Source organism: Oxalicibacterium sp. (assembly GCF_057353965.1).
In genome coordinates this window covers 1-57,377 of record NZ_JBMQZD010000002.1, presented here as the reverse complement: position 1 = coordinate 57,377, position 57,377 = coordinate 1, and the positions used below count along the sequence as shown (strand labels likewise).

General features: G+C 58.2%; 54 protein-coding genes and 1 riboswitch (1 of these 55 running past the window's edge). Of the genes, 30 read left to right on the top strand and 24 right to left on the bottom strand.

Annotated elements, in window-relative coordinates:
* From ACO1VH_RS04745 to recG, 5 genes are all read right to left on the bottom strand, one after another.
* Positions 1–877, bottom strand: partial view of a DHA2 family efflux MFS transporter permease subunit gene (locus ACO1VH_RS04745; protein WP_486242968.1) — the 5' portion only. 566 nt of this gene lie to the left of the window's left edge; the window shows 877 of its 1,443 coding nt (coding positions 1–877); its start codon is at positions 875–877; its stop codon lies off the left edge, out of view.
* On the bottom strand, positions 874–1,275 hold the full coding sequence (locus ACO1VH_RS04740; protein ID WP_486242966.1) for a VOC family protein: 402 nt from the start codon (positions 1,273–1,275) through the stop codon (positions 874–876). The genes ACO1VH_RS04745 and ACO1VH_RS04740 overlap by 4 nt, the downstream gene beginning before the upstream one ends.
* 82 nt (positions 1,276–1,357) lie before the next feature.
* The gene (gene ubiA, locus ACO1VH_RS04735) at positions 1,358–2,218 is read right to left on the bottom strand and encodes a 4-hydroxybenzoate octaprenyltransferase (RefSeq protein ID WP_486242964.1); all 861 of its coding nucleotides are present in this window, start codon (positions 2,216–2,218) and stop codon (positions 1,358–1,360) included.
* 6 nt (positions 2,219–2,224) lie between these two features.
* Positions 2,225–3,172: a LysR substrate-binding domain-containing protein gene (locus ACO1VH_RS04730; protein ID WP_486242962.1), complete on the bottom strand. Its 948-nt coding sequence runs from the start codon at positions 3,170–3,172 to the stop codon at positions 2,225–2,227.
* Positions 3,173–3,220: 48 nt separating this feature from the next.
* Complete coding sequence (gene recG / locus ACO1VH_RS04725; protein WP_486243100.1) at positions 3,221–5,329, bottom strand: ATP-dependent DNA helicase RecG; 2,109 nt, start codon at positions 5,327–5,329, stop codon at positions 3,221–3,223.
* Between the two features lie 199 nt (positions 5,330–5,528).
* On the opposite strand from recG, the gene queA reads away from it, so the two are divergent.
* The 5 genes from queA (at position 5,529) to secF (ending at position 11,098) form a co-directional block, all read left to right on the top strand.
* A complete protein-coding gene (gene queA / locus ACO1VH_RS04720; protein ID WP_486242960.1) occupies positions 5,529–6,557 on the top strand; it encodes a tRNA preQ1(34) S-adenosylmethionine ribosyltransferase-isomerase QueA in 1,029 nt (342 codons plus the stop codon).
* Positions 6,558–6,573: 16 nt separating this feature from the next.
* Complete coding sequence (gene tgt, locus ACO1VH_RS04715) at positions 6,574–7,701, top strand: tRNA guanosine(34) transglycosylase Tgt (protein WP_486242958.1); 1,128 nt, start codon at positions 6,574–6,576, stop codon at positions 7,699–7,701.
* A 95-nt stretch (positions 7,702–7,796) separates the two neighbouring features.
* Complete coding sequence (yajC, locus tag ACO1VH_RS04710; protein WP_486242955.1) at positions 7,797–8,126, top strand: preprotein translocase subunit YajC; 330 nt, start codon at positions 7,797–7,799, stop codon at positions 8,124–8,126.
* A gap of 78 nt (positions 8,127–8,204) precedes the next feature.
* On the top strand, positions 8,205–10,064 hold the full coding sequence (secD, locus tag ACO1VH_RS04705) for a protein translocase subunit SecD (protein WP_486242953.1): 1,860 nt from the start codon (positions 8,205–8,207) through the stop codon (positions 10,062–10,064).
* 89 nt (positions 10,065–10,153) lie between these two features.
* Positions 10,154–11,098 (top strand): protein translocase subunit SecF, encoded by a 945-nt coding sequence (gene secF, locus ACO1VH_RS04700; RefSeq protein ID WP_486242951.1) that lies wholly within the window; start codon positions 10,154–10,156, stop codon positions 11,096–11,098.
* A 206-nt stretch (positions 11,099–11,304) separates the two neighbouring features.
* Here secF and ACO1VH_RS04695 read toward each other — a convergent pair whose 3' ends face one another.
* From ACO1VH_RS04695 to purB, 5 genes are all read right to left on the bottom strand, one after another.
* Positions 11,305–11,754: a MarR family winged helix-turn-helix transcriptional regulator gene (locus ACO1VH_RS04695; protein WP_486242949.1), complete on the bottom strand. Its 450-nt coding sequence runs from the start codon at positions 11,752–11,754 to the stop codon at positions 11,305–11,307.
* A 71-nt stretch (positions 11,755–11,825) separates the two neighbouring features.
* Positions 11,826–12,392 carry a YceI family protein gene (locus ACO1VH_RS04690; RefSeq protein WP_486242948.1) on the bottom strand — a complete coding sequence of 189 codons (567 nt, stop codon included), beginning with the start codon at positions 12,390–12,392 and terminating at the stop codon, positions 11,826–11,828.
* A 73-nt stretch (positions 12,393–12,465) separates the two neighbouring features.
* A complete protein-coding gene (locus tag ACO1VH_RS04685) occupies positions 12,466–13,047 on the bottom strand; it encodes a YceI family protein (protein ID WP_486242946.1) in 582 nt (193 codons plus the stop codon).
* A gap of 21 nt (positions 13,048–13,068) precedes the next feature.
* Entirely contained in the window at positions 13,069–13,605 is a 537-nt protein-coding gene (locus tag ACO1VH_RS04680) for a cytochrome b (RefSeq protein ID WP_486242944.1), read from the bottom strand.
* Between the two features lie 116 nt (positions 13,606–13,721).
* On the bottom strand, positions 13,722–15,089 hold the full coding sequence (gene purB, locus ACO1VH_RS04675) for an adenylosuccinate lyase (RefSeq protein ID WP_486242942.1): 1,368 nt from the start codon (positions 15,087–15,089) through the stop codon (positions 13,722–13,724).
* 186 nt (positions 15,090–15,275) lie between these two features.
* On the opposite strand from purB, the gene ACO1VH_RS04670 reads away from it, so the two are divergent.
* Positions 15,276–15,884, top strand: coding sequence for a glutathione S-transferase N-terminal domain-containing protein (locus ACO1VH_RS04670; RefSeq protein WP_486242940.1), 609 nt, complete (start codon positions 15,276–15,278; stop codon positions 15,882–15,884).
* Positions 15,885–15,978: 94 nt separating this feature from the next.
* On the opposite strand, the gene bfr is transcribed toward ACO1VH_RS04670, so the two are convergent.
* The 11 genes from bfr to ACO1VH_RS04615 form a co-directional block, all read right to left on the bottom strand.
* Positions 15,979–16,452, bottom strand: a complete 474-nt coding sequence (gene bfr, locus ACO1VH_RS04665) for a bacterioferritin (RefSeq protein WP_486242938.1) — start codon at positions 16,450–16,452, stop codon at positions 15,979–15,981.
* Between the two features lie 122 nt (positions 16,453–16,574).
* A complete protein-coding gene (locus ACO1VH_RS04660; RefSeq protein WP_486242936.1) occupies positions 16,575–16,745 on the bottom strand; it encodes a hypothetical protein in 171 nt (56 codons plus the stop codon).
* A gap of 14 nt (positions 16,746–16,759) precedes the next feature.
* Entirely contained in the window at positions 16,760–17,170 is a 411-nt protein-coding gene (locus ACO1VH_RS04655; protein ID WP_486242934.1) for an ExbD/TolR family protein, read from the bottom strand.
* Entirely contained in the window at positions 17,170–17,895 is a 726-nt protein-coding gene (locus tag ACO1VH_RS04650) for a MotA/TolQ/ExbB proton channel family protein (protein ID WP_486242932.1), read from the bottom strand. The genes ACO1VH_RS04655 and ACO1VH_RS04650 overlap by 1 nt, the downstream gene beginning before the upstream one ends.
* 13 nt (positions 17,896–17,908) lie before the next feature.
* Entirely contained in the window at positions 17,909–18,601 is a 693-nt protein-coding gene (locus ACO1VH_RS04645) for an energy transducer TonB (protein WP_486242930.1), read from the bottom strand.
* Positions 18,602–18,622: 21 nt separating this feature from the next.
* The gene (locus tag ACO1VH_RS04640; protein ID WP_486242928.1) at positions 18,623–18,853 is read right to left on the bottom strand and encodes a (2Fe-2S)-binding protein; all 231 of its coding nucleotides are present in this window, start codon (positions 18,851–18,853) and stop codon (positions 18,623–18,625) included.
* 90 nt (positions 18,854–18,943) lie between these two features.
* The gene (locus ACO1VH_RS04635) at positions 18,944–19,267 is read right to left on the bottom strand and encodes a hypothetical protein (RefSeq protein WP_486242926.1); all 324 of its coding nucleotides are present in this window, start codon (positions 19,265–19,267) and stop codon (positions 18,944–18,946) included.
* 90 nt (positions 19,268–19,357) lie between these two features.
* Positions 19,358–19,555, bottom strand: coding sequence for a hemin uptake protein HemP (gene hemP, locus ACO1VH_RS04630; protein WP_188422584.1), 198 nt, complete (start codon positions 19,553–19,555; stop codon positions 19,358–19,360).
* Positions 19,556–19,745: 190 nt separating this feature from the next.
* Positions 19,746–21,383 (bottom strand): FMN-binding glutamate synthase family protein, encoded by a 1,638-nt coding sequence (locus ACO1VH_RS04625; RefSeq protein ID WP_486242924.1) that lies wholly within the window; start codon positions 21,381–21,383, stop codon positions 19,746–19,748.
* Positions 21,384–21,552: 169 nt separating this feature from the next.
* Positions 21,553–22,665 carry a tRNA 2-thiouridine(34) synthase MnmA gene (gene mnmA, locus ACO1VH_RS04620; protein WP_486242922.1) on the bottom strand — a complete coding sequence of 371 codons (1,113 nt, stop codon included), beginning with the start codon at positions 22,663–22,665 and terminating at the stop codon, positions 21,553–21,555.
* Entirely contained in the window at positions 22,658–23,143 is a 486-nt protein-coding gene (locus ACO1VH_RS04615) for an NUDIX hydrolase (RefSeq protein WP_486242920.1), read from the bottom strand. Before ACO1VH_RS04615 ends, mnmA begins: the two co-directional genes overlap by 8 nt.
* Positions 23,144–23,595: 452 nt before the next feature.
* Between ACO1VH_RS04615 and panD the strand changes: the two genes are divergently transcribed.
* The 3 genes from panD to pntB all read left to right on the top strand — a co-directional run bounded on the left by panD (position 23,596) and on the right by pntB (position 27,103).
* Positions 23,596–23,967 (top strand): aspartate 1-decarboxylase, encoded by a 372-nt coding sequence (gene panD, locus ACO1VH_RS04610; protein ID WP_486242918.1) that lies wholly within the window; start codon positions 23,596–23,598, stop codon positions 23,965–23,967.
* 113 nt (positions 23,968–24,080) lie between these two features.
* Positions 24,081–25,685 (top strand): Re/Si-specific NAD(P)(+) transhydrogenase subunit alpha, encoded by a 1,605-nt coding sequence (locus tag ACO1VH_RS04605; RefSeq protein WP_486242916.1) that lies wholly within the window; start codon positions 24,081–24,083, stop codon positions 25,683–25,685.
* 11 nt (positions 25,686–25,696) lie between these two features.
* The gene (pntB, locus tag ACO1VH_RS04600) at positions 25,697–27,103 is read left to right on the top strand and encodes a Re/Si-specific NAD(P)(+) transhydrogenase subunit beta (protein ID WP_486242913.1); all 1,407 of its coding nucleotides are present in this window, start codon (positions 25,697–25,699) and stop codon (positions 27,101–27,103) included.
* Positions 27,104–27,211: 108 nt separating this feature from the next.
* Here the strand turns inward: pntB and ACO1VH_RS04595 are convergent, their stop codons facing one another.
* Complete coding sequence (locus tag ACO1VH_RS04595; protein ID WP_486242911.1) at positions 27,212–28,162, bottom strand: LysR family transcriptional regulator; 951 nt, start codon at positions 28,160–28,162, stop codon at positions 27,212–27,214.
* A gap of 105 nt (positions 28,163–28,267) precedes the next feature.
* Here ACO1VH_RS04595 and gcl point away from each other — a divergent pair, with 105 nt between their 5' ends.
* The 10 genes from gcl (at position 28,268) to ACO1VH_RS04545 (ending at position 39,776) form a co-directional block, all read left to right on the top strand.
* Positions 28,268–30,016 (top strand): glyoxylate carboligase, encoded by a 1,749-nt coding sequence (gcl, locus tag ACO1VH_RS04590; protein ID WP_486243098.1) that lies wholly within the window; start codon positions 28,268–28,270, stop codon positions 30,014–30,016.
* Positions 30,016–30,795 carry a hydroxypyruvate isomerase gene (gene hyi, locus ACO1VH_RS04585; RefSeq protein ID WP_486242909.1) on the top strand — a complete coding sequence of 260 codons (780 nt, stop codon included), beginning with the start codon at positions 30,016–30,018 and terminating at the stop codon, positions 30,793–30,795. The genes gcl and hyi overlap by 1 nt, the downstream gene beginning before the upstream one ends.
* 106 nt (positions 30,796–30,901) lie before the next feature.
* Positions 30,902–31,789 (top strand): 2-hydroxy-3-oxopropionate reductase, encoded by an 888-nt coding sequence (gene glxR / locus ACO1VH_RS04580; protein ID WP_486242907.1) that lies wholly within the window; start codon positions 30,902–30,904, stop codon positions 31,787–31,789.
* A 95-nt stretch (positions 31,790–31,884) separates the two neighbouring features.
* Positions 31,885–33,150: a glycerate kinase type-2 family protein gene (locus tag ACO1VH_RS04575; protein WP_486242905.1), complete on the top strand. Its 1,266-nt coding sequence runs from the start codon at positions 31,885–31,887 to the stop codon at positions 33,148–33,150.
* Positions 33,151–33,230: 80 nt separating this feature from the next.
* On the top strand, positions 33,231–34,646 hold the full coding sequence (gene pyk, locus ACO1VH_RS04570; RefSeq protein ID WP_486242903.1) for a pyruvate kinase: 1,416 nt from the start codon (positions 33,231–33,233) through the stop codon (positions 34,644–34,646).
* Positions 34,647–34,820: 174 nt separating this feature from the next.
* Positions 34,821–34,923: riboswitch (TPP riboswitch) on the top strand.
* Between the two features lie 92 nt (positions 34,924–35,015).
* Positions 35,016–36,929 (top strand): phosphomethylpyrimidine synthase ThiC, encoded by a 1,914-nt coding sequence (thiC, locus tag ACO1VH_RS04565; protein WP_486242902.1) that lies wholly within the window; start codon positions 35,016–35,018, stop codon positions 36,927–36,929.
* A complete protein-coding gene (gene thiS, locus ACO1VH_RS04560) occupies positions 36,929–37,132 on the top strand; it encodes a sulfur carrier protein ThiS (RefSeq protein ID WP_188422749.1) in 204 nt (67 codons plus the stop codon). Before thiC ends, thiS begins: the two co-directional genes overlap by 1 nt.
* A gap of 117 nt (positions 37,133–37,249) precedes the next feature.
* Positions 37,250–38,062 (top strand): thiazole synthase, encoded by an 813-nt coding sequence (locus tag ACO1VH_RS04555; protein ID WP_486242900.1) that lies wholly within the window; start codon positions 37,250–37,252, stop codon positions 38,060–38,062.
* A 19-nt stretch (positions 38,063–38,081) separates the two neighbouring features.
* Positions 38,082–38,711: a thiamine phosphate synthase gene (thiE, locus tag ACO1VH_RS04550; protein ID WP_486242898.1), complete on the top strand. Its 630-nt coding sequence runs from the start codon at positions 38,082–38,084 to the stop codon at positions 38,709–38,711.
* A gap of 84 nt (positions 38,712–38,795) precedes the next feature.
* A complete protein-coding gene (locus ACO1VH_RS04545) occupies positions 38,796–39,776 on the top strand; it encodes an NAD(P)H-quinone oxidoreductase (protein ID WP_486242896.1) in 981 nt (326 codons plus the stop codon).
* A gap of 149 nt (positions 39,777–39,925) precedes the next feature.
* Here the strand turns inward: ACO1VH_RS04545 and ACO1VH_RS04540 are convergent, their stop codons facing one another.
* Positions 39,926–40,891, bottom strand: coding sequence for a LysR family transcriptional regulator (locus tag ACO1VH_RS04540; RefSeq protein ID WP_486242894.1), 966 nt, complete (start codon positions 40,889–40,891; stop codon positions 39,926–39,928).
* Positions 40,892–41,547: 656 nt separating this feature from the next.
* Between ACO1VH_RS04540 and sucC the strand changes: the two genes are divergently transcribed.
* The 7 genes from sucC (at position 41,548) to ACO1VH_RS04505 (ending at position 49,506) form a co-directional block, all read left to right on the top strand.
* Positions 41,548–42,714, top strand: coding sequence for an ADP-forming succinate--CoA ligase subunit beta (gene sucC, locus ACO1VH_RS04535; RefSeq protein WP_486242892.1), 1,167 nt, complete (start codon positions 41,548–41,550; stop codon positions 42,712–42,714).
* Positions 42,715–42,717: 3 nt separating this feature from the next.
* Positions 42,718–43,593 carry a succinate--CoA ligase subunit alpha gene (gene sucD, locus ACO1VH_RS04530; protein ID WP_486242890.1) on the top strand — a complete coding sequence of 292 codons (876 nt, stop codon included), beginning with the start codon at positions 42,718–42,720 and terminating at the stop codon, positions 43,591–43,593.
* A 169-nt stretch (positions 43,594–43,762) separates the two neighbouring features.
* Complete coding sequence (locus tag ACO1VH_RS04525; protein ID WP_486242888.1) at positions 43,763–44,530, top strand: fumarylacetoacetate hydrolase family protein; 768 nt, start codon at positions 43,763–43,765, stop codon at positions 44,528–44,530.
* A 15-nt stretch (positions 44,531–44,545) separates the two neighbouring features.
* Positions 44,546–45,556 carry a 2-dehydropantoate 2-reductase gene (locus ACO1VH_RS04520; RefSeq protein ID WP_486242886.1) on the top strand — a complete coding sequence of 337 codons (1,011 nt, stop codon included), beginning with the start codon at positions 44,546–44,548 and terminating at the stop codon, positions 45,554–45,556.
* Positions 45,557–46,280: 724 nt separating this feature from the next.
* A complete protein-coding gene (locus ACO1VH_RS04515) occupies positions 46,281–47,303 on the top strand; it encodes a Bug family tripartite tricarboxylate transporter substrate binding protein (protein ID WP_486242884.1) in 1,023 nt (340 codons plus the stop codon).
* A 94-nt stretch (positions 47,304–47,397) separates the two neighbouring features.
* Positions 47,398–47,919: a tripartite tricarboxylate transporter TctB family protein gene (locus ACO1VH_RS04510; protein ID WP_486242882.1), complete on the top strand. Its 522-nt coding sequence runs from the start codon at positions 47,398–47,400 to the stop codon at positions 47,917–47,919.
* A gap of 57 nt (positions 47,920–47,976) precedes the next feature.
* Entirely contained in the window at positions 47,977–49,506 is a 1,530-nt protein-coding gene (locus tag ACO1VH_RS04505) for a tripartite tricarboxylate transporter permease (protein WP_486242880.1), read from the top strand.
* Between the two features lie 225 nt (positions 49,507–49,731).
* Here ACO1VH_RS04505 and ACO1VH_RS04500 read toward each other — a convergent pair whose 3' ends face one another.
* On the bottom strand, positions 49,732–50,340 hold the full coding sequence (locus ACO1VH_RS04500) for a Crp/Fnr family transcriptional regulator (protein WP_188422609.1): 609 nt from the start codon (positions 50,338–50,340) through the stop codon (positions 49,732–49,734).
* A 275-nt stretch (positions 50,341–50,615) separates the two neighbouring features.
* Between ACO1VH_RS04500 and oxc the strand changes: the two genes are divergently transcribed.
* The 4 genes from oxc (at position 50,616) to ACO1VH_RS04480 (ending at position 57,147) form a co-directional block, all read left to right on the top strand.
* Complete coding sequence (oxc, locus tag ACO1VH_RS04495; RefSeq protein WP_486242877.1) at positions 50,616–52,325, top strand: oxalyl-CoA decarboxylase; 1,710 nt, start codon at positions 50,616–50,618, stop codon at positions 52,323–52,325.
* A gap of 264 nt (positions 52,326–52,589) precedes the next feature.
* Positions 52,590–53,840 carry a formyl-CoA transferase gene (gene frc / locus ACO1VH_RS04490; RefSeq protein ID WP_486242875.1) on the top strand — a complete coding sequence of 417 codons (1,251 nt, stop codon included), beginning with the start codon at positions 52,590–52,592 and terminating at the stop codon, positions 53,838–53,840.
* Positions 53,841–54,332: 492 nt separating this feature from the next.
* The gene (gene frc, locus ACO1VH_RS04485; protein WP_486242873.1) at positions 54,333–55,583 is read left to right on the top strand and encodes a formyl-CoA transferase; all 1,251 of its coding nucleotides are present in this window, start codon (positions 54,333–54,335) and stop codon (positions 55,581–55,583) included.
* 421 nt (positions 55,584–56,004) lie between these two features.
* Positions 56,005–57,147, top strand: a complete 1,143-nt coding sequence (locus ACO1VH_RS04480) for an ABC transporter substrate-binding protein (RefSeq protein ID WP_486242871.1) — start codon at positions 56,005–56,007, stop codon at positions 57,145–57,147.
* Positions 57,148–57,377 lie beyond the last annotated feature (230 nt).

Sequence of the window (57,377 nt, the reverse complement as noted above, 5' to 3'; positions counted from 1 at the left end):
GCAGGAAGGGCATGCCTCCTAAGCCCAATCGCGTGATGAAGCCGCCGACGACCGAAACGCGGAAGGTCCGCACGCGGAACAGCGCCAGCTGCAGCAGCGGATGCAGCGCTGTGCGCGCGTGCAGCACATAAGCGGCCAGCAGCGCCAGCGACAGCGCGAAGAGAATGGTGGTCGACGTCGCATCCAGATAGTGTTCGCCGAAAATTTCCAGCAGCCACGACAGCAGCGCGACGCCGGCGCCGAACAGCACGAGGCCGATCACGTCCAGCGGCCGTGTCGCTTCGGCGCGGTAATCCGGCATGTGGCGGCGGATCATCCACAGCGCAGCCAGTCCGACCGGCACGTTGACGAAGAAGATCGCCTGCCACGGCAGCCAGTGCACGATCAGCCCGCCTATCGTCGGCCCCAGCAGCGGACCGATCAGCGCCGGGATGATGACGAAGTTCATCGCCGTCAGCAGTTCGGATTTCGGAAAGGTGCGGATGATCGCAAGGCGCCCGACCGGCAGCATCATCGCCGCGCTGATGCCCTGCAGGATGCGCGCCGCCACCAGCATCGGTACGTTGACCGACAGGCCGCACAGGATGGACGACAGCGTGAACAGGGCGACGGCGATGCTGAATACTTTTCGGGTGCCGAAGCGGTCTGCCATCCAGCCGCTGACCGGAATGCAGACGGCCAGACTCAGAATGTAGCTGCTGACGACGGCTTTCAGGCTCAGCGGCGTCACCTGCAAGCTGGCCGCCATGGCCGGTACCGCCGTATTGATGATGGTCGAATCCAGCTGTTCCATGAACAGCGCGATGGCGACCACCCATGGCAGGTAGCGCTTGACGTTGGCGTCGCCGCCTTGCGGTTCAGTCGTTGTCGGCGTCATGGAATGGCGTCATATCCCTGTTCTGAGAGTTGGACGAAACAGAAACCGTGGCCGAACGGATCGGCCATCAATGCCAGCTTGCCCCATGCGTGAACCGAAATCGTTTCTTCGACGATGGCGCCCGCCGCCACCGCGCGTTGTACTGCTGCCTCGATATCGTCGACGATGAAATCCAGATGTAGCGGCGACCAGTGGCGCGTGTAATGTCTGTGAGCGTCCGTTGCTGCCGAGGCATGCGTGCCGGCCGGCTTGTGCAGCAGATGGATGGGTGCGGCGCCGCCCAGCATTTCGATGCCGGCTTCGCCCAGCTTGCGGCCGGGTTGCAAGCCGAATGCCGCACCGTAGAACTGCACGGCCTTGTCGAGATCGTCGACGTCGATATTGACGAGGAATTGCATGGCGCGCTTCCGCTCCGTTTGCAGGCTGGTTCCATTGGATGGCAATGCGGCAGGAAAATTCCGTTCTGCCGATGGTGGCGTTTCAGCGCAGCAGAAAGTCCAGCGCCACGCCGCCGAATACTGCCGCGCCCAGCCAGTTGTTGTGCCGGAAGGCATACAGGCATGGCATGCGTTCGCGCGTGCGGATCAGCGTGTAGTGGTACAGCGCGCAGCCGACGGCGATCAGCATGCCGGCTGCGAACCACAGGCGCAGTCCGTACTGCCAGCCGACGGCGAAGACGATGCCGAGCGATGCCGCGTAGCACAGCATGATGGCGGCAACGTCATAGCGGCCGAAGGTGATGGCGGAGGTCTTCATGCCGAGCTTCAGATCGTCGTCGCGATCGACCATCGCGTAGGCGGTGTCGTAGGCGATCGACCAGAAGACGTTCGCCAGCAGCAGCCACCAGGCGGCGGCGGGAACCGTATTCTGCACGGCAGCGAACGCCATCGGAATGCCGAAGCCGAACGCAATGCCGAGATAGGCTTGCGGGATTGCGAAGAAGCGCTTGAAGTACGGATAGGTGCCGGCAATGATGACGGCTGCCACAGACAATTGCTTGGTCAGCGTGTTCAGCGGCAGGATCAGGCAAAAGGCGAGCACGGCGAGCACGGCGGCGATGACCAGCGCTTCCTTCGGTTTGATCAGGCCGGCGGTGATCGGCCGGTCTTTCGTGCGTTTGACGTGGCGGTCGAAATCGCGGTCGGCATAATCGTTGATCGCACAGCCGGCCGAACGCATCAGGAAGGTACCGATGACGAAGATGACGAGCAGCCGCCAGTCGGGATAGCCGTCGGATGCCAGCCATAGCGCAACCAGCGTCGGCCACAGCAGCAGCAGCGTGCCGATGGGTTTGTCGAGGCGGACCAGGCGCAGATAAAGATGCAGGCGATTCTCTTGCACGGCGAATCAGGTCTCCAGCGGCGGTTCGTCAGCCAGCATCGTCACGCCGTTCAGTTCACACGACAGCAGCGCCTGACGCACCGCTTCGATCGCCGCGCCGCGGGTGAAGCTCTTGCGCCATGCCAGCACGACGCGGCGCGATGGCGTCGGTTCCTCGAACGGCACATAGCGCAGCATGCCTTCGGTCGGATGCATGTCCGGTACCGAACCGCGTGGCAGCACCGTGATGCCGATGCCGGACGACACCATGTGGCGGATCGTTTCCAGCGACGAGCCTTCGAAGGTGCGCGCGATGCCGTCGCCGGAAGTCGAGAAGCGCGACATCTCCGGGCAGACTTCCAGCACCTGATCGCGGAAGCAGTGGCCGTTGCCGAGCAGCAGCATGGTTTCGGATTTCAATGCATCGCTGGGAATGTGATCGCGCTTGGCCCACTCGTGGTCCTTCGGCACCGCGACGACGAAGGGTTCGTCGTAGACCGGTTGCACCATCAGGCCTTGGTCAGGGAAGGGTAGCGCGACGATGATCGCGTCCAGCTCGCCCTGCCGCAGCAGCTCCAGCAGCTTGACGGTGAAATTCTCCTGCAGCACCAGCGGCATCTGCGGCACGTTTTCGATCAGCGTCTTGACCAGCGGCGGCAGCAGATACGGCGCAATCGTGTAGATGATGCCGAGGCGGAACGGGCCGACCAGCGGGTCCTTGTTCTGCTTGGCGATTTCCTTGATGGCGGCGGTCTGTTCCAGTACGCGCTCGGCCTGCGACACGATCTGTGTGCCCAGCGGCGTCATTGAAACTTCGCTGCCGCCGCGTTCGAATAGCGTCACGCCCAGTTCGTCTTCCAGTTTCTTGATCGCGACGGACAGCGTCGGCTGGGCGACGAAACAGGCTTCGGCCGCGCGGCCGAAATGCTTTTCGCGGGCGACGGCGACGATGTATTTGAGTTCGGTGAGAGTCATGTCGTTGGCTGGGCGATGGTGGAGCGGCAGGGCTGCAAGGCGTTTATTCTATACCTTCAGGTAATCTTCCCGTGACCCCAGCCAGCGCGCCAGATGCGCTTCGACGGTCGCCGGATCGTCGCGCAGCAATTGTTGCGCTGTATCGCGTGCGTGTTCGACCAGCCATTGATCGGTTTCCAGATCGGCAAAACGCAGCATGGCCTGGCCGGATTGACGTGCGCCGAGAAATTCACCGGGGCCGCGCAGCTCCAGATCGCGTCGGGCGATCTCGAAGCCGTCGGTCGATTCGCGCATGATGCGCAGACGCTCTTTCGCCACCGGACCCAGCGGCGACTGGTACAGCAGCAGGCAGACGCTGGCTGCCGAGCCGCGCCCGACGCGGCCGCGCAACTGGTGCAATTGCGACAGGCCGAAGCGTTCCGCGTGTTCGATCACCATCAGCGATGCATTGGGCACATCGACGCCGACTTCGATCACGGTGGTGGCAACCAGTACGTGCACGTCGCCGCGCGTGAAGGCATCCATCGTTTCCTGTTTTTCCGCCGGTTTCATGCGACCGTGCACGAGGCCCACGCGCAGGTCGGGCAGCGCCGCCGACAGCGCGGCGTGCGTGTCGGTCGCGGTCTGCAGTTGCAGCGCTTCCGATTCCTCGATCAGCGGACAGACCCAATAGACCTGTCGTCCTTCCAGCGCCGCTGCATGCACGCGTTCTATCACTTCGTCGCGCCGGTTCTGGTCGATCACGCGCGTGACGATGGGCGTGCGGCCCGGCGGCAGTTCGTCGATGACGGAGACTTCCAGATCGGCGTAATAAGTCATCGCCAGCGTGCGCGGGATTGGCGTGGCGGACATCATCAACTGATGCGGAACAGCCGCACTGCCGTCGCCTATGCCCTTGTTGCGCAAGGTGAGGCGCTGGCTGACGCCAAAGCGATGTTGCTCATCGACGATTGCCAAACCTAATTTGGGAATCTGCACATCGTCCTGAATCACGGCATGCGTGCCGATGATCAGCTGTGCAATACCGGCTTCGATGCGTTCCTTCGCTTCGCGTTTTTCCTTGGCCTTCAGGCTGCCGGTCAACCAGGCGACGTTGACGCCCAGCGGTTCCATCCAGCCGGCGATCTTGCGGAAGTGCTGGTCGGCCAGGATCTCGGTCGGCGCCATCAGCACGGCTTGATAGCCGCTGTCGATTGCCTGCGCGGCGGCGAGTGCGGCGACCACGGTCTTGCCGCTGCCGACGTCGCCCTGCAGCAGGCGCTGCATCGGATACGGTTGTTGCAGGTCGTGACGGATTTCGGCCAGCACGCGCTGCTGCGCGCCGGTGAGCTTGAACGGCAGTTGCTGCAGGAATGCCTTCGACAGCGCACCGACCTTGTTCAGCACGGCCGCGCCTTTCGCGCGCCGCGCTTCCTGCGCACGCTTCATCGACAATTGCTGCGCCAGCAGTTCGTCGAACTTCATTCGTATCCATGCCGGATGCGAGCGGTCGGCCAGCGCGTGCTCCGAAATATCCGGCGACGGATTGTGCAGCAGCTTCACTGCCAGCTCGAAGGGCATCAGATCGTGTGTGGCGCGCAATGCTTCGGACAGTGTGTCGCGCCAGTCGAGGCGCGTCATTGCATCAGAGATCGTCTTGCGCAGGATCGCCTGCGATACGCCTTCGCCGGCTGGATAGATGGGCGTCAGGCCCGTCGGCAGTGGCGCGCCTGCGTTCACCATCTTGTATGACGGATGCACCATCTCCGCGCCGAAGAAGCCGTGTCGCACTTCGCCACGTGCACGCACACGGTTGCCCTCGGCTAGCTGCTTGACTTGGCTGCCGTAGAAATTCAGGAAGCGCATCGTCAGCGGGCCGGTGTCGTCGGCGATCGTGACCACCAGTTGCCGGCGCGGGCGGAACGCGACTTCGCAGGACGTGACGACGCCCTCGACCTGCACCGGACGGCCGAACGCGCGGCCGGCTTCGTCGATGTGCAGAATTTGCGTTTCGTCTTCGTAGCGCAGCGGCAGGTGCAATACCTTGTCGATGTCGCTGCGCAGGCCAAGGCGCGCCAGCTTGTCGGCAATGCGATTTGCCGGCGTCTGTGCGGGCGCCTTCTTTGCAGCCTTTTTGGCAGCAGCAGCGGTAGCGGGCTTTTTCCTCGGTGCGGGCATAGTGGACGGCAAGGCGCGCTGCTGTCGATCAACCTGCCTATTCGATATCAAAGCGATATTGAATCGACATCTCGGTCTGAATCGGCGCCAGCGCGTAAAATAGCGGGTTTTTGCAAAGTCGGGCGACCGTCTGCCGGCCGACTCTGAACAATCTTGCAACCATAGCAGTTCCGCTGCCCGTTTTCCATCCGTTCGACGCATGTACACGCTTTCCGATTTCGATTTCGACCTGCCGCAGGAACTGATCGCGCAGACGCCGCTGCCCGAGCGCAGCGCCTCGCGCCTGTTGCAGGTGAAGGCCGACGGTCTCGTCGATCGCGCCTTTGCCGACATTGTCGATCTGTTGCAGGCCGGCGATCTGCTGGTGTTCAACGATACGCGCGTGCTGAAGGCGCGCTTCTTCGGCGTCAAGGAAACCGGTGGCCGTGTCGAGGTAATGGTCGAGCGCGTGATCGATGCGCGCAACGTGCATGCGCAGATCCGTGCGTCGAAATCGCCGGTGCCGGGCATGAAGATCCGGCTGGCCGAGGCGTTCGACGTGATCGTCGGCCAGCGTGCCGGCGAGTTCTACGAACTGCAATTCCCTGACGACGTGTTTGAACTGATCGATGCGCATGGTCGTCTGCCGCTGCCGCCCTATATCGAGCACGATGCCGACGCCTTCGACGAGACGCGCTATCAGACCGTCTATGCGAAACATCCGGGTGCAGTCGCCGCGCCGACCGCGGGCCTGCATTTCGACGATGCACTGCTGGCGAAGCTGAAGGAAAAGGGCGTGAACTTCGCCTATGTGACGCTGCACGTCGGTGCCGGTACTTTTCAGCCGGTACGCAACGAGAATCTGTCCGAACACAAGATGCACAGCGAGTGGTACACGATTTCGCAGCAGACCGTCGATGCGGTACGCGCGGCAAGAGCGGTAAGGCGCGACGTGATCGCGGTCGGCACGACGAGCCTGCGCGCACTCGAATCGGCATCGCAAAGCGGTACGCTGCAGGCCGGCAGTGCCGACACGCAGCTGTTCATCACGCCGGGCTACACGTTCAAGACCGTCACGCGCCTGATCACCAACTTCCACCTGCCGAAATCGACATTGCTGATGCTGGTTTCCGCACTGGCCGGCTACGACACGATACGTGCCGCCTACACACATGCGATCGCGCAACGCTACCGCTTCTTCAGCTATGGTGATGCGATGTTTTTGACGACGACTAAATTGGCTGGCTGACCCGAGGCTGAATGCAATGCTGAAATACGAACTCCTGAAAACCGACGGCCACGCGCGCCGCGGCCGCCTGACGCTGAATCACGGCACGATCGAAACGCCGATTTTCATGCCGGTCGGCACCTATGGTTCGGTCAAGGCAATGTCGCCGCTGGAACTGGATGAGATCGACGCGCAGATCATCCTCGGCAACACCTTCCATCTGTGGCTGCGCCCAGGCAACGAGATCATCGCGCAGTTCGGCGGCCTGCACGGCTTCATGGGCTGGGACAAGCCGATCCTGACTGATTCCGGCGGCTTCCAGGTGTTCTCGCTGGGCGACATGCGCAAGATCACCGAGGAAGGCGTGCATTTCGCCTCGCCGATCAACGGTGACAAGCTGTTCCTGTCGCCGGAAGTGTCGATGCAGATCCAGCGCGTGTTGAATTCCGACATCGTGATGCAGTTCGACGAATGCACGCCTTACCAGATCGACGGCCGCCCGGCGACGACGGACGAAGCGGCGAAGTCGATGCGCATGTCGCTGCGCTGGGCCAAACGCTCGCTGGATGAATTCAATCGCGAGGAAAATCCGAACGCACTGTTCGGCATCGTGCAGGGCGGCATGTTCGAGCATCTGCGCGACGAGTCGCTGGCGGGTCTCGGGGAAATCGGTTTCCACGGTATTGCCATCGGCGGCCTGTCGGTTGGCGAACCGAAGGAAGACATGATGCGCGTGCTGCAGCACGTCGGCCCGAAACTGCCGGCGGACAAGCCGCATTACCTGATGGGCGTCGGCACGCCGGAAGATCTGGTGGCGGGCGTGGCGAACGGCATCGACATGTTCGACTGCGTGATGCCGACGCGCAATGCGCGCAACGGCTGGCTGTTCACGCGCTTCGGCGACATCAAGATCAAGAATGCGCGTTACAAGGATGACAAGAAACCGCTGGACGAAACCTGCGGCTGCTATGCCTGCCGCAATTTCTCGCGCGCCTATCTGCACCATCTGCACCGCGCCGGCGAAATCCTCGGCGCGCGGCTCAATACCATCCACAACCTGCACTATTACCTGGACCTGATGAAGCAGATGCGCTCTGCCATCGAGGAAGGCTGCTTCGCCGCTTTCGTCCGCCAGTTCCACGAAGATCGCGCACGCGGCGCCTGACTTGCGATTTTCCTCGGCGCGAGGAACGGCGGACCGCATATTTTCCAGTGCTAAAATAGCCGGCCACTTTTCATTACTACAACCTGGAGCAACCCGTGTTCATTTCCAACGCATACGCAGCAACGGCTGCAGCCCCTGGCGGTTTCCTGGGCAGCCTGACCCAGTTCATTCCTATCATTCTGATGTTCGTGGCGCTGTACTTCCTGATGATTCGTCCGCAGATGAAACGCCAGAAGGAACACCGCACCATGATGGAAGCGGTGACGCGCGGCGACGAAATCGTGACGTCCGGTGGCATCCTGGGCAAGGTCACCAAGGTTTCCGACGTCTACCTGGCGATCGAAGTACAGGAAGGCACCGAAATCGTCATCCAGAAGAGCGCCGTCTCGACGCTGCTGCCGAAGGGCACGATCAAGTCGCTGTAATGAATACGAACCCCGCTTCCGTCGACCGGACGCGGGGTTTGATTTTCGCCTGACGCTTCACCCGAACACCGAACAAACATGAATCGCTATCCCCTCTGGAAGTACATAACGATCGCTGTTGCGCTCTTGCTGGGCGTGCTGTACACGATACCGAATTTCTTCGGTGAATCGCCGGCAGTCCAGATCAGCAGCGGCAAGGCAACCGTCAAGATCGACAGCTCGCTGATGACGCAAGTCGAAGACATCCTGAAACGGAACAACCTGCAGGCGGATGGTGTTTACTACGAAACGATCGGCACGCAAGGCACCGTACGCGTGCGCTTCGCCGACACCGACACCCAGTTCAAGGCCAAAGGCGTGCTGGAGAAGTCGCTCAATACCGATCCGGCCGATCCAACTTATCTGGTCGCCTTCAACCTGCTGCCGAACACGCCGTCCTGGCTGCAAAGCCTGAACGCGCATCCGATGTTCCTCGGTCTCGACTTGCGCGGCGGTGTGCACTTCCTGATGCAGGTCGATACCAAGGCCATCATGAACAAGCGCGTCACCGGCCTGCAGAGCAGCATCCGCGCCGTGCTGCGCGACAAGGACGTTCGCCACAGTGGCATTGCACGTGACGGCGACAACATCGCGGTTTCCTTCCGCGACGCCGCCACGCGCGACCGAGCACGCACCGTACTGACCGACGAGCTGCGTGAGTTGACGCTGGTCGATGCCGGCAGCGGCGACGATCTGAAACTGGTTGCCACGCTGCAGCCGGCTGCGCTGAAGCAGACGATCGACGATGCTGTTCAGCAAAACATCACGACGCTGTCGAATCGCGTCAACGAACTTGGCGTGACCGAACCGATCATCCAGCGTGAAGGCGCGAACCGCATTGTCGTGCAGATGCCGGGCGTGCAGGACGTTTCGCGCGCGAAGGACATCATCGGCAAGACCGCGACGCTGGAAGTGCGCCTGGTCGATGAATCGGTGATGCGCGGCACCGAGGAAACGGCGACGATCCCGTTCGGCTCCGAACTGTTCAAGGTTGGCCGTGGCGCGCCGGTCGTGCTGTACAAGGATCCGATCATTACCGGCGAATACATCTCAAGTGCATCCGCTGCGTTCGACCAGAACCACCAGCCGGCAGTCGCGATCGACCTGAACGGCGACGGCGGCCGCCGCATGCGCGAAGCGACGCGTTCGCGTGTTGGCAAAGCCATGGCGATCGTGCTGTTTGAAAAGGGCAAGGGCGAAGTGCTGACGGTGGCGACGATTCGCGACGAACTCGGTGCGCGTTTCCAGATCACCGGCATGGGTACGCCGGAAGCCGCCAGCGATCTGGCGCTGCTGTTGCGTGCCGGTTCGCTGGCTGCGCCGATGGAAATCATCGAAGAACGCACGATCGGCCCGCAGCTCGGTGCCGAGAACATCAAGAAGGGTTTCGACGCGGTGCTGTACGGCTTTCTCGCGATTGCCTTCTTCATGATCATCTACTACCGCATGTTCGGCTTCTTCAGCGTGTTCGCGCTGGCGGTCAACCTGATGCTGCTGGTGGCACTGTTGTCGCTGCTGCAGGCGACGCTGACATTGCCCGGCATCGCGGCTATCGCGCTGACGCTCGGCATGGCGATCGACGCCAACGTGCTGATCAATGAACGGATACGCGAGGAATTGCGTGCCGGCCATGCGCCGCATACGGCGATCTCGATGGGCTTCGAACGCGCGTGGGCGACGATTCTGGACTCCAACGTGACGACGCTGATCGCCGGCCTGGCGCTGCTGATCTTCGGTTCCGGCGCGGTGCGCGGCTTTGCGGTCGTCCACTGCCTGGGCATCTTGACGTCGATCTTCTCGTCGGTCGTCGTGTCGCGTGGTGCAGTCAACCTGTGGTACGGCCGCAAGAAGAAGCTGCAGTCGATTTCGATCGGCCAGGTCTGGAAGGCCAAGGAATAACGAAACGGTAGTAAACGTCCGCGTCATCGACGACGCGGGCCTGCGAATGACATCACGCGGCGCGGAAGGCGCCGCATCGAGAGGAAGCAATGGAATTTTTCCGCATCAAGAAAGACATTCCGTTCATGCGCCACGCGTTGATCTTCAACGTGGTTTCCGCATTGACGTTCGTCGCCGCCGTGTTCTTCCTGTTTCATCGCGGTCTGCATCTGTCGATCGAATTCACCGGCGGCACGGTGATGGAGGTTCAGTACACGCAGGCGGCCGACGTGGACGGCGTGCGCCAGGCGATCGAGGGACTGGGCTATACCGACATGCAGGTGCAGAGCTTCGGCACTGCGCATGATGTGCTGATCCGCCTGCCGGCCAAGGAGGGCATGGATTCCGGCGCGCTGAGCCAGAAGGTGATCGGCGCATTGAAGGCACAGCATCCGGACGTGTTGTTGAAGCGCGTCGAATTCGTCGGTCCGCAGGTCGGCGACGAGCTGACGCATGATGGCCTGATGGCGCTCGGCATGCTGGTACTCGGAATCGTCATCTATCTTGCGTTCCGTTTCGAATGGAAATACGCGGTGTCGGCAATCCTGGCGAACCTGCACGACGTCGTCATCATTCTGGGTTTCTTCGCCTTCTTCCAGTGGGAATTTTCTCTGACGGTGCTGGCAGCGGTGCTGGCCGTGCTCGGCTATTCGGTCAACGAATCGGTTGTCGTGTTCGACCGCGTGCGCGAAACTTTCCGCGATCGCCGCCACGGCAAGATGCCGGTACCCGAAGTGCTGAACCATGCGATTACCAGCACGATCTCGCGCACGATTATCACGCACGGTTCGACGCAGCTGGTGGTGCTGTCGATGCTGTTCTTCGGCGGTCCGACGCTGCATTACTTCGCGATGGCGCTGACCATCGGTATCTGCTTCGGTATCTATTCTTCCGTGTTCGTTGCGGCGGCGCTGGCGATGTGGCTGGGCGTCAAGCGCGAAGATCTGTTGAAGCCGGCGAAGGAGAAGGTGGAAAACGACGGCGCTGTCGTTTGACAAGCCGGCAAGTAATTCTAAAAGCCGCGTTTCGAAGGAACGCGGCTTTTTTTGTTCTATGGCAAGGGGGAAATCCACCATCATTGCCATTGTCAGCTGCGGTCACGCAGTAGGAGATCGTGATCTCTACGTAGGGACGTGAGCCGAGCTCGGGTTCTGGTGGATAGCGTTCTTCGAGAGAGCTCGTATGGTGGCGAAGACGGAGATCAGTAACGCGGCTTGGGATCGCTGCCGGTCAGGTTGCGATACAGCCGCGTCAATTCCTTTTCGAGCGCATCGAAATCGTTGTCTGCATAGTGGGCGAAGGCTTGCTTGCCGAACGCGATCTGTGGCGCAAAGACGCGCTTGAATTCGGCTTCGCCTTTCTTTGTCAGTTTCACGATCGTGCTGCGCCGGTCTTCCTGCTGCGTGACGCGCACGACGAGTTCCTTCTCCTGCAACCGGTCGACGACGCCGGTCAGCGTTCCCTTGGTGATCAAGGTCTTCTCGCCCAGCTCCTTGAACGTCATGCCGGGCGTGTTGCCCAGTGTGGCGATGATGTCGAATTGCGAAGGTGTCAGTCCGGTACGGCTGCGGATGTTGGCACCGGATTGGCGCCCGAATGCGTGATAGCACTCTGCCAGCAGGCGGATGCTGCGGAGGTAGCGTTCTGTCATGGCGTGTATCGATGCGGAATGGAAAATGCCGACTCGGGCCGACGCATATGGCGCCGGCCCGAAGGTCAAGATCAGTCAGCCTTGACTGCTTCTACCTGGATAGCCAGTTTTACTTCCGGCGAGAATGCCGGCAGGCCGTAGTTCATGCCGAAGTCGCTGCGCTTGAATTCGGCCGAGGCATCGGCGCCGCAGACTTCACGCTTCAGCATCGGGTGCTGGATGCACTTGAACTTGTTGATGGTCAGCGTCAGCGGCTTGGTCACGCCGAGCAGCGTGAATTCGCCATCGACGGCTACCGGCGTATCGCCGTTGAAGCGCACCTTGGTGCTCTTGAACGTGGCGGTCGGATATTGCGCAACGTTGAACAGATCCTTGCCGCGCGCATGTTCGTTCATCTTGGCATGGCCGAAGTCGACGGAACTGGCATCGACGGTGATGTCGACCGAGCCGGTCTTGGCTGCACGGTCCAGCACGACGGTGCCGCTGGTTTTCGTGAACTTGCCGCGCCAGGTCGAAATGCCGAAGTGGTCGGCTTCGAAACTTGGGTACGTGTGGTTGGGCTCGATGTTGTAGGTTGTTGGTGCGGCGTGGGCGGCGCCTGCGACGAGCAGGCCGGCCAGGATGAGACTGGATTTCATGCGTGGACTCCTTGGTTGAGAAAACTGCGTTGATCGTTGTTGCATTGATGCGTTACTGCGTTTTGCTGCATGCTTATTGCGCGACGACGCGGAACTTGATCGTGACCTCGTCCGCGACCATGCTGGTGTCTTTCCATTCGCCTTCGCCGATGTTGTAAGTCAGGCGCTTGATCGGCAGCGCGCCTTCGAACACCTGGCCGTTGCCCTCTTTCTTCACGCTCATCGGGAAGCTGACGTCGGACGTCTTGCCCTTGATCGTCAGCTTGCCGGTCACGTCGAGCTTGCCGCCGGCACCGGGCTTGATCTGGCTGGAGATGAAGGTGGCTTTCGGGAATTGCGCAGCGTTGAACCATTCCTTCTTCAGCACTTCCTTGTTGTATTCGGGGTCGCCCAGATCGAAGCTGGTGACATCGATATTCACATTTGCTTTCGATGTATCAGGCTTGGCGGCGTCATAGACGATCTGCGCATCGAATTTCCTGAACTTGGCATCGACCGGCACGTTCAGTTGCTTGAAAGTGGCGGTGATACTGCTTTTCGCCGGATCGGCCTTCAGCGTGGCGGCGAGTACAGGCAGTGCGATGAAAACCGCCGCGATGGCAGTGGTACGGAAAGTACGGGAAAGCTTGGTGCGGGAAAACGTCTGAGCGAACATGGAAATCCTTTCGGGTAAGAATTACGGAAGCATGCGCTGCAGCGCGCGATCGCGATCGATGAACTGATGCTTGAGCGCCGCCAGTACGTGCAGGCAGAACAGGAACAGCAAAGTCATGTTGAGACCATAGTGCAACTGGCGCAGTACGGCTTTCAGTTCCGGATCTGGTGCGATCCATACCGGCAGCGGCACGACGCCTAGATAGACGACCGGCACGCCGGATGCGAGGCTGAAGAAATAGCCGGATAGCGGAATCGCGAAGATCAGCAGATACAGCAGGCCGTGCACGATATGCGCCGCATTGCGCTGCCATTGCGGCATGCCGTCGGGATAGGGAGGCGCCTTGTGCGTCAGCCGCCACAGCACACGCAAACAGGCGAGGCCGAACACGGTCACGCCCATCCATTTGTGCCATGAGAAATACTTGAGCTTGGTCGGCGTCAGTCCGGGAATGTCGACCATGGTCAGCCCCAACAGGAAGGTGGCGATGATCAGCAGCGCAATCAGCCAGTGCAGGGCGATCGCGGGCAGCGTATAGCGGATGGCTGGTGGACGCATGTCAGTTTTGCCAATAAGTTCTAATTCGAACAAATATAGCAAAATAAAAGGAAGCGTGCCGATGCCGGCAAACGCTTTCTTTGATGACGATGGCTAATGCCGTCGTCGGTGTTGCGTCAAATTGCCTTGGCGAGCTGGGCGGCGTAGCCGATGTAGCTGGACGGCGTCATCGCCAGCAATTGATCCTTGGCTTCCTGTGGAATGGCCAGCGTCTTGATGAAGGTATGCAGCGCTTCCTTCGAGATGCCCTTGCCGCGCGTCAGGTCCTTCAACTGCTCGTACGGATTTTCGATGCCGTAGCGGCGCATCACGGTCTGCACCGGCTCGGCCAGCACTTCCCAGGTTTCGTCCAGATCTTCAGCCAGGCGTGCCGGATTGACTTCCAGCTTGTTCAAGCCGCGCAGGCAGCTGTCGTAGGCCAGTACGGCATAACCGAAGCCGACGCCGATGTTGCGCAGCACGGTGGAATCGGTCAAATCGCGCTGCCAGCGCGACACCGGCAGTTTTTCCGCCATGTGCTTCAGCACGGCATTGCCCATGCCGAGGTTGCCTTCGGAGTTTTCGAAATCGATCGGGTTGACCTTATGCGGCATCGTCGACGAACCGATCTCGCCGGCCTTCGTGATCTGCTTGAAGTAGCCGAGCGCGATGTAACCCCAGATGTCGCGGTTGAGATCGATCAGGATCGTGTTGGCGCGCGCAACGGCGTCGAACAGTTCGGCCATGTAGTCATGCGGTTCGATCTGGATCGTGTACGGATTGAAGGTCAGGCCGAGACGGTTCTCGATGACGTCCTTCGAGAAGGCTTGCCAATCCTTTTCAGGATAAGCGGACAGGTGTGCGTTGAAGTTGCCGACGGCGCCGTTCATTTTGCCGAGAATCTGCACGGCGGCAATGCGTTCGGCCGCGCGTTTCAGACGGGCGACGACGTTCGCCATTTCCTTGCCGAGCGTGGTCGGGCTGGCAGGTTGGCCGTGCGTGCGCGACATCATCGGCAGCGCGGCGTTGTCGTGCGCCAGTTGCGTCAACTTGTCGATAATGGCTTGCAATGCAGGCAGCAGCACGGTGTCGCGCGCAGCCTTGATCATCATGCCGTGCGACGTGTTGTTGATGTCTTCGGAGGTGCAGGCGAAGTGAATGAATTCGGTGGCTGCCACCAGTTCCGGCACGTCCTTCACTTTTTCCTTCAGCCAATACTCGACCGCCTTCACGTCATGATTGGTGACGGCTTCGATGTCCTTGATGCGTTGTGCATCGGCTTCGGTGAAGTCTGCGGCCAGTTTGGTCAGGCGATCGTTGGCGGCGGCGGAAAACGGCTTGATCTCGGCAAGATTGGCGGACGCCAGCGCCTGCAGCCAGGCGATTTCCACTTTCACGCGATGATGCATGAAACCGGCTTCGGAAAGGATGGGGCGCAACTTGTCGGTCTTGGCAGCGTAGCGGCCGTCCAGCGGCGAAAGGGCGGAGAGCGTGGAAAGGGACATGATGAAAAGGAAACGCGATGACGTGAATGAAAAACGGAGCCGTCGCGCGAAGAAACATTGCACAAACGGAAGGCGACATTTTACCACTGTCGCGCGTCGCAAAACTGCCACGTTGCCAGAGGGGGAATCGCCGTCTTCCAAGGGGCTGCGATGTATAATCGCCTTCCAATTTCGAAGCAGGCATTTATGAAACTGATTGGTTCTCTCGCCAGCCCGTACGTGCGCAAGGTACGTATTGTCATGCTGGAAAAAAAGATCGATTACGATTTTGTTCTCGAAAATGTATGGTCGCCGGAAACGGTGATTCAGGAATCAAATCCGCTTGGCAAGGTGCCTTGCCTGGTGATGGAAGACGGGGGCGCGATGTTCGATTCGCGCGTGATCGTCGAATATCTGGATACGCTGACGCCGGTCGGCAAACTGATCCCGCCGAATGGCCGCGAACGCGCGGAAGTCAAATGCTGGGAAGCTTTGGCCGATGGCGTGGCGGACGCCGCGATGCTGGTGCGTCTGGAATCGACGATGCGCCCGGAAGCGCAACGCAGCAAGGAATGGGTGTCGCGCCAGATGAAGAAGGTGCATGCCGGTCTGCAGGCAATGTCGACCGGATTGAAGGAAACCGCCTTCTGCGCCGGCAATCAGTACACGCTGGCGGATGTTGCCGTTGGTTGCGTGCTGGGCTGGCTGTCGTTCCGTTTCCCGGAAATCGACTGGCGTACCGATTATCCGAATCTGGAGCGCTTGTACGACAAGCTGTGCGAACGACCATCGTTCAAGGAAACCGCGCCGCAATGATGTGCGCTTGATGCAAAAAGGGACGCTTCGGCGTCCCTTTTTATTGATGCTGCTGATGCGATACAGCTGTTGTCATCTGCATCGTGTCGCGTTCTTACTCTTCGATCATCTGCGCCTGCAGATAATTCTGGATGCCGACCTTTTCGATCAGGTCGAGCTGGGTTTCCAGCCAATCGATGTGCTCCTCGGTATCGTCGAGGATCAGCTGGAACAGTTCGCGCGATACATAATCGCCCGCTGCTTCGCAGGCTGCGATGCCTTCCTTCACGGTTTTCTGCGCGCCTTGTTCCAGCTTCAGATCGCAGCCGAGCATTTCCTGCGTGTTCTCGCCGATCATCAGCTTGTGCAGCGCCTGCAGGTTCGGCAGGCCATCCAGCATCAGGATGCGATCGATCAGCTTGTCGGCATGTTTCATTTCGCCGATCGATTCCTCGTATTCCTTCTTGGCGATCTTTTCGAAGCCCCAGTGCTTGTACATGCGCGCATGCAGGAAATACTGATTGATGGCGGTCAGTTCGTTGGTGAGCTGCGCATTGAGCAGCTTGATGATGTTGCTGTCGCCTTTCATGGGAACCTCGATGTCGAATGGGATGAATGGCCGGCGCAATCGAATGCATCGATCACGCCGCCGTGAAGTGCGCTCATGATAGCCGATGCATAGTGGTTTTCGTAGGGTGCGGCTGCATTTCGTTAGCCGGAATCATTCGTATTTTCATTGAATGAAAATGGATCAACGTGCAGATACAGGCATGGATAAGCACGGATGAAAATACGAATAAGCGGCGGCGGTGCAGAAATATAAAAACGCGCCAGCGGCAAGCCGTGGCGCGTTGATGTGATGCTGTGCGGAATGTTGCGCATTCCGCATGCACGGATTACTTCGGTATCTCGGTGACGAAGCCCATCTTGGTCAAGCCGCCTGTCTGCGCAGCGGACATGACCTGTGCCACTTTTTCGTACGGTGTGGTGCGATCTGCGCGCAGATGCAATTCCGGTTGCGGCGTGACTTTCGCTGCGTCGGCGATGCGGGTCGCGAGCTGGGTTTCATCCATCAACTCGTTGTTCCAGAAGACCTGGCCTTGTGCATTGATCGACAGATTGATCGTTTCCGGCTTGGTTTCATTCGGCTGGCTGGTTGCGCGCGGCAGGTCCAGCTTGACCGCATGATTGATCACCGGAATCGTCATGATGAAGATGATCAGCAAGACCAACATCACGTCGACCAGCGGCGTGGTGTTGATCTCCGGGTTGAAGTCGTCGTCGTCCGACAGAGAACCCATTGCCATTATTTGCCTCCGACGGCGACCAGCTTGGAACCGCTTGCATTGTTACCGCCGTCCTTGGCGCGGGCGCCGGTGACGAACAGGGCGTGCAGATCGAAGCCGAACTTGTTCATCTTTGCGATGACGGCCTTGTTGCCGCGGACCAGTGCGTTGTAACCAAAGGTGGCGGGAATCGCGACGGCGAGGCCGAGTGCGGTCATGATCAGCGCTTCGCCGACCGGGCCGGCGACCTTGTCGATGCTGGCTTGACCGGATGTGCCGATTGCGACCAGCGCGTGATAGATGCCCCACACGGTGCCGAACAGGCCGACGAATGGCGCGGTCGAGCCGACCGATGCCAGCACGGCCATGCCGGTCTGCAGACGCGCCTGGGTTTCGTCGATGGCCTGGCGCAGCGACAGCGTGATCCAGTCACTGACCGACAGTTCGTCATGCAGATGGCCCTTGTGCGCAACGTGGTGATCCATTGCGGTGACGCCGGCCTTGGCGATGTCGGCAAACGGATTGCCGGTGCCCAGCGTGGCCATGCCGGCCTGCAGGCTGGTGGCATCCCAGAATTCGTGCCCGGCGGCACGTGCGGATTTGCGGTACTGGAACAATTGCAGCGCCTTGGTCACGATGACGTACCACGATGCGATCGACATTGCGATCAGCAGGACGGCCACGCCTTTGGTGACGAGGTCGCCTTGCGCCCACAGACTTTCCAAACCGTACGGACTGACTTCCATGATGTTTCCTTCTTTATCTATTCAACGTGAAATTGATCGGCACGATGGCGTAGGCCGGAGCCGGTCTGCCATCTTCCAGGTAAGGCTTGAACAGTGCGCGCATCACAGCCTGGCGGGCGGCATCGTCCATCCGCAGCGAGCCTGACGATTTCTGCACTTCCACGCGCTCTGCGCGGCCTTGTTCATTGATCAGTACGCGCAGCGTCACGGTGCCCTCGTTGCCCATGCGTGCGTCCAGCGGCGGATAGACTGGGCGCGGCGGGTTGATGTACGACACGCCTGAAATCAGTTTCGGCATGGCCGGTGCCGGCGGTGCGGACGGCGCGGCGGTCGGCGGCGCATCGGAAGGCGGTTCCTTCGACGGCGGCTCAGGCGGCGGCGCTTCCTCGGTAATTGCTTGCGGCGCGGGCTTATCCGTAATGATAGGACGCGGTTTTGGTTTCGCTACCGGTTTTTTGACGACCGGCACGGTCTTCGGTTTCGGTTGTGGCTTCGGTTCCGGCGCGGGCGGTTGCAACGTGATGAGGGACGCAGTGATTTCGCGCGGCATCATTTGCGCGACCTGATGTACGAGGCCGCTGCGCAGTGCGTAAAACACGGCGATATGCAACCCGATGATGATGATCAACGGGAGGAAGCGTCTCAACTGCTGGCTCAGGAAGGGGGAAGAAAGCGGTGCCGTCGACGGCATGGGTATTGCACTCATAAAAACTTGCCAACTGCTTGATTATGCAGCGAGGGCACCTAGCTGGAACAGGACGGGTTGTTGGACCGCAACAGACGCGGGTTTTGCATCGGCCAGGCATTCGCGCAGCACACGCTTGGCGCAGGAATGGCATTTGCCGCAGCAGGTGCCGACTTCAAGCTCGTCGCGCAGTTCGGACATGCGCGTGATACCGCTATCGACCGCCTGGCGGATTTTTCGTTCCGACACGTTATTGCAAACGCAAACAATCATCGATGTCCCTGCGACTTTCCTGAAGGTTGACTATCAAAAATGCCTAAACATTTCCTGCATGTATCCCGATGGCTTGCACCGGGATTTATATCAATTGACTGCGCGTCCGCCTGCTACGAGTCGTGTCAAACGCCGCAGCTTTTCCGATTGCGACATGGCGCGCTCGACGACGGTCGCCCATTGTTCCGACAACTGCTGGCAAGTGGCTCGCAATACAGGTGCCAGATCCGGCAGATCGGCCAGTGCCTTCAAGTGCCGTTCGATGACCGAAGCCAGCTTGAGACAGGCACTGGATTCCTGATTGTTCGTCGTGTAGTGCGACATCAAATGCAACACGGCGGAAACCAGCAATTCCGGTTGTGCCGGCATCCGGTTCGGTTCCTGCAAGGCCTGATCCGCTTTATCGATTGCCATCAAACTCTCCTTTGAGGTGGTTCGGCTGGCTGGCGCAACGTCGGTTGCTGTCGTCGTGCGGGCTGGCGTCGTTCGGAATCGCTGATTCGGTTATGCCGTCAAAATCAATTTGTTCAACTGCGTCAATCGCAGGCGGTAAATCCGCCCTTCATGCGCGATTTCCACTTCGCGCATCTGCCGGAACAAGTCCCGGCTGTTGATCCTCGGTACCGCCTGTCCCGCCACAACATCCGGACGTGCGGCAGAGGGCGTATTTTCCTGTGCATTGCGTGGTGTCGAGATCGTCATGACGAACCTTTGCTGTTAATGAGAACAATTCTTGTTTAGATTATCAGTGATCTATTCGAGGATTGCAAGCTTTTTCTGCGGGGTGTCGCAGTGAGGTGAAATTGTCCGGAAGGCAATGAAAACAGGGGCTTCCGGCGCTTCCTCTTCTTATATGGAAGCGCCGGAGTTGGAGGAGGCTGTGGGAGCGGTGTTACGACGCCAATGCGGCGGGCTGGAAGGAATCGGCCTGGGCGATTGGCCAGTAGCGGGCGAAGACTTCCGGCAGCGGGCGTTCTGCATCGGCTTCGCCCAGCAGCCGGCCGGTTTCGAGATAGGGCAGCAGCGCAGAGGCGAGTTTGACCTGATTGGTGGATACGCGTCGCACCAGATGATGCGGTTTCAGCTGCGATGGATGCGTCAGGCCGGCGGCGGCGATCAGTTCCGCCAGTGCCTTCAGCGTATTGCGATGGAAGGCGGCGACGCGTTCGGCCTTGTCGGGCACGATCAGCGCACGCTGGCGCAAAGGATCTTGCGTGGCGATGCCGGTCGGGCAGCGATCGGTATGGCAGCTCTGCGACTGGATGCAGCCGAGCGCGAACATGAAGCCGCGCGCGGAATTGCACCAGTCCGCACCGAGCGCCAGCGTGCGCACGATATCGAAGGCGGAAACGATCTTGCCGGATGCGCCGATCTTGATCTTGTCGCGCAGATTCGCGCCGACCAGCGTGTTGTGCACCAGCAGTAGCGCTTCCTGCAGCGGCACACCGACGTGGTCGGTGAATTCGACAGGCGCGGCACCGGTGCCGCCTTCGCCGCCGTCGACGACGATGAAGTCCGGCGTGATGCCGGTCTGCAGCATGGCTTTTGCGATGCCGAAGAACTCCCACGGGTGGCCGATCGCCAGCTTGAAGCCGGTCGGCTTGCCGTCGGACAGCGTGCGCAACTGCTCGACGAAATGCAGCAGACCGATCGGCGAATCGAAGGCGGAATGCGACGATGGCGAGACGCAGTCGATGCCCTGCACGATGCCGCGCGCATGGGCGATTTCTGCCGATACTTTCGCGCCCGGCAGCACGCCGCCATGGCCGGGCTTGGCGCCTTGCGACAGCTTGATCTCGATCATCTTCACCTGCGGCAGCGTGGCCTGCGCGGCGAACTTCTCTGGCGAGAAGGTGCCGTCGTCGTTGCGACAGCCGAAATAGCCGGAGGCGATCTGCCACACCAGATCGCCTCCCGGCTCGTTATCGTTATGCGGACGATGATGGCGGCTGATGCTGCCCTCGCCGGTGTCGTGCATGAAGCCGCCGAGCTGTGCGCCGCGATTCAGCGCGCGGATCGCATTGCCCGACAACGCGCCGAAGCTCATGCCGGAGATATTGAAGATGCTGGCCGAATAGGGTTGTGCGCGATCTGCACCGATCGTGATGCGGAAATCGTGCGTGCCGACCTTGGCCGGCGCGATCGAATGGTTGATCCATTCGTAATCGCCTTGATAGACATCCATCTGCGTGCCGAACGGACGCTTGTCGATGACTTGCTTGGAGCGTTGATAGACGAGCGAACGCTGGTTGCGCGAGAACGGTGTGGCTGCCGCATCTTCTTCCAGAAAGTATTGACGGATCTCGGGGCGAATCGACTCCAGCAGATAGCGGAAGTGCGCGAGGATCGGATAGTTGCGCAGCAGCGCATGTTCCTTCTGGCACATGTCGGCGATGCCGATCGCAATCAAGGCGCCCGACAGAATCAACAGCCACCAGCCGGCATTCAGCCACAACACGGTCAGCAACGAAATGGCGAAAGCGAAAACCGATACAGCCAGGCCGGAATAACGAAGGGGGAAGTTGCGCATGTTCTCTCCGATGCATGCTCGTGCCGACTGCATCGAGCAGCGGCACAGTGTACAACGATGAGAGGAAGTTTTCTGAAGAGCGGAGCGAGACGATCACGCATCTGCTTGCGATACGGTCGCTTGCGTTGCTTGAGCTGAGTCGTCTAAGTTTTGAGCCGCCTGCGTTAAGTCAAGCCGCAGCGGTATTGATGATGCCGCCGCCGAGACAAACGTCGCCCTGATACAGTACAGCCGATTGCCCCGGCGTCACTGCCCATTGCGGTGCCGTGAAGGCCAGCGAAAAATCGTCGGCATGCGTTTGCTGCGTGCAGTCGACGTCGGTCTGGCGATAGCGCGTCTTCGCCGACACGTGTTCCTCGCGCGGCGCTTCGCCCGCAATCCAGCTCATCTGGCCTGCGGTCAGTTCCGACGACAGCAGCCACGGATGATCGTGGCCTTGCACGACATACAGCGTGTTGTTCGCTACGTCCTTGCGCGCGACGTACCACGGCTCGCTGTTGCCGTCGGCATTCTTGTGCGACTTCATGCCGCCGATGCCGATGCCTTTGCGCTGGCCCAGCGTGTAGAAGCTCAGGCCGACGTGTTCGCCGACGACCTGGCCTTCCGGCGTCATCATCGGACCGGGGCGATACGACAGGTAGCGATTCAGGAATTCGCGGAACGGCCGTTCGCCGATGAAGCAGATGCCGGTCGAATCCTTCTTCTTTGCGTTCGGCAGTTGTAGCTGTTCGGCGATGCGGCGCACTTCGGTCTTCTTGATCTCGCCGAGCGGGAACAGCGTCTTCGACAGTTGTGCCTGATTCAGCCGATGCAGGAAATAGCTCTGGTCCTTGCTGGCGTCGACGGCCTTCAGCAATTCGAATTTGCCGGCGTCGGAGCCGGACGTCACTTCGCGCACGCGTGCGTAATGGCCGGTCGCGATCAGATCGGCGCCCAGTTCCATCGCATGATCGAGGAAGGCCTTGAACTTGATTTCAGCATTGCATAGCACGTCCGGATTCGGCGTGCGGCCGGCTTCGTATTCGCGCAGGAATTCGGCGAATACGCGGTCCTTGTATTCCGAAGCGAAGTTGACGGCTTCGATGTCGACACCGACGACGTCAGCTACGCTGGCCGCATCGATCCAGTCCTGGCGTGTCGAGCAGTATTCGGAATCGTCGTCGTCTTCCCAGTTCTTCATGAATAGGCCGATGACTTCGTAGCCTTGCTCCTTCAGCAGCCAGGCCGAAACCGACGAGTCGACACCGCCGGACATGCCGATGACGACACGCTTCTTAGCCATTGGCGACCTCGTAGACGGACGAATGCGTAGAGATGAACGACAGCGGCAGGCGCTTGCCGGCCAGGTAGTCGTCCACGCGCTGCAATACCGACGGGCTGCGATGACGATCGCGGCAGGCGACCAGTTCGTTGTAATCCATCCAGACGGCGCGCAGGATGCCGGTATCGAGCGGGCGATCGTGCTTGCGTCCAGGTTCGCCACAGAAGGTGAAGCTCAGATAGGTGACGTCATGGCCGGTGCGTTGCGAAACGTAACGCGACATGTACATGCCGACCAGCGCGGTCGGCGTGAAATCGTGTGCAGTCTCTTCTAGGGTTTCGCGTACGACAGCCTGTTCCAGCGATTCGCCCGGATCGAGATGGCCGGCCGGCTGATTGAAGCGGATGCCTTCGCTGGTCTCTTCTTCGACCAGCAAAAAACGGCCTTCGCGCTCGATGATCGCGGCTACGGTCACGGATGGTTTCCACACGTCGGTCATGATGCTCCTTCGAAAGAGGCGACATTCTACCGTGTCGTCTGCCTTCATGCCTTGCTGCCGAAATGGTGGAAACATGCTTGGTGGCAATAATATGGTGGAATTGATATGTCAAAAAGGCAATATAGGGAAATTTTTCGCAAAAAGTTGAGGCAGGTAGTTGGTGATTAGAAAAAAAAACGGCAGAATCGCGAACTTTGCTTGGCGGGCATTTGGCCTTATCCTTATCGTTTGGCTTTTTGCAGAGCCGACAGCACCGATAGGACAAATCTGGACAGTTAGGCAACGGGCGCCTGTCCGATATCGGGATCGAATTTTCCTCGCCGCGTGTATATGTAGGCAACGCATGCGCTGCGGGATCAGCTGGCAATTCATATGAAGGCCGGTTCGGGAAAACATGATTGATATGCCTTCGCCGGTTTGGCGTCGAGGCAGTTTAAGTAAACGGAAAAAACATGCAGCGCATCATGCTCAGGGCCAAGATTCATCGCGTCGCGGTGACGCAGGCCGACTTGCACTACGAAGGTTCGTGCGGGATCGATGAGGATCTGCTGGAAGCGGCCGACATCAAGGTCAACGAAAAGATCGAGCTGTACAACATCAACAACGGCGAGCGCTTTTCCACCTATGCCATCAAGGGCAAGCGTGGCAGCGGCGAAATCTCGCTGAATGGCGCCGCCGCGCGCCGCGCGCATCTGGGCGACCTGCTCATCATCTGCACCTACGGGCCGATGAGCGATGAAGAAATCGAGACGTATGTTCCAAAGATCGTCTTCGTCGACGAGAACAACCGCATCACGGGACTGAAGCAGCAAGAGCAACAATAACAAGCCGCCGTACAGAAAACCCGGTCGCGCCTTTTGTGCTGCTTGAACCGGGTTTTTGTTCGCGTGCAGTCGCGTGATCGACAAAAGAATTTAAACAACTTAAGAGAGAAGTCATGTCTTTAGTTATTGGAGTACCGCGGGAGACATTCCCCGGCGAAAAACGGGTGGCGACTGTCCCTGAAGTCGTAGAAAAGCTGATCAAACTGGGCTTTTCCGTCAACGTCGAATCCGGCGCCGGCGACGAAGCGAACTTCAGCGACGATGCCTACCGCGCCGCCGGCGCGCAGATCGTGCAAGGCGCCGCCAATCTGTGGTCCGGGTCCGATATCGTCTTCAAGGTGCGCGCTCCCAGCGCCGAAGAAGTCGGCCTGATCCGCGAAGGCAGCACCCTGATCGGCTTCATCTGGCCGGCACAGAATCCTGAATTGATGCAGCAGCTTGCTGCGAAGAAGGTAACCGTTCTGGCGATGGACTCGCTGCCGCGCACGCTGTCCCGCGCGCAGAAGATGGACGCCTTGACCTCCACCGCCGGCGTCAGTGGCTATCGCGCAGTCATCGAGGCTGCCAATGCCTTCGGTCGTTTCTTCAACGGCCAGATTACGGCTGCGGGCAAGGTTCCGCCGGCCAAGGTGTTCATCGCGGGCGCCGGTGTGGCCGGTCTGGCTGCGATCGGTACGGCCGCCAACCTGGGCGCCGTCGTGCGCGCCAACGATACCCGTGCAGAAGTGGCCGACCAGGTCGTGTCGCTGGGCGGCGAATTCGTGAAGGTCGATTATGACGAAGAAGGTTCGGGCGGCGGCGGCTATGCCAAGGTCATGTCCGAAGGCTTCCAGGCGGCGCAGCGCGAGATGTACGCGCAGCAGGCCAAGGAATGCGACATCATCATCACCACCGCACTGATCCCGGGCAAACCGGCGCCGAAACTGATCACCGCCGACATGGTTCAGTCCATGAAACCCGGCAGCGTGATCGTCGATATGGCAGCCGAGCAAGGCGGCAACTGCGAACTGACCGAACCCGGCAAGGTCGTGGTGAAACACGGCGTGACCATCATCGGTTACACCGATCTGCCAAGCCGTCTGCCGAAGCAGGCCAGCACGCTGTACGCCACCAACCTGCTGCGCCTGACCGAAGAGCTGAGCAAGGACGCAGAAGGCAAGAAGACGACTGACGGCACCGTCAACGTCAACATGGAAGACGAAGCCATCCGTGGACTGACCGTCATCAAGGAAGGCAACATCACCTGGCCGCCTCCGCCGCCGAAACAAGTGGCTGCTCCGGCTGCCAAGCCGGCCGCAGCGCCGGCACCTGCACCAGCGCATGGCCATGGCCCGAGCGGTAACGTGTCGTCGCCGAAGCGCGTGGTGACCATGTTCATTTTTGCCGCAGTGCTGTTCTGGCTGATCGGCGTCGGTGCGCCGACCGCTTTCCTCGGTCACTTCACCGTGTTCGTGCTGGGTTGCTTCATTGGTTACATGGTGGTGTGGAACGTCACGCCGGCACTGCATACGCCGCTGATGAGCGTGACCAACGCCATTTCGTCGATCATCGTGCTTGGCGCGCTGGTCCAGGTTGCTCCTCCGCTTGCGGATGGCATTACGCGTCCCGAGATGCTGATCAAGTGTCTCGCCGCCGTCGCTATTGCCCTTACCGCGATCAACATGTTCGGTGGCTTCGCGGTCACCCGTCGCATGCTTGATATGTTCCGCAAGAATTAAGGAGACCCTGAATGTCTGCAAATCTGGCTACTGTCTCCTACATCGGAGCAACCATTCTCTTCATCCTCAGCCTGGGCGGTCTGTCCCATCCTGAGTCGTCGCGCCGTGGCAATCTGTACGGCATGATCGGCATGGCGATCGCCGTGATCGCTACCGTGTTCGGCCCGCGTGTGACGGCTGACGGCTATGCATGGATCATCATCGCATTGGTCGTTGGCGGTTCGATCGGCCTGTTCGCCGCCAAGAAGGTCAAGATGACCGAAATGCCGGAACTGGTCGCATTGATGCACAGCTTCGTCGGTCTGGCTGCGGCTCTGGTCGGCTTCGCCAGCTACATCGATCCGTCGATGCACTACGAAGGCGCAGAGAAGATCATCCACGAAGTGGAAATCTACGTCGGTATCCTGATCGGCGCAGTGACCTTCTCCGGTTCGCTGATCGCATTCGGCAAGCTGAACGGCAAGATCGGCGGCAAGCCGCTGCTGCTGCCGGCACGCCACTGGCTGAACCTGATCCTGCTGATCGTCGTCATCTACTTCGGCCGCGAGTTCATCAATTCCGAGAACGTATCGGAAGGCATGACGCCGCTGATCGTGATGACCGTCATCGCGCTGCTGTTCGGTATCCACATGGTGATGGCAATCGGCGGCGCCGACATGCCGGTCGTGGTATCGATGCTGAACAGCTACTCGGGCTGGGCTGCTTCGGCAACCGGCTTCATGCTCAGCAATGACTTGCTGATCGTGACCGGCGCGCTGGTCGGTTCCTCAGGTGCGATCCTGTCGTACATCATGTGCCGCGCAATGAACCGCAACTTCATCAGCGTGATTGCCGGCGGCTTCGGTACGACGTCGGCCAAGCCGGCAGGCGATGCCGCGCAGCCGGAAGGCGAAGTCACGCCGGTCAGCTCGGCTGAAACTGCGGAACTGCTGCGCGAAGCGAAGAGCATCGTCATCGTGCCGGGCTACGGCATGGCGGTTGCGCAGGCACAGCACACGGTCAACGAAATCGTTCAGCATCTGCGTTCCAAGGGCGCCAATGTGCGTTTCGCGATCCACCCGGTCGCAGGCCGTATGCCTGGCCACATGAACGTGCTGCTGGCGGAAGCGAAAGTGCCGTACGACATCGTGCTGGAAATGGACGAGATCAACGAAGACTTCCCGGATACCGACGTAGTCATGGTCATCGGTGCGAACGACATCGTGAACCCGGCTGCGGAAGAAGATCCGAACAGCCCGATCGCCGGTATGCCGGTGCTGCAGGTCTGGAAGGCACAGACGTCGATCGTCATGAAGCGTTCGATGGCTTCCGGTTACGCCGGCGTCGACAATCCGCTGTTCTACAAAGAGAACAACCGCATGCTGTTCGGCGATGCGAAGAAGATGCTGGACGAAGTGCTGACCGCACTGAAGGCCTGATCTCCGTAAGCTGCTGTACAAAAAAAGCCGCATCGAAGGATGCGGCTTTTTTATTTGTGCGCTTGGCGATTTGCGCGATCGTTGACTGCGTGCTGTGAAAGTGAGGCGTTATACCGGCAGTTCGAACGGCGTCGGTTGCGTATCGGCCGGCGATTCGCGGCTCCAGTAACCGGCCTGGCTGTACATCGCTTTTAGATGCCAGATGAACAGCCGTACCTTGGCCGGCACGTTCCGTTGCTGCGGATAGACGGCCATGATGTCGTAGTCGGGAATCGCGTATTCATCCAGTACGGTTTCCAGCGTGCCGTCTTCCAGCTGGCGCTGAATTTCCCATACCGAGCGCCACGCGATGCCCAGGCCCTCGGTCATCCAGCGATGCAGCAGTTCGCCGTCGTTGCAGTCGAGGTTGCCGTTGGCGCGTACCGAGACGGTCTTGCCACGCACGTTGAAGTACCAGCCGCGCTGTTGTCCGCCTTGCAAGTTGAAGGCAAGGCAATTGTGCTTTGTCAGATCGTCCAGCGTCTTCGGCCGGCCGTGCTTCTTGAAATATTCAGGCGTGCCGCAGACAACACGCTTGTTCGATGCCAGTTTGACAGCAACAAAGTTGGGCTCGATGGTGCCGCCGATGCGGATGCCCATGTCGTAGCCTTCCTGCACCAGATCGACGACGCGGTCGGTCAGGTTGAACGACATCTTCAGTTCCGGATGCTGCAGCAGAAAGGATGGTGCGTAGGGCGCCACGTGCTGGCGGCCGAACGAGGCAGGGGCTGAAACGATCAGGTGGCCGGTCACCTTGTGGCGGCCGACCGAGATGGCGCTTTCGGCCTGATCCAGTTCGGTTAGTAACTTACGGCAATGTTCGAGGAAAACAGAGCCTTCTTCGGTCAACGCCAGCTTACGTGTCGAACGATGCAATAAGCGCACGCCCAAACGTTTCTCCAGGGTATCGATTCGGCGGCCGACCATGACGGGCGTCACCTGCAATGCCAGCGCGGCGGCGGCGAAACTGCCGTGGTCGACGGCGGTCACAAAGGCCTCAATCTGTTTTAGCTTATCCATTCGATACCTGAAGTATTTAATTGGTTAAGTAAAATTTCTATTCTCAAATTATTGCATACCAATTACCATACGCGTCAGTAAAAATTTCACCACTGGAGGTAGATGATGGCAAAGATGACCGCAGCCCAGGCAGCAGTCTGGGTTATGCAGAAGGAAGGTATTGATCAGGCGTTCGGCGTTCCGGGCGCAGCGATCAACCCGTTTTACGCTGCACTGCAAAAGAATGGCACGATCAAGCACATTCTGGCGCGCCACGTTGAAGGCGCTTCGCACATGGCCGAAGGCTACACCCGCGCAAAAGCCGGCAACATCGGCGTCTGCCTGGGCACCTCGGGCCCTGGCGGCACCGACATGATCACCGGCCTGTACTCCGCACAAGCCGACTCGATCCCAATCCTGTGCGTGACCGGCCAGGCGCCGCGCGCACGCGTCCACAAGGAAGACTTCCAGGCTGTCGACATCGAATCGATCTCCAAGCCGGTCACCAAGTGGTCCGTCATGGTTCGCGAGCCTGCACTGGTTCCGATGGTGTTCCAGCAAGCTTTCCACATCATGCGTTCCGGCCGTCCGGGCCCGGTCCTGATCGACCTGCCGTTCGACGTGCAAGTCGCCGAGATCGAATTCGATCCGGATCTGTACGAGCCGCTGCCGGTCTACAAGCCTGCTGCTACCCGCAAGCAGATCGAGCGCGCACTGACGATGCTGAACGAATCCGAGCGTCCGCTGCTGGTTTCGGGCGGTGGCGTCATCAACGCCAACGCAACGCCGCTGATGCAGGAATTCGCCGAGATCGTCAACGTGCCGGTCGTGCCGACGCTGATGGGCTGGGGCACCGTACCTGACGATCACCCGCTGATGGTCGGTATGGTCGGTCTGCAAACGTCGCACCGCTACGGCAACGCCACGATGCTGGCTTCCGACTTCTGCTTCGGCATCGGTAACCGTTGGGCGAACCGTTTCACCGGTTCGATCGACGTCTTCACCAAAGACCGTAAGTTCGTGCACATCGACATCGAACCGACCCAAATCGGTCGCGTGTTCGGTCCGGATCTGGGCATCGTTTCCGACGCCGGCGCTGCACTGAAGTTGCTGGTTGAAGTTGCGAAAGAATGGAAAGCAGCCGGCAAGCTGAAGAACCGTGACGCATGGCTGGCAGAGTGCCAGAAGCGCAAGCGCACGATGCTGCGCAAGACCGACTTCGACAACACGCCAATCAAGCCGCAACGCGTGTATCAAGAGATGAACAACGTGTTCGGCAAGGACACCCGTTACGTTTCGAACATCGGTCTGTCGCAAATCGCTGCCGGTCAATTCCTGCACGTGTACAAAGAGCGTAACTGGATCAACTGCGGCCAGGCAGGCCCGCTGGGTTGGACCGTTCCGGCCGCTCTGGGTGTCCGCGCAGCCGACCCGACCAGCCCGATCGTTGCGATCACCGGCGACTACGACTTCCAGTTCCTGATCGAAGAACTGGGCGCCGGCGCGCAGTTCAACCTGCCGTACATCCACGTGCTGGTGAACAACTCGTACCTGGGTCTGATCCGTCAGGCGCAACGCATGTTCACGATGGACTACTGCGTCTCGCTGGCATACGACAACATCAACTCGACCGAAAACGCGTCGTACGGTGTTGACCACGTGAAGGTCACCGAAGGCTTCGGCTGCAAGGCGATCCGCGTGTTCGATCCGAACGAAATCGCTCCGGCCTTCAAGAAGGCGCAGGAAATGATCAAGGAATTCAAGGTGCCGGTCGTCGTCGAGATCATCCTCGAGCGCGTGACCAACATCGCCATGGGTACCGAGATCAACGCGGTTAACGAATTCGAAGAAATCCTGGACGTGAAGGAAGACTGATGACGAAACTCGCTGCCAACCTGACGATGCTGTTCAATGAGGTTCCTTTCATGGACCGCTTTGAGCAAGCTGCAAAGAATGGTTTCAAGGGTGTGGAGTTCCTGTTCCCGTACGACTTCCCGGCGGCTGATGTCGCTGCGAAGCTGAAAGAGAACAATCTGGAGATGGTGTTGCACAACCTGCCGGCCGGTAATTGGGCCGGTGGCGAGCGCGGCATTGCCTGCCACCCGGATCGCGTGGCCGAGTTCAAGGAAGGCGTCGACAAGGCGCTGGAATACGCCAAGGTGCTCGGCACCCAGCGTATCAACTGCCTGGCCGGTATCGTGCCGGCCGGCGTGTCCTACGAACAGGCTGAAGCGACGTTCGTGTCGAACCTGAAGTACGCTGCAGAGAAGCTGAAGGCCGCCGGCATTCCGCTGCTGATCGAAGCGATCAACACGTTCGACATCCCGGGCTTCTTCCTGTCGGGCACCAAGCAGACGCTGGACATCATCGCCAAGGTCGGTTCCGACAACCTGTTCTACCAGTACGACATCTATCACATGCAACGCATGGAAGGTGAACTGGCGAACACGATGAAGAACAACCTGGCCGTCATCGCTCACCTGCAGCTGGCTGACAACCCGGGTCGTTTCGAACCGGGCACCGGCGAGATCAACTACGGTTTCCTGTTCAAGTTCATCGACGAGATCGGTTACAAGGGCTGGATCGGTTGCGAATACAAACCGAAAGCCGGTACCGTGGAAGGCCTCGGCTGGCGCGCAGCGCACGGCGTATAAGGCAATACGAAGCACGAGCGGTCCGGACGGGCCGCTCGTCTTTTAGGACGCAGCCTTCGTCCGCAGCAATACCTCAACACAATCAAAAATTTCAGGAGTCATCATCATGGCAAAAGTCGGTTTTATCGGTCTGGGCATCATGGGTGCGCCGATGGCGCTCAACCTGCAAAAGGGCGGTCACAAGCTGTATCTGCATGACGTCAAGAACCCGCCTGCTGAACTGATCGACGGCGGTGCAACGTCCTGCACGTCCGGCGCCGAAGTCGCCAAACGCGCCGACATCATCATCACGATGGTGCCGGATACCCCGCACGTCGAAGCCGTGCTGTTCGCTGAAAACGGCGTTGCTGCCGGCCTGACCGCTGGCAAGATCGTCGTCGACATGAGCTCGATCTCGCCGATCGCGACCAAAGGTTTCGCCAAGAAGATCAACGACCTGGGTTGCGAATACCTGGACGCACCGGTTTCCGGCGGTGAAGTCGGCGCGAAAGCCGCTTCGCTGACGATCATGGTCGGCGGTTCGCAAAAGGCGTTCGACGAAGTCAAGCCGCTGTTCGAAGCAATGGGCAAGAACATCACGCTGGTCGGCGGTAACGGCGACGGCCAAACGACCAAGGTCGCTAACCAGATCATCGTTGCACTGAACATCCAGGCTGTTTCCGAAGCACTGCTGTTCGCATCGAAAGCCGGTGCAAATCCTGCCAAGGTGCGTGAAGCGCTGATGGGTGGCTTTGCGAATTCGCGCATCCTGGAAGTGCACGGCGAACGCATGGTCAAGCGTACGTTCAATCCGGGCTTCCGTATCGAACTGCACCAGAAGGATCTGAACCTGGCATTGCAAGGCGCCAAATCGATGGGCGTGTCGCTGCCGAATACCGCAGCAACCCAGGAACTGATGAACGCCTGTGCTGCCAACGGTATGAGCGGTCTGGATCACTCGGCACTGTGCCGCGCGATCGAAATCATGTCGAACCACGAAATCGCCAAGGCGTAATTCGTAGACGACATCATCCGGCCGGCATTGCGCTTCGGTGCAATGCCGGTTTGATTTCACAGTTCTGATTCACTTTTAAAACGTATTCCTGCCACATGTCGATCGATCCACGCCAGTTTTTGAATGATCTGTATGCCACCGCCGTAGAAGCCGTGAGCCCCCAGAAGTGCATGCCCGCTTATCTGCCCAAGCAGCCGGCCAAGGGCCGCACGCTGGTGATCGGCGCCGGTAAAGGTGCTGCTGCCATGGCAAAGGTCGTCGAAGACAACTGGCCGGGCAAGGTCGAAGGCCTGGTCGTCACGCGCTACGAGCATGGCGCGGACTGCAAGCAGATCGAAGTGGTCGAAGCTGCGCACCCGGTGCCGGATGAAGCCGGTCGTGCCGCTGCTGGCCGCATGCTGGAAATGGTCAAGGGTTTGACCGAAGACGATCTGGTGCTGTGCCTGATCACGGGTGGCGGTTCCGCACTGCTGAGCCTGCCCGGCGAAGGCATCACGCTGGAACAGAAGCAGGCATTGAACAAGGCATTGCTGAAGAGCGGTGCAACGATTTCCGAAATGAATTGCGTACGCAAGCACCTGTCCGCGATCAAGGGTGGTCGCCTGGCACTGGCTTGCGCACCGGCACGCGTCGTCACGCTGCTGATCTCTGACGTGCCGGGCGACGATCCGGGCGTGATCGCATCGGGCCCGACGCTGCCTGATCCGACGACGTGCGAACAGTCGCTCGCGATCCTGAAGAAGTACAACATCGAAATTCCTGAAAATGTGCGCAAGCATCTGGAATCTGGCGCAGGTGAAACACCGAAGCCGGGCGACGCACGTTTCGCGCGCAACGAACATCACGTGATGGCGACCGCGCAGCATGCGCTGGAAGCGGCTGCCGCGAAAGCGCGCGCCGCCGGCATCACTCCTTACATCCTGTCCAACGATCTGGAAGGCGAATCGCGCGATGTCGGCATGGTGCATGCCGCTTTGGCGAAACAAGTCGCAGCCTACGGCCAGCCGTTTGCCAAGCCGTGCGTGATCCTGTCCGGCGGCGAAACCACCGTCACCGTGCGCGGCAAGGGGCGCGGCGGCCGCAATGCCGAATTCCTGCTGAGCCTGGCGGTCACGCTGAACGGCCAGCAGGGCATCCATGCGCTGGCGTGCGATACCGACGGCATCGACGGTTCCGAAGACAATGCTGGCGCAATCTACCAGCCGGATTCGATGCAGCGTGCCGCCGACAAGGGCTTGAGCGCGAAAGCCATGCTGGAAAACAATGACGGCTACGGTTTCTTCAGTGCGCTGAATGACCTGATCGTCAGCGGCCCGACGCGGACCAACGTTAATGATTTTCGGGCCATCCTGATCCTGTAACTCATTCGTCGTCATGCTTGTAGTAAGCATTGCCAGCATGACGACACACTAGTTTTTATTGTTACTTTTAGAAAGCTGTCATGAGACGCAATCGCAAAGCAAAAATCGTCGCCACTCTGGGCCCTGCCAGCGGCGATCTGGAAACCATTACCGCGTTGTTCGAAGCGGGCGTGGACATGTTCCGCTTCAACTTCAGCCACGGTTCGCACGAAGATCATCGTGCACGTCACCAGATCGTGCGCAGCCTGGAAGAGAAGTACGGCCGTCCGGTCGCCATCCTGGCCGACCTGCAAGGCCCGAAGATTCGTCTCGGTACCTTCAATGGCGATTCCACGATGCTGGTCGCTGGCGAGCAGTTCGTGCTCGATCGCGATGAAACCCCGGGCGACGCAACGCGCGTCTATCTGCCGCATCCGGAACTGTTCGCAGCTGTTGGCGCCGGCCAGACGCTGCTGCTGGACGACGGCAAGATCCGCCTGTCCGTCGAAAGCAACAAGGACAACCGCATCGTCACCAAGGTCGCTGTCGGCGGCAAGATATCGAACCGCAAGGGCGTGAACGTTCCTGATGCGATCCTGCCGATTCCGGCAATGACCGCCAAGGATCTGGTCGACCTGGAATTCGCGCTGTCGCTGGGTGTGGACTGGGTTGCACTGTCGTTCGTGCAGCAGGTTTCCGACATCGAAGACGCACGCAAGATCATCGGCGATCGTGCACTGATCCAGTCGAAGATCGAGAAGCCGGCTGCCATGCTGGACATCGACGGCATCTGCAAGGCATCCGACTCCGTGATGGTTGCCCGCGGCGACCTCGGCGTCGAACTGCCGATCTCGCAAGTGCCGCGCGCGCAAAAGGAAATCATCCGTGCTGCACGCAAGTACGGCCGTCCGACCATCGTTGCCACGCACATGCTGGAATCGATGACCGAATCGCCGATGCCGACGCGGGCGGAAGCCTCCGACGTCGCCAACGCGATCTACGAAGGTGCCGATGCGGTTATGCTGTCGGCCGAATCGGCCAGCGGCAAGAACCCGGTGCGTGCTGTTCAGATGATGGACAGCATCATCAAGGAAGTCGAAGCCGATCCGACCTACCGCACGTTGCTGGATGCGCAGCAAGTTGCACCGTTGCCGACGCCGGAAGATGCGATTGTCACCGCACTGCGCGATGTGACGACGGTCGTCAACGCCGCCGGTATCGTGACCTACACGAAATCGGGCCACACCAGCATGTTCGGCGCACGCGTGCGTCCGAATGCTTCGATCCTGAGCATTACGCCGGACATCAAGATTGCACGTCGTCTGGCATGGGTCTGGGGCATCCACTCGATCGTCGGCAAGGACGTCACATCGGTCGACGAGATGGTGCAGGTTGCCGTCAGCTCCGCAATGCGTGAAGGCTTCGCGAAAGTCGGCGAATACCTGACGATCACGGCCGGCCTGCCGTTCGGTGAATCGGGTACGACCAACCTGTTGCACATCGCGACGGTGAAGTAATCCGCTGCTCTGGGGGCGACTTGCCGCTTTCCAGAGCTGACATCGATGCATTCCGTTGAGTCACGACAATGTGTCTGGAATGCATCGATGTCAGACGCCAAAGTTTGACCGCGGTCAATGAACGCCGAAGCGGCGGCTCATAGACTGGCAAGGTAGTCGTTGTATCTGTAGTCGAAGTAAAGCTAGGGGTCCTGACCGAACGTCGTTCGGCCGGGTGAGAAAAACCCTTGAACCTGATCTGGATAATGCCAGCGAAGGGAAGCTGCCGAGTTGTGATGGTCCGTCCGTTTTGATGTTTTTGACGACTGCCATCCGTTCTCGAAAACTCCTGAGCTGGCTCCAAGCCACTGAGTTAGCCAAGGAGCCAATATGAACGCCAATCCGAAATTCCTGTCCGCCACCGCGACAGTCGACGAAGCAGCCATCCAGCCGCTGCCGAATTCCCGCAAGATCTACATCGAAGGTTCGCGTCCCGACATTCGCGTGCCGATGCGCGAAATCTCGCAGTCCGATACGCCTGCGTCGTTCGGCTTCGAAAAGAATCCGCCGATCTACGTGTACGACACATCCGGCCCATACACCGATCCGGACGTGAAGATCGACATCCGTTCCGGCCTGAATACGCCGCGTCTGCCGTGGATTCTGGAACGCAACGACACCGAAGAGCTGCCGGGCCCGACCTCGCAATACGGCATCGAACGCCTGAACGATCCGAAACTGGCCGAACTGCGCTTCAATCTGCATCGCAAGCCGCGCCGCGCACTGGCCGGCAAGAACGTGTCGCAGATGCATTACGCGCGTCAGGGCATCGTCACGCCGGAAATGGAATTCGTCGCGATCCGCGAAAACATGAACCGCCGCGCGTATCTGGAAGAACTGAAGAAGTCCGGTGAAAAGGGTGCCAAGCTGGCCGAGCTGATGGGCCGCCAGCATCCGGGCCAATCGTTTGGTGCGTCGATCCCGATGGAAATCACGCCGGAATTCGTGCGCGACGAAATCGCCCGCGGCCGCGCGATTATTCCGGCCAACATCAACCATCCGGAAGTCGAGCCGATGATCATCGGCCGCAACTTCCTCGTCAAGATCAACGCAAACATCGGTAACTCGGCTGTGACCTCGTCGATCGGCGAAGAAGTCGAAAAAATGACGTGGGCGATCCGCTGGGGCGGCGACAACGTGATGGATCTGTCGACCGGCAAGCACATTCACGAAACGCGCGAATGGATCATTCGCAATTCGCCGGTGCCGATCGGCACCGTGCCGATCTATCAGGCGCTGGAAAAGGTCAACGGCAAGGCCGAAGACCTGACGTGGGAAATCTTCCGCGACACGCTGATCGAGCAGGCCGAGCAGGGCGTCGACTACTTCACGATCCACGCCGGCGTACGCCTGCAATACGTGCCGCTGACGGCCAAGCGCATGACCGGCATCGTGTCGCGCGGCGGTTCGATCATGGCGAAATGGTGTCTCGCGCATCACAAGGAATCCTTCCTGTACGAGCACTTCGAAGACATCTGCGAAATCATGAAGGCGTATGACGTGTCGTTCTCGCTGGGTGACGGCTTGCGTCCGGGTTCGATCTATGACGCCAACGACGAAGCGCAACTCGGCGAACTGCGCACGCTGGGCGAACTGACACAGATCGCATGGAAGCACGACGTGCAGGTGATGATCGAAGGTCCGGGTCACGTGCCGATGCACCTGATCAAGGAAAACATGGACCTGCAACTGGAACACTGCCACGAAGCGCCGTTCTACACGCTGGGTCCGTTGACGACCGACATCGCGCCGGGCTACGACCACATCACGTCCGGCATCGGCGCCGCGCAGATCGGCTGGTACGGCACCGCGATGCTGTGCTACGTGACGCCGAAGGAGCATCTCGGCTTGCCGAACAAGGTCGACGTCAAGGACGGCATCATCACGTACAAGATCGCCGCGCATGCTGCCGATCTGGCAAAAGGCCACCCCGGTGCGCAAATCCGCGATAATGCACTGTCGAAGGCGCGTTTCGAATTCCGCTGGGAAGACCAGTTCAATATCGGCCTGGATCCGGACAAGGCGCGCGAATTCCACGACGAGACTTTGCCCAAGGATTCTGCTAAAGTCGCGCACTTCTGCTCGATGTGCGGTCCGCACTTCTGTTCGATGAAAATCACGCAAGAAGTACGCGATTACGCAGCCAATCAGGGCATTTCCGAAATCCAGGCGCTCAAGCAGGGCATGGAAGTCAAATCGATCGAGTTCGTCAAAAGCGGCTCGGAAATTTATCAGAAGCAATGATGTTTGAAATCGAACTGAACGGCGCACCGCACCAGGTCGGCGACGGCAACAATGTCGAGGAACTGGTGGCAGCCTTGTCGCTGGCCGGCAAGGCGGTCGCCGTGGCCATCAACCGCGAAATCGTGCCGCGCAGCCAGTGGGCTGACCGCAAGCTGCAGCCGGCCGATCGCGTCGATGTCGTGCGCGCCATCGGCGGCGGTTGAGTCGCCTGTGCCGGCGCGGCACCTGCCGCCCGGCGTATTGATCATGCCTGCAGCATCCGTGATGCGGGCCGCGGCGGACTTGCGACAAGGTCCGTACTGAAGAACACGGGAATCATCATGAGCCATTCCGCTCCTCAAACCACGCCTTTTGCCGACCAACCGTTCGTTGTCGCCGGCAAGACCTATCGTTCGCGCCTGCTGGTCGGCAGCGGCAAATACAAGGACCTGACCGAAACGCGCGAAGCCAGCCTTGCCAGCGGCGCCGAGATCGTCACTGTCGCGATCCGCCGCGTGAACATCGGCCAGGACCCGAATGCACCGAGCCTGCTAGACGCATTGCCGCCATCGGAATTCACGTTGCTGCCGAACTCGGCCGGCTGCTATAACGCAGCCGATGCCGTCTACACGCTGCAGCTCGGTCGCGAACTGCTCGGCGGCCACAAGCTGTGCAAACTGGAAGTGCTGGGCGACGAGAAGACGCTGTTCCCCAACATGCCGGAAACGCTGAAGGCAGCCGAGACGCTGGTCAAGGATGGCTTCGACGTGATGGTCTATTGCAGCGATGATCCGATCCAGGCGCGCATGCTGGAAGACATCGGTTGCGCCGCGATCATGCCGTTGGCTTCGCTGATCGGTTCCGGCATGGGCATCCTGAATCCGTGGAACCTGTCGCTGATCGTCGAACAGTCGAAAGTGCCGGTGATCGTTGATGCTGGTGTCGGCACCGCGTCGGACGCAGCGATCGCAATGGAGCTCGGTTGCGACGGCGTATTGATGAACACCGCAATCGCCGGCGCGCAGGATCCGGTGCGCATGGCGCATGCGATGAAGCTCGGTATCGACGCCGGCCGCAATGCGTATCTGGCCGGCCGTATTCCGAAAAAATTTGCCGCTTCGCCATCGTCGCCGATGGCCGGTCGCGTCGTCTGATCGCACAAGGAGAGTGAATATGGACAAGAAAGCCAACCTGCGCGGCCTGTATCTGGTCACGCCCGACTGGGACGATACCCGCAAGCTGCTGGAGATTTCCGAGCTGGCATTGAAGGGCGGCCGCATCGCATTGCTGCAATATCGCCACAAGACGGCGGATGAAGCGCAGCGCCGTGAACAGGCAGAATGCCTGCAGGCCTTGTGCCGCAGCTATCAGACGCCGTTCATCATCAACGACTACGTCGATCTGTGCCTCGCCCTCGATGCGGATGGCATCCACGTCGGCGGTACCGATGCAACGGTGGCCGAAGTGCGCAAGCAGGTCGGTGCGGACAAGATCGTCGGCGCATCCTGCTATGGCAGCCTGGAACGCGCGCAGGCATCGGAAGCGGCCGGCGCCAGCTACGTCGCCTTCGGCGGCTTCTATCCGTCGCGCGTGAAGAAATACGAAGTCACGACCAAGCCGACCATCGTCAGCGACTGGAAAGCGCAGGGCAAAGTGCCGAGCGTGGTCATCGGCGGCATGACGAAAGACAATGCCGCACCTTTGGTTGCAAATGGCGCCGACATGGTTGCTGCGATCAGCAGCGTCTATATGGCTGGCGATCCGCAGCGCGCGGTGCAGGAATTCAACGCACTGTTCAGCTGACTTGCCTGATTTGCGACGCTGCAGGGAATCGGAGAATCGACTATCCTTGCCGCCTTCAAAGCCATAACGACAAAGGATTTTCCCATGCGTGCGATCGAGATTACCCAGCCGGGCGGACCGGAGGTGCTGCAACTGTGCGAGCGCCCGATGCCGGAAGCAAAAGCCGGCGAGGTGCTGATCAAGGTGCATGCGGCCGGCGTCAATCGTCCGGACGTGCTGCAACGTACCGGCAACTATCCGGTGCCGAAGGGCGCATCCGATCTACCGGGACTGGAAGTGGCGGGGCAGATCGTCGGTGGCGATCTGGCGGGCAGCGGTTTCAATCAGGGCGACATGGTGTGCGCGCTGGTGCAGGGTGGCGGCTATGCCGAATACTGCACGGCACCCGCTGAACAGTGCCTGCCGATTCCGAAAGGGTTGGATGCGGTGGAAGCGGCATCGCTGCCGGAAACCTTCTTTACCGTCTGGAGCAACGTCTTCGATCGCTGCCATTTGTCCCGTGACGAAACCTTCCTCGTGCAGGGCGGCACCTCCGGCATTGGCGTCACGGCAATCCAGGTGGCGGCAGCGATGGGGCATCGCGTGTTTGCTACTGCGGGAAGCGACGACAAGGCGCGTGCCTGCGAAGTGCTGGGTGCCGAGCGCGGTATCAACTACAAGACCGAGGACTTCGGCGAAGTCGTCAAGGCTGCGACCAATGGCAAGGGCGTGGACGTGATTCTGGATATGGTCGGCGGCGATTACACCGATCGCGAACTGCGTTGCCTGGCCGACGACGGTCGCCTGGTATTCATCGCGCTTCTCGGCGGTAACAAGGCCAACATCAGCTTGGGACAGGTGTTGCTGCGTCGATTGACGATCACCGGTTCCACGCTGCGTCCGCGTCCGGTGGCGTTCAAGGCGGCGATTGCGCATCAGTTGCGCACGAAGGTCTGGCCGCTGATTGCGGCTGGCAAGATCAAGCCGGTCGTCTATCAGACGTTTACGCTGGAAGAAGCGGCGAAGGCGCATGAGCTGATGGAAAGCAGCACGCACATCGGCAAGATCGTGTTGAAAGTGGTGTGATTTAATAGTTGAAGCAATCCGCTTTCGAATAAAACCCGGCATATGCCGGGTTTTTCATATGTGGCCTGCCTCTTTACGTAAGGTGAACGAGCGTCGAGTTGAATGGTCTGCCGCAACCAGAAACGTTGACAGTTGCGGCCGATGATGGTTTATTGCCCGGCAATTTTCTTCAACTCGTTGATCTGCTTGCCGGGTTTCGGATTGTAGCGAACGATGCGTTCGATCAACGTCGGACCTTCTTCCAGCAGGAAGTCATGAAAGGCTTGTGCCACCGGCGGCAGGCGTTTGTTCCTGCGATGCACGACATACCAGTTCAGCATCACCGGAAATCCCACAACGTCCAGCACGGCCAGGCTGCCTGCCTGTAATTCCAGGCTGATCGTGTGGGCGGATAGAAAGCTGATCCCCATACCGGCAATGACAGCCTGCTTGATGGTTTCGGTACTGCGGATTTCCATCACGATGTTTTGCGGCATGTTGCCGGCCAAACCTTCCTCCATCGAAATCCAGGTGTCCGAACCTTTTTCGCGGACGACGAACGGCTCGTTCAGTAGCGCACTCAGCGGAATGTTTTTCTGCGACACCAGATGATGGTCGGGAGCGGCGACGATCACATACGGGTGCGGTGCAAACGCTTCGTTTTGCGTATCGATATCCAGCGGCGGACGCACCATGATCGCCAGGTCGGTCAGATTGTTTGCCAACTGGTTCAGCAAGCCTTCGCGATTGTGCACCGACAGATTCAGCGTCACGCCGGGATTGTTGCGTGCGAATTCGACCAGCAGGCGCGGAAAGAAGTAGTCGCCCGCGCTGATCACGGCGACGTTCAGCTTGCCGCCGGTGATTCCCTTGAACTGCGTCATCGCATCTTCGGCTTCCTGGAATTGCTGGATGATGGTGCGGCTGTAATGCAGCAACTCTGCGCCGCCGGGCGTCAGATAAATCTTCTTGCCGAGCTGCTCGAACAAGGGTAGACCGGCGTGCTCTTCCAGTTTTTTGACTTGTGTGGAGACGGCAGGCTGCGTCAGGTGCAGTTCTTCCGCGGCGCGTGAAAAGCTCAAATGGCGAGCAACGGTTTCGAAGACCTTTAATTGTCTCAATGTTGCATTTTTCATATCGCAATCCAGCTATAAATCCAAGGGAATTATTATGATTAAATACTTTAACTATGCCTAATCATTTTTTGTCCCTAAGATGCACCGAATTCCCGAAGAAACTTCGGGGTGGGTAGTGAAATCAGCGTTCCGCATGCGTCTTGCGCGCAAAGGCTTCGCTGATGCGTTTGGCGACGCAGGTCGCCACCATGGCGGCGATATCGCGATGTTTCCATAAATCAATTTTGGGCATTGCGGCAATCGACGTCCGAGCATGGCATCGCACACGGTTGTCTCATGATCTGATGTAACGGTGATCGCGATGTGAAGTGCTGCACTGTGCATATCAGCTGACCTGCTGGATATCGCGCCGCGTGCAGTATGCCGCTCATCTCATTTTTTGCTCAAACGCGAAGATGATTGGTTGTTTCTGGCTGTGCGCCGTTCCGCAGAGCAAGTGGGGATCGGCTGCTGCAGCATGCAGATTTCGAATCTTAACCGAGGTCAAGGCGTTCGGGCGGCGCATCCCCGACAATCCCGGCACCGTTTAAATTCGAGTCGAGAATTGCTAGAATGGCTGTCTTTTTGCTGAGAATATCGACGGTTTTTGCGTGGATGAAATGCAAAAAATATCGTAGCGAATCGCTGCTAAAAATTGGTTATCAATAAGGACGATCATGAATATCCACGAGTATCAAGGGAAAGAAATCCTGCGCAAGTACGGTGTTACGACGCCAAAAGGCTTCCCGTGTTTCTCCGTAGAGGAGGCTGTGCAGGCCGCTGAAAAACTGGGCGGCAAGGTTTGGGTTGTAAAAGCGCAGATCCATGCAGGCGGTCGCGGCAAAGGCGGCGGCGTCAAAGTGGCGAAATCGCTGGACGAAGTGCGCAAGTACGCAAACGACATTCTCGGCATGACGCTGGTCACGCACCAAACCGGTCCTGAAGGCCGTCTGGTCAAGCGCCTGCTGATCGAAGAAGGCGCGGACATCAAGAAAGAACTGTACGTCGGTATGGTCGTCGATCGCGGTAGCCAACGCGTTGCGCTGATGGCATCGAGCGAAGGCGGCATGGACATCGAACACGTCGCAGAACACACCCCTGAAAAAATTCACAAGGTATTCATCGATCCAGTCAAAGGTCTGCTCGACAGCGAAGCCGACGACATCGCTCGCAAGATCGGTGTTCCTGAAGGTTCGATCGGCCAAGCGCGCGCATTCATGCAAGGCCTGTACAAGGCCTTCGACGAATCCGACGCATCGCTGGCTGAAATCAACCCGCTGATCGTGACCGGCGACGACCGTATCGTTGCACTGGATGCGAAATTCAACTTCGATTCCAACGCGATGTACCGCCACCCTGAAATCCAGGAAATGCGCGATCTGGACGAAGAAGATGCAGCTGAAATCGAAGCATCGAAATTCGACCTGACCTACATCTCGCTCGACGGCAACATCGGCTGCCTGGTGAACGGTGCTGGTCTGGCAATGGCGACGATGGACGTCATCAAGCTGTACGGCGGCGAACCGGCCAACTTCCTCGACGTCGGCGGCGGCGCCACGACCGAGAAAGTGACCGAAGCATTCAAGATCATGTTGAAGAACCCGGACATCAAGGCGATTCTGGTCAACATCTTCGGCGGCATCATGCGTTGCGACGTGATCGCAAACGGCGTGATTGCAGCAGCAAAACAGGTTGATCTGCAGGTTCCGCTGGTCGTTCGCATGGCGGGCACCAACGAAGAGCTCGGCAAGAAAATTCTGGCTGAATCCGGCCTCCCGATCATCACGGCTAACAACATGGCTGAAGCGGCTGAGAAAGTCGTCAAAGCAGCACAGGGGAAATAATCAATGTCTATCCTGATCAACAAAGACACCAAGGTCATCACCCAAGGTATCACCGGTAAAACCGGTCAGTTCCACACCAAAATGTGTATCGAATACGCGAACGGCAAAAACTGCTTCGTCGCGGGTGTGAATCCGAAAAAAGCCGGCGAATCGTTTGAAGGCGTTCCTATTTACGGTACTGTCGCTGAAGCGAAAGCCGAAACCGGTGCAACTGTTTCGGTCATCTACGTTCCGCCTCCATTCGCTGCTGCAGCGATCGATGAAGCCGTCGACGCAGGTGTCGATCTGGTGATCTGCATCACCGAAGGCATCCCGGTTCGCGACATGATCCGTACCAAGCAGCGCATGGAAGGCAAGAAAACCCTGCTGCTCGGACCGAACTGCCCGGGCTTGATCACGCCGGACGAAATCAAGATTGGCATCATGCCGGGCCACATCCACAAGAAAGGCCGTATCGGCGTCGTTTCGCGTTCGGGTACGCTGACTTATGAAGCCGCTGGTCAGCTGGCTGAATTTGGCCTCGGTCAATCGACCGTTGTCGGTATCGGTGGTGATCCGGTTTCGGGCCTGAAGCACGTCGACGTGCTGCGCATGTTCAACGATGATCCTGAAACCGATGCAGTCATCATGGTCGGTGAAATCGGCGGCGATGCTGAGGAAACCTGCGCACGCTGGATCAAGGACAACATGAAGAAACCGGTGGTCGGCTTCATCGCTGGCGTCACCGCGCCTCCGGGCAAGCGCATGGGTCACGCCGGTGCGATCATTTCCGGCGGTAAAGGCACGGCACAAGAGAAGCTGGCCGTGATGGAAGCTTGCGGCATCAAAGTGACGAAGAATCCGTCCGAAATGGGCCGTCTGCTGAAGTCGGTTCTGTAAGCAAGTACCCGCTCTGCAATAGAGCGCAGCATCCGCGGAAGAAATGTTTTCCGCGGATGCGGTTTTCATTCATTGCCGATCGGCTGCATGCCTGAGTGCAACGGCTGCTTCCGATGGACGCGACACCATGCCGCGTTTATAATTTCGGCTCTTTTATAGAAAGTCAAAAATGTCACAACGTTGGGTCCGTTTCAGCCACGCCGGCAACACGCAATTTGGTACGCTCGAAGGCGACAATATCCAGGTGCACACCGGCGACATGTTCAACAATCCGGTCAAGACCGACACGGTGGTGAACATCAATGACGTCAAGGTGCTGATGCCGGCCCAGCCGACCAAGATCATCGCGATGTGGAACAACTTCCACGCTCTCGCGAAAAAACTGAACCTGGCAGATCCGGCCGAGCCGCTGTATCTGATCAAGGCACCGAATTCCTATCTGAATCCTGGCGAAACGATCGAGAAGCCGCCGACCGATGAAAAAATCGTGTTCGAAGGCGAGCTCGGCATCGTGATCGGCAAGACTGCAAAACGCGTGTCCGAGGCAGACGCGTTGAACTATGTGTTCGGCTACACGGTAGCAAACGACGTGACCGTCGCCGACATCCTGTTCCGCGATTCCTCGTTCCCGCAGTGGGTGCGCGCAAAGGGCCTGGACACGTTCTGCCCGTTCGGCCCGACCATTGCGACCGATCTCGATCCGACGACTCTGGTCGTTAAAACCATCCTCAACGGCGACGTTCGACAAGACTACCCGATCAGCGACATGCGCTTCTCGGTGCAGCAACTGGTCAGTCTGATTTCCGCCGACATGACGCTGTATCCGGGCGACATCATCCTCTGCGGCACCTCGGTCGGTGTCGGTTCGATGAAGCCGAACAGCACGATTGAGGTCGAGATTGCCGGCATCGGCAAGCTCACAAACAGTTTCAAATAAACTGAGGTAATGAGTATGAAAATTGCAGTTATCGGAGCCGGTGCAATCGGCGGATACGTTGCCGTGAAACTGGCATTGGCAGGCGACGATGTCACCTGTATCGTGCGTGGCGCCAATCTGGAAGCCATCAGCAAGAACGGTCTGAAGCTGATCATGGAAGACGGCACCGAGCACGTCGCGTCGAACGTCAAGGCGACGAACGACTACGACAAGGCCGGCAAGCAGGACATGATCATCCTGGCGATGAAAGCACACCAGCTGGAAGCGATCGCCGACGACCTGCACAAGCTGATCGGACCGGAAACCGTCATCGTCACGATGCAAAACGGTATTCCGTTCTGGTACTTCCACAAGCACGGTGGCAAGCTGGCTGGCACGCGCGTTTCCAGCGTCGATCCGACAGGCAAGATCACCGACAAGATCCCGGCAGACCGCGTTATCGGTTGCGTCGTCTATCCGGCTTCGGAATTGATCGCTCCGGGTGTCATCAAGCATATCGAAGGCGACCGTTTCCCGGTCGGCGAGCTGGATGGTTCGATCAGCGAACGCGTGACCCGCGTTTCCGAGTGCTTCACGAAGGGCGGCTTCAAGGCGCCTGTGCTGGATAACATCCGTGCTGAAATGTGGCTGAAGCTGTGGGGTAACCTGACGTTCAATCCGATCAGCGCGCTATCGCACTCGACGCTGCAGGACATCTGCCAATACCCGCTGACGCGTGAACTGGCTGCTGCGATGATGACCGAAGCGCAGACGATCGCGAACAAGCTGGGCATCGAATTCCGCGTGCCGCTCGAGAAGCGTATCGCTGGTGCAGAGAAGGTCGGCAAGCACAAGACCTCGATGCTGCAGGACGTCGAAGCCGGCCGCGACCCGGAAATCGACGCACTGGTGGGTTCCGTCGTCGAACTCGGTCGTCTGACCGAAACGCCGACGCCGCATATCGATACTGTCTACTCGCTGGTCAAGCTGCTGGCGAAGACGATGGGCGAGGAAACCGGCCACGTCAAGATGCAGAAATGCGCTTAATAGATAGAATAAATCGTAAGTAATACAACGCCCATGTCGACTAGATCGCATGGGCGTTTTGCATAATATGCGCCACATATGTAGCTATATCTGTCATGTCTGTTTGCGCTTGCGTGCAAGCTGCTGTGGCTTCCAATACCAATGGTGCGCAAGCAGTGACTGTATTTGTCTTGGTGAGGGATTTTTCTGACTGATTCTTAACCTGAATCAAGGAAACGAGGGCGTGCTTCTCGCAAAATCCGCTGCTACTACGTATTAACACGTACTGGACGTAGAGCTAACAGTATGTGAATATCGCCCACGGACAAGCATTATTTTTCCCACAGCTGTCCGCTAAGGTGGCACACTCTCGCAATTATTTGCGGTGTCCCCAAAAATCAAGGGAAAGCTGAATTCGAAGTGCTGTTGTTCAGATGTGCGTTCGATACGTCGAACAAACAGCTACTGACAGGTTTGTAGATTGCGGAAAAAGGAGCCGCATGACGCAAGCCCATAATTTGAGAATGTTACATGGACATCGCGAGGGCTCTCGATGTCCAAAAACTTGATCCAGATCAAGAGAATTTTCGAAGAAAAGACACACCATCTTTTTCGAAAAATACAAAAAGTAACTGCAGGTTATGTTTCGGTGCATCGAAGTCGCACGATGCCAGTGCTCACGAGGCGCTCAATAAAAGCGGCAGAAGTAAAAAGTATCAAAATTATTATTCACAGGAGACAGTAAATGATCAAGGAATTCATTTCTAAAGGCGGTATTGCAAAAGCCACTCTGGGTGCATTTGCTGCTGCAGCTCTGACGGCAACCCCGGCATTCGCCGCATGGAAGCCAACCAAACCGGTTGAATTCGTCGTTCCGGCAGGTACCGGCGGCGGTGCTGACCAGATGGCACGTTTGATCCAAGGTGCGGTCATCAAAAACAAACTGATGGATCAGCCGCTGATCGTCGTCAACCGTTCCGGTGGCGCTGGCGCTGAAGGTTTCCTTGACGTGAAGAACTCGAAAGGCGATGCACACAAGATTGTCATCACCCTGTCGAACTTGTTCACCACGCCGATGGCAACGGGTGTTCCGTTCAGCTGGAAAGACATGACCCCGGTCGCCATGCTGGCACTGGATCAGTTTGTCCTGTGGACCAACGCTGAGAAGCCATACAAGACCGCAAAAGACTACATTGATGCTGTCAAGGCTGCTGGCCCGAACAAATTCAAGATGGGTGGTACGGGTTCCAAACAGGAAGACCAGATCATCACTGCTGGCCTGGAAAAAGCAACCGGCACCAAGTTCATCTACATTCCGTTCAAAGGCGGCGGCACGGTTGCTGTGCAGCTGGTTGGCAACCACATCGATTCTTCGGTGAACAACCCGATCGAAGCAGTCTCGCAATGGCGTGCGGGTAAATTGAATGCGCTGTGCGTGTTCGATAACGAGCGTATGCCATACAAGGCAAAGATCACCGAAACCCAATCGTGGAACGACGTTCCTACCTGTAAAGAAGCTGGTATCCCGACCGATTACACGATGCTGCGTGGCATTTTCATGCCGCCAGGTGTAACGGCCGACCAACTGGCTTTCTATGTCGATCTGTTCAAAAAAGTGCGTGAAACGCCGGAATGGAAAGACTACATGGAAAAAGGCGCGTTCAACACGTCCTTCAAAACTGGCGACGACTTCAAGGCCTGGCTCGAAAGTGCAGAGAAGCAGCATGCAACTCTGATGGAAGAAGCCGGCTTCATGGCCAAGAAGTAATCATAGGGCGCAATAGCTGATACTGCCGCCGTGCGCGGCGGCAGTATCAGTCTCCTCTGCCCGCACTCAAGTAAAAATTTCAGGAGCATTCCTCATGGATCAGAATTTGGAATCCGGCGATGGCGTTCGTACGGGCGTGGCTACTTACGTAGTCGATGCTGTGGTCGCCGCAATTCTATTGGCACTCGGCATCCTTATCATCGTGACTAGCTGGCGTCTCGGTGCCGGTTGGACGCCTACCGGCCCAGGCTCGGGTTACTTCCCCTTCGGCATGGGCGTTCTTATTGCGCTCTCCGGTGCGGTCACCCTGTGCCAATGCCTGTTCGGAAAAAACAAGAATATGGAAGTGTTCGCCGACAAGGAACAGATTGTCCGCGTACTGCAGGTTTTCATCCCTTCGATCATTTACGTTGGCGGTATCGAGATTTTCGGCGTGTATGTTGCATCTGCGGTTTTTATCGCCTTGTTCATGATTTTCCTGGGCAAGTATTCGGCCATCAAGGCGATCATCATTGCGTTCGCGGTTAATGCCGTGTTCTTCCTGATGTTCGAAGTGTGGTTCAAGGTCCCACTGTACAAAGGGTTATTGGATCCTCTGGCATTCCTCGGCTATTAAGCCTGGGCGGTCGAGGTGGCTGTTTAGTCAGAAGGAATTCAAGGAGTTTTAGTCAAAATGGATGAACTTAATTCACTATTTCACGGGTTCGCAGTCCTAATGAGCCCGGCCAACTTTTTGCTGATGATCGTCGGCATTACGTTGGGCGTTCTGGTTGGCGTTTTGCCTGGTCTGGGTGGTGCGAACGGCGTCGCTATTCTGTTGCCGTTGACATTCTCGATGTCACCGACTTCGGCGATCATCATGCTGTCATGCCTATACTGGGGCGCGTTGTTCGGCGGTGCAATCACTTCCGTGCTTTTCAATATTCCGGGGGAGCCGTGGTCGGTTGCGACTACATTCGACGGGTATCCGATGGCGCAGAAGGGTGAAGCCGGTGCAGCGCTGACTGCGGCATTTACGTCGTCTTTCATTGGTGCATTCCTTGCGGTCATCATGATCACCTTCCTGGCACCGCTGGTTGCGAGCTTCGCGCTCGAATTCGGTGCGCCGGAGTTCTTCTCGGTCTACCTGTTGACGTTCTGCAGCTTCGTCGGCATGGGTAAAGGTTCGCCGATGAAGATCCTGGGCTCGATGGCACTGGGCTTCGCCCTGGCATGCGTCGGTCTGGATACGGTGACGGGTCAATTGCGTCTGACCTTCGGTTTCGAAGAGTTCATGCGCGGTTTCGACTTCCTGATCGCAGTTATCGGTCTGTTCGGTATCGGTGAAATCCTGTTGTCGATGGAAGAAGGCCTGGCATTCTCCGGTAAAAACGCGAAGATCAACCCAGCGGTTGTGTTCCAGACCTGGAAACGCCTGCCGCAATTCTGGATCACGTCGCTGCGTAGTGCATGCGTCGGTATCTGGATGGGTATCACGCCGGGTGGTGCAACGCCGGCTTCGTTCATGTCCTATGGCCTGGCCAAGAAGATGGGCAAGAACGGCGCAAACTTCGGCAAGGGTGAGATCGAAGGCGTGGTTGCACCGGAAACCGCTGCACACGCTGCTGGTACCTCGGCGCTGCTGCCGATGCTGGCACTGGGTATCCCCGGTTCGCCGACGGCAGCTGTTCTGCTGGGCGGTCTGCTGATCTGGGGTCTGCAACCTGGTCCGTTGCTGTTCGTTGAGCAGCACGACTTCGTGTGGGGCCTGATCGCCAGTATGTACCTGGGTAACCTGGTCGGCCTGCTGGTTGTGTTGACGACCGTTCCGCTGTTTGCATCGATCCTGCGTATTCCGTTCTCGATCATCGCTCCGGTCATCATCGTGATTTGCGGTATCGGCGCGTACACGGTCGGTAACGCGATGTTCGATACCTGGCTGATGTTGATATTCGGTATCATCGGTTATCTGTTCAAGAAACTCGACTATCCGCTCGCACCGCTGGTTCTGGCGCTGGTCTTGGGTCGTAACGCAGAAGACTCGTTCCGTCAGGCAATGCTGTCGTCCCAAGGTGACGTGATGATCATGTTCTCGAACGGTCTGGTTGGTAGCATCACCACGCTGGCATTGATCATGCTGTTCTGGCCGCTGATCTCGAAGATCATCGCAAAGATCCGTCCTCCGAAAGAAGACGAATTTGCGGCACATCGCGAAGCAGAATAAAACGACTGCAAACGTTACAAAAAATCCCGCAAGGCTATGCCTTGCGGGATTTTTTATTAAATAGCTAATATTTTGTTGTGTTAAAAATAGAGCAAGAAAAAGATATCTATAAAGATATGGTAATGACTTATGAAAATGCGGGAGGAAGATTTTCGTTCAAACCAAGGATGGCAGCAGTGATATCGGAATATTCACTTGCGAATGAAATATTCGCATTTGCCAAGGTCAGATTTTTCCCTGATGCTTCAGCCTGCTGAGTGTTTCCGGAGATAGGTTCAAATAGGACGCCAGCTCTTTCTTCGGAATACGATCGAACAATTCCGGATGTTTGCGCAAGAAGCGTTGTACACGTCCGGGGGCATCCAGCAGATGCAGGGTAATGGTATGCGCCATGATGTCGCTCATGACTTGCATGACATCGTATTCGAACGCATGTTTGACATGCTCGTGCTTGTCCATGAATGCAATCCATTGCTGGAGTGGCAACTTGGCGACACGTGCTTTCGTAACGCAGATGATGCTGTATGGCGTCGGCGTTTTGAGGCGCCAGGCAGCGTAACTGGTTTCCATGTTGCGCTCGTCAGCGAAGCGCAGAATCATTTCCTTGGCTTGCTGATTGGTAACAACGCGCTTGAGGATGCCGTCAAGGATGAAATATTGCTCCATTTCATGCACGCCTTGATGCAGCAGAAAATCGCCCTTTGGACAGTCAACGATAACCAGATGCGGTTCCAGTTCGGCCCATTCGCTATCCGTTATGTCCTTTAAGCCCAGATTCTGCCTCAGCTGAACGCGGATCACGTTTTTTTCAGGATGGCTGTCGACAGTCGGCATTGGCGGCAAGAAAGCAGGATTAGGGGCTGCGCAGGGAGTGAATCATGCGATGAAAATTGACCGGGGTCAATGATAGATGCGCAGGCAGATCGATATGATACCTCCACTTGATTAACGATGCGTATAGAGCACGTTTAAAGGGTATCTCTAAAAGTCCGTTTTGGATTTTTAGAGATGCCTTTCAAGTAACGAAACGGCCGTCAAGGTACGGTTTTTTCAACGGCAGTGTTGAGCTTGGCTCAGCCTAATTCGCAATCAACGAAGAGAACATCATTATGAAAAACGACATTCAAGCAACAGCAGCCGACGTCGAGCTGACTGATGGCTTCCATCTGCTGATGGATGCGCTGGAAATGAACGGCATCAAGAACATCTATGGTCTGCTCGGTATTCCGGTGACCGAAGTTGGTCGCATGTGGCAAGCTCGCGGCAACAACTTCTACAGCTTCCGTAATGAACAGAACGCCGGCTACGCCGCGTCGGTTGCTGGTTACCTGACCAAGAAGCCTGGTATCTGCGTTACCGTTTCGGCTCCTGGCTTCCTGAACGGCCTGACCGCTCTGGCCAATGCCACGACGAACTGCTTCCCGATGATCCTGATCTCGGGTTCGTCCGAGCGTGAAATCGTCGACCTGCAGCAAGGCGACTACGAAGAAATGGATCAGCTGAACATCGCTCGTCCGCACTGCAAGGCTTCGTTCCGTATCAACCGCGTCGAAGACATCGGTGTTGCAGTCGTTCGCGCAATCCGCACCGCACTGTCCGGCCGTCCGGGCGGTGTCTATCTGGACATCCCGGCTCGTCTGTTCAGCACCACGATGCCGGCAGAAGAAGGCAAGAAATCGCTGTGGGTTCCGGTTGATCCGGCTCCTGCACAAATCCCTAGTCCTGACGCCGTCAAGCGCGCTGTCGACCTGATCAAAGGCGCGAAGAAGCCGCTGATCCTGCTGGGCAAAGGTGCTGCTTACGCACAATGCGACGCCGACATCCAGGCGCTGGTCGAAGAAACCGGCATCCCGTTCACGCCGATGTCGATGGCAAAAGGCCTGATCTCCGATACGCACCCGCAATGCGGCGCTGCGGCGCGTTCGATGGTCCTGCAAGAGTCCGACGTCGTCGTCCTGATCGGCGCACGTCTGAACTGGCTGCTGTCGCACGGTAAAGGCAAAACCTGGGGCAATCCGAAGAAATTCATCCAGATCGACATCCAGGCAAACGAAATCGACAGCAACGTGCAGATCCACGCACCGCTGGTTGGTGACGTCCAGTCCTGCGTCAACGCACTGCGCGCTGGCCTGAAAGGCATGACCAAGCCGACCGAATGGATGAACGCTGTTGCAGAAAAAGCTTCGGGTACCCGCGCCAAGCTGGCAAGCAAGCTGTCGACGGCAACCCCGGTCATGAACTATCACAACTCGCTGGGCGCGATCCGTGACGTGCTGAAGAACTACCCGGACACCATCCTGGTCAACGAAGGCGCGAACGCACTGGACAACGCACGTATGGTCATCGATCAGTACCAACCGCGTAAGCGTGTGGATACCGGTACCTGGGGCGTGATGGGCGTCGGCATGGGTTCTGCAGTTGCAGCAGCCGTCGAATCCGGCAAGCCGGTCGTGGCAGTGTGCGGCGACTCCGCATTCGGTTTCAGCGGCATGGAATACGAAACGCTGACCCGTTACAACCTGCCGGTCACCGTCATCATCATGAACAACGGCGGTATCTACCGCGGTGACGAAGCCAGCCCGAACCACCAGTTCTCGTGCATGCTGTTCAACCCGAACACCCGCTACGACCTGTTCAGCAAATCGCTGGGTGGCGAAGGTGTTCGCGTGACGACGCCGGAAGAGTTGGCCAAGGCGCTGGAAGAATCGATGAAGTCCGGCAAAACCACCATCATCGACGCGATCATCGATCCGGCAGCTGGTGTTGAATCGGGCCGTATCGGCAACCTGAACATCGTCAGCACGATCGGCAAGAAGTAATTGCCGTGCGGGCGCGGATCCCCGCGCCCGTGCCTGCTCCAACGATATCCGAGCTCCCATCATCTTCGCGACGAGGATGATGGGATAAAAAACAGCAAGTATTCCGGTCGGGGTCGTGAGCAGGCGCTGATCGGATATTGGATATACAATAGGCAGGCTAAACAGCTGGCAAATATTCCACCGCAAGGTGGAGTTTTTTATCTGGGCAGAACCGCATTGCAACTGCTTCAGTAATAAGTTAAACGATTGAAAAGGAATTCATCAATGAGCAAACCACTAGAAGGGATCAAGATCATCGACTTTACCCACGTGCAAGCTGGTCCTGCATGTACCCAGCTGCTGGCGTGGTTTGGCGCGGATGTCATCAAAGTCGAACGTCCGGGTTCCGGCGACGTTACCCGTAACCAGCTGCGCGATATCCCGGATGCTGATGCGCTGTACTTCACGATGCTGAACAGCAACAAGCGCTCGCTGACCCTCGATACCAAAACTCCGCAAGGCAAGGAAGTTCTGGAGAAGCTGATCAAGGAATCCGACGTCATGGTCGAGAACTTCGGTCCGGGCGCTCTGGATCGTATGGGCTTCTCGTGGGCGCGTATCCAGGAACTGAATCCTGGCATGATCATGGCATCGGTCAAGGGCTTCTCCGAAGGCCACCACTACGAAGACCTGAAAGTCTACGAAAACGTCGCACAATGCGCTGGTGGCGCTGCTTCGACGACCGGTTTCTGGGATGGTCCTCCGACCGTTTCGGCAGCTGCTCTGGGTGACTCCAACACCGGTATGCACCTGGCAATCGGTATTCTGACCGCTCTGATGAGCCGTCAGAAGAGCGGCAAAGGCCAGAAGGTCGCCGTTTCGATGCAAGACGCCGTTCTGAACCTGTGCCGCGTCAAGCTGCGCGACCAGCAACGTCTGGAAAAAGTGGGCTTCCTGAAGGAATACCCGCAATATCCGCACGGCAAATTCACCGACGTTGTCCCACGTGGCGGTAACGCCGGCGGTGGTGGCCAACCGGGCTGGGTTCTGAAGTGCAAGGGCTGGGAAACCGATCCTAACGCTTACATCTACTTCACCGTTCAAGATCACGCATGGCCGCCGATCTGCAAGGCGCTGGGCAAGGAAGAATGGATTGACGATCCTGCATACAACACGCCGGATGCACGTCAAGACAAGATCTTCGATATCTTCGCAACGATCGAAGAATGGTTGAAAGACAAGACCAAGTTCGAAGCCGTGGATTACCTGCGCAAGTTCGACATCCCATGCGCACCGGTTCTCTCCATGAAAGAAATCGCCGAAGACAAGTCGCTGCGTGACAGCGGCTCCATCGTCGAAGTTGATCATCCGGCACGTGGCAAGTACCTGACCGTCGGCAGCCCGATCAAATTCTCCGATCTGAAGCCGGAAATCAAGGCATCGCCGCTGCTCGGTGAGCACACCGACGAAGTCCTGGCTCAACTGGGTTACACCAAAGAGCAGATCGCTGAAATGCACGCTGCAAAAGCAGTTTAATAGGCAAGTAGCAGCCAATCCTGAAAAGGCGCCGAAAGGCGCCTTTTTTATTTTCTGCCGAACTGTGTCGGCTATCGCGGCAGGTTGTCCCGATTTTGACGAATTTTGGCGCTTTGCCAACCTGATGCTGCGGAAAAGAGCGGCGCAGCGGGTAGGCAGGAAAGCAGTTTAACGGTAGCATAACGGGTTTCGTCCCAGGCTTTGATCACGCGCGATCGGTAGGCAAAGCAAGATGGGAGAAGGCCAACAGGATCCTGTCAAAAGCGGGAGCGGCGAGGCGTAGTATCGGCGATGAAATTGACCGGGATCAATGATGCCGGCGCAGGCGGATCGCTATGATACGCGCACTAAAAAGCACGCGCGCGAGCGCAAGGTCGGGTGTGCGGAACAGTCTCCGATGCGCCCAGAAACGATGTTGGATGGTCATGAGCAGACGCTCACGGCGCGAGCGGACGACATGTCTGCTCGCGTTTTTTGTACAAGGAGTAGTGGATGAGTAAGGCACTAAGCGGTTACCGCATTCTGGATTTCACGCACGTGCAGTCCGGCCCTGCTTGCACCCAGTTGCTGGCATGGTTCGGCGCTGATGTGATCAAGGTCGAGCGCGCCGGCGAAGGCGACGTGACGCGTAGCCAATTGCGCGACATTCCGGAAGCGGACAGCCTGTATTTCACGATGTTGAATGGCAACAAGCGTTCGATCACGCTGAACACCAAAAACCCGAAGGGCAAGGCTGTTCTGGAAAAGTTGATCAAGGAATGCGACGTTCTGGTTGAAAACTTCGCGCCGGGCGCACTGGATCGCATGGGCTTCAGCTGGGAGCGTATTCAGGAACTGAACCCGAAGATGATCATGGCGTCGGTCAAGGGTTTCGGTCCTGGTCCTTACGAAAACTGCAAAGTCTATGAAAACGTCGCGCAATGCGCTGGTGGTGCTGCTTCGACCACCGGTTTCGACGATGGTCCACCACTGGTAACCGGTGCGCAGATCGGTGACACCGGTACCGGTATGCACCTTGCACTGGGCATCATGGCTGCATTGATCCAGCGTCAAACTACCGGCCGTGGCCAACGCGTGCTGGCAGCAATGCAGGATGCCGTCCTGAACCTGTGCCGCGTCAAGCTGCGCGACCAGCAACGTCTGGATCGCACCGGCGTGATGAAGGAATATCCGCAGTATCCGGACACCCCGTTCGGCGAGGCCGTGCCACGTGCGGGCAACGCATCCGGCGGTGGTCAGCCGGGTTCTGTCCTGAAGTGCAAAGGCTGGGAAACCGATCCTAACGCTTACATCTACTTCATCGCGCAAGCGCCGGTGTGGGAAGCGATCTGCAAGGTGATCGGCAAGGAAGAGTGGCTGTCCGATCCTGAATACGCGACGCCGGCTTCGCGCCTGCCACACTTGAAGAATATCTTCGCGACGGTCGAAGAATGGACCAAGACCAAGACCAAGTTCGAGGTGATGGATATCCTCAACGAATTCGACATTCCTTGCGGTCCGATCCTGTCGATGAAGGAAATCGCCGAAGAGCAGTCGTTGCGCGAGACTGGCACGATCGTGGAAGTCGATCATCCGGTACGTGGTAAGTATCTGACGGTCGGCAATCCGATCAAACTGTCCGACAGCCCGACCGAAGTAACACGTTCGCCACTGCTGGGTGAGCACAATGAAGAAGTGCTGTCGCAATTGGGATATTCCAGCACGGATATCGCCGATTTGCGCAGCGAGGGTGTGATCTCGTAAGGCAAGTATGTTCGGTGCATGATAAAAAGCCTCTCCATTGGAGAGGCTTTTTTGTTTATGCGCTTATAAGAGCACCAGAGGGAATGATTAAAAACGGGTTTGTATTGGCTATTTATAGCCAATGTAGTGCCTCGCGCGATGATGTGAGAAAAACGTGAATCTTTGCGGGTGAAGTTCTGCATCGAAATGGTAGTCGCGCATGTCGCAAATGAGAATCATTCTTTTTGGTGGGGGATGCGTGCAGAAGCGGAATTTTTAGCGTATCTTTGAGTCTTGAATCCATATATGCACGCAAGATCATGTGTGAAAATTGACCTTGGTCAATGTGTGTGGGTAGCGTCATCGATAAGATACGCGCACCCGAAAAGGCTAAAGATATGCAAAAAAAAGCATATATGTGGCTTCAAAAGGGGAGAAACTGATGAGCAAAGCGGTTTTGCGGGCTATATCGGTGCTGGCGATGTTTGCCAGTATGTTGCAGGTGGCGGTCGCCGAGGACGGCGTAACGGATTCCACGATTCTGATCGGTCAAACGATCGGCGTGACCGGTACGGCAGCAGGAACCGTCAAGGAAATGAATGAGGGCGCGCGCGCCTATCTGGCAGTCGTCAACAAGCAGGGGGGTGTCAACGGTCGCAAGATCGAGCTCCGCACGCTGGACGATCAGTATTTGCCGGAGAGAGCTGCGGCCAATGCGAAGAGCTTGATAGAGAAAGACAAGGTCTTTGCATTGTTCCAGAGCCGTGGGACGCCGCAGACGCTGGCGATCTTGCCTGAACTGGAGGCGCGCAAGGTGCCGTTGATCGCACCAAGCACAGGGGCTGAAAGCCTGCATGTGCCGGTCAACAGATTGGTATTCAACGTCCGGGCAAAGTACCAGGACGAGGTGGTGAAAGCCATCGAACACTTCAACACGCTCGGTATGAAACATATCGGGCTGTTGACGTATGAGAAGGACGACGCGCTGGGACTGGACGGCGTGAACGGTTTCAACAAGGGCATGGTGGAATACAAGCTGACGCCGGCCTTTATAGAAATCTTTCCGCGCCTGAAGCCCGACGTCGATGCAGTGGCGCAGAAGCTGGTAGGCGAAGCGCCGGACGCATTGATCATCGTCAGTTCGGGAGCGAACACGGTGGACGTGATCAAGGCAATCCGGGCGCGCGGCGGAAGGATGCAGATCATGACGCTGTCGAACAATTCGTCGCGGGATTTCATTCGGGATCTGGGCGCGGATGCGGCAGGCATCATCGTGTCGCAAATCACGCCGCCGCCGAATCTGTCGACGACGGTGCTGGGACAGGAGTTCCAGGCTGCGGCCAAGGCATCGGGAGCAACGGTCTCCTATGCGGCGATGGAAGGTTTTCTGTCGGCCAAGGTGATGGTGGAAGGATTGCGAAGAAGTGGCCGCAATCTGACGCGTGAGAATCTGGTGCATGCACTGGAGACGATGCAGCGGGTGGACATGGGCGGCGTATCGCTCAGCTACAGCAGCAAGGATCACACGGGCGGTAACTATGTCGAACTGACATTGGTAGGCAAGGATGGACGCTATATACGGTGAGCGATGATTGAACTGAATCAGCGCACAAACGTAGATAGCGGAGAGTGAGGATGATGACGGTGTCGTCATCGTCCGGCAAGTTGAAGCAAGGCATGAAAACGGTATTTGGAAAGTCGCGGCTTTCCAAGTTTGTACGCTGATTTAGGAACAATCATGAACCACAAAGTCATTCCAATTGCAGTGCAGGAAGTCGTCAACACGAAAGAGCGGAAGCGGCAAGCGCCGAAAGG

Bases quoted from the DNA above. Each gene is read 5' to 3' on its own strand.
- ACO1VH_RS04740 (WP_486242966.1), bottom strand. From the start codon at position 1,275: ATGCAATTCCTCGTCAATATCGACGTCGACGATCTCGACAAGGCCGTG.
- ACO1VH_RS04730 (WP_486242962.1), bottom strand. From the start codon at position 3,172: ATGACTCTCACCGAACTCAAATACATCGTCGCCGTCGCCCGCGAAAAG.
- recG (WP_486243100.1), bottom strand. From the start codon at position 5,329: ATGCCCGCACCGAGGAAAAAGCCCGCTACCGCTGCTGCTGCCAAAAAG.
- queA (WP_486242960.1), top strand. From the start codon at position 5,529: ATGTACACGCTTTCCGATTTCGATTTCGACCTGCCGCAGGAACTGATC.
- tgt (WP_486242958.1), top strand. From the start codon at position 6,574: ATGCTGAAATACGAACTCCTGAAAACCGACGGCCACGCGCGCCGCGGC.
- secD (WP_486242953.1), top strand. From the start codon at position 8,205: ATGAATCGCTATCCCCTCTGGAAGTACATAACGATCGCTGTTGCGCTC.
- secF (WP_486242951.1), top strand. From the start codon at position 10,154: ATGGAATTTTTCCGCATCAAGAAAGACATTCCGTTCATGCGCCACGCG.
- ACO1VH_RS04695 (WP_486242949.1), bottom strand. From the start codon at position 11,754: ATGACAGAACGCTACCTCCGCAGCATCCGCCTGCTGGCAGAGTGCTAT.
- ACO1VH_RS04690 (WP_486242948.1), bottom strand. From the start codon at position 12,392: ATGAAATCCAGTCTCATCCTGGCCGGCCTGCTCGTCGCAGGCGCCGCC.
- ACO1VH_RS04685 (WP_486242946.1), bottom strand. From the start codon at position 13,047: ATGTTCGCTCAGACGTTTTCCCGCACCAAGCTTTCCCGTACTTTCCGT.
- ACO1VH_RS04680 (WP_486242944.1), bottom strand. From the start codon at position 13,605: ATGCGTCCACCAGCCATCCGCTATACGCTGCCCGCGATCGCCCTGCAC.
- purB (WP_486242942.1), bottom strand. From the start codon at position 15,089: ATGTCCCTTTCCACGCTCTCCGCCCTTTCGCCGCTGGACGGCCGCTAC.
- ACO1VH_RS04670 (WP_486242940.1), top strand. From the start codon at position 15,276: ATGAAACTGATTGGTTCTCTCGCCAGCCCGTACGTGCGCAAGGTACGT.
- bfr (WP_486242938.1), bottom strand. From the start codon at position 16,452: ATGAAAGGCGACAGCAACATCATCAAGCTGCTCAATGCGCAGCTCACC.
- ACO1VH_RS04660 (WP_486242936.1), bottom strand. From the start codon at position 16,745: ATGCGCAACATTCCGCACAGCATCACATCAACGCGCCACGGCTTGCCG.
- ACO1VH_RS04655 (WP_486242934.1), bottom strand. From the start codon at position 17,170: ATGGCAATGGGTTCTCTGTCGGACGACGACGACTTCAACCCGGAGATC.
- ACO1VH_RS04650 (WP_486242932.1), bottom strand. From the start codon at position 17,895: ATGGAAGTCAGTCCGTACGGTTTGGAAAGTCTGTGGGCGCAAGGCGAC.
- ACO1VH_RS04645 (WP_486242930.1), bottom strand. From the start codon at position 18,601: ATGAGTGCAATACCCATGCCGTCGACGGCACCGCTTTCTTCCCCCTTC.
- ACO1VH_RS04640 (WP_486242928.1), bottom strand. From the start codon at position 18,853: ATGATTGTTTGCGTTTGCAATAACGTGTCGGAACGAAAAATCCGCCAG.
- ACO1VH_RS04635 (WP_486242926.1), bottom strand. From the start codon at position 19,267: ATGGCAATCGATAAAGCGGATCAGGCCTTGCAGGAACCGAACCGGATG.
- hemP (WP_188422584.1), bottom strand. From the start codon at position 19,555: ATGACGATCTCGACACCACGCAATGCACAGGAAAATACGCCCTCTGCC.
- ACO1VH_RS04625 (WP_486242924.1), bottom strand. From the start codon at position 21,383: ATGCGCAACTTCCCCCTTCGTTATTCCGGCCTGGCTGTATCGGTTTTC.
- mnmA (WP_486242922.1), bottom strand. From the start codon at position 22,665: ATGGCTAAGAAGCGTGTCGTCATCGGCATGTCCGGCGGTGTCGACTCG.
- ACO1VH_RS04615 (WP_486242920.1), bottom strand. From the start codon at position 23,143: ATGACCGACGTGTGGAAACCATCCGTGACCGTAGCCGCGATCATCGAG.
- panD (WP_486242918.1), top strand. From the start codon at position 23,596: ATGCAGCGCATCATGCTCAGGGCCAAGATTCATCGCGTCGCGGTGACG.
- ACO1VH_RS04605 (WP_486242916.1), top strand. From the start codon at position 24,081: ATGTCTTTAGTTATTGGAGTACCGCGGGAGACATTCCCCGGCGAAAAA.
- pntB (WP_486242913.1), top strand. From the start codon at position 25,697: ATGTCTGCAAATCTGGCTACTGTCTCCTACATCGGAGCAACCATTCTC.
- ACO1VH_RS04595 (WP_486242911.1), bottom strand. From the start codon at position 28,162: ATGGATAAGCTAAAACAGATTGAGGCCTTTGTGACCGCCGTCGACCAC.
- gcl (WP_486243098.1), top strand. From the start codon at position 28,268: ATGGCAAAGATGACCGCAGCCCAGGCAGCAGTCTGGGTTATGCAGAAG.
- hyi (WP_486242909.1), top strand. From the start codon at position 30,016: ATGACGAAACTCGCTGCCAACCTGACGATGCTGTTCAATGAGGTTCCT.
- glxR (WP_486242907.1), top strand. From the start codon at position 30,902: ATGGCAAAAGTCGGTTTTATCGGTCTGGGCATCATGGGTGCGCCGATG.
- ACO1VH_RS04575 (WP_486242905.1), top strand. From the start codon at position 31,885: ATGTCGATCGATCCACGCCAGTTTTTGAATGATCTGTATGCCACCGCC.
- pyk (WP_486242903.1), top strand. From the start codon at position 33,231: ATGAGACGCAATCGCAAAGCAAAAATCGTCGCCACTCTGGGCCCTGCC.
- thiC (WP_486242902.1), top strand. From the start codon at position 35,016: ATGAACGCCAATCCGAAATTCCTGTCCGCCACCGCGACAGTCGACGAA.
- thiS (WP_188422749.1), top strand. From the start codon at position 36,929: ATGTTTGAAATCGAACTGAACGGCGCACCGCACCAGGTCGGCGACGGC.
- ACO1VH_RS04555 (WP_486242900.1), top strand. From the start codon at position 37,250: ATGAGCCATTCCGCTCCTCAAACCACGCCTTTTGCCGACCAACCGTTC.
- thiE (WP_486242898.1), top strand. From the start codon at position 38,082: ATGGACAAGAAAGCCAACCTGCGCGGCCTGTATCTGGTCACGCCCGAC.
- ACO1VH_RS04545 (WP_486242896.1), top strand. From the start codon at position 38,796: ATGCGTGCGATCGAGATTACCCAGCCGGGCGGACCGGAGGTGCTGCAA.
- ACO1VH_RS04540 (WP_486242894.1), bottom strand. From the start codon at position 40,891: ATGAAAAATGCAACATTGAGACAATTAAAGGTCTTCGAAACCGTTGCT.
- sucC (WP_486242892.1), top strand. From the start codon at position 41,548: ATGAATATCCACGAGTATCAAGGGAAAGAAATCCTGCGCAAGTACGGT.
- sucD (WP_486242890.1), top strand. From the start codon at position 42,718: ATGTCTATCCTGATCAACAAAGACACCAAGGTCATCACCCAAGGTATC.
- ACO1VH_RS04525 (WP_486242888.1), top strand. From the start codon at position 43,763: ATGTCACAACGTTGGGTCCGTTTCAGCCACGCCGGCAACACGCAATTT.
- ACO1VH_RS04520 (WP_486242886.1), top strand. From the start codon at position 44,546: ATGAAAATTGCAGTTATCGGAGCCGGTGCAATCGGCGGATACGTTGCC.
- ACO1VH_RS04515 (WP_486242884.1), top strand. From the start codon at position 46,281: ATGATCAAGGAATTCATTTCTAAAGGCGGTATTGCAAAAGCCACTCTG.
- ACO1VH_RS04510 (WP_486242882.1), top strand. From the start codon at position 47,398: ATGGATCAGAATTTGGAATCCGGCGATGGCGTTCGTACGGGCGTGGCT.
- ACO1VH_RS04505 (WP_486242880.1), top strand. From the start codon at position 47,977: ATGGATGAACTTAATTCACTATTTCACGGGTTCGCAGTCCTAATGAGC.
- ACO1VH_RS04500 (WP_188422609.1), bottom strand. From the start codon at position 50,340: ATGCCGACTGTCGACAGCCATCCTGAAAAAAACGTGATCCGCGTTCAG.
- oxc (WP_486242877.1), top strand. From the start codon at position 50,616: ATGAAAAACGACATTCAAGCAACAGCAGCCGACGTCGAGCTGACTGAT.
- frc (WP_486242875.1), top strand. From the start codon at position 52,590: ATGAGCAAACCACTAGAAGGGATCAAGATCATCGACTTTACCCACGTG.
- frc (WP_486242873.1), top strand. From the start codon at position 54,333: ATGAGTAAGGCACTAAGCGGTTACCGCATTCTGGATTTCACGCACGTG.
- ACO1VH_RS04480 (WP_486242871.1), top strand. From the start codon at position 56,005: ATGAGCAAAGCGGTTTTGCGGGCTATATCGGTGCTGGCGATGTTTGCC.